Here is a 57,671-nt window from a genome sequence, read left to right as displayed (position 1 = left end):
CGAAGACGACCGCCTCACCGTGCATGTGCTCGAGGCGGTCGATCCGGCGTCGGCGATTCTCGAATTCGCCCAGGCGAGCCGTGTCGACCACATCCTGATCGGCGCGCGGCGCAGCTCGGTGCTGCGCTCGTTGCTCGGCAGCGTCTCGGCCAAGGTCGCTAGCGAAGCGGACTGCACGGTGACGATCGTGCGCGAGGCGCAAGTGGCGCCGCCGCGCAGCGCTCCGCGCGCCGCCGCGCAGGACGCGTGATCCCGCGCCGGGATCGGCGAAGCGCTCGGCCCTGCGCCGCCAAACTCAGTTGATCATCAGACGGTCATCGACGGCTGCTACGCCCGGTGTCGACCACGCGGCATTTTGCGCCGCGCGGCGCTCATCCCAGGTGTCGACTCGGCCTTCCAGGATCACGATGTTGCCGTTCTTCACCGTGACGCGGATGCTCTTCGATCCGATCTCGGCGTGGCGACGCAGCGCCGACTCGATCTTGTCGCGGATGCAGGCATGATCGGCGAGCGGATTGTTGATCACGATGTTGTTGGTGACGCCGGTCACGCCGGCGAGCTTACGGACGTCCTCCTCGGCGGCGGCACGTTCGAAATGCCAGTCGACCGTGCCGCTCAGCGTCAGCCAGCCGTTCTCGACCTGGACCTCGACCGCGCTGGCGGGAACCAGCACGTTCCAATCCAGCAGATCGCAGGCACGCTGTGCGATCTGATCGTCCGCGGTCCGGTTGAACGGATAGCGGACCTCGATGTGATCGACGATGGCGTGAACGCCTTTGACGCGACGCGTCGCCGTGACCGCCGCCACCCTCTCCGCGTAGCTGATGACGTGACCACTGAGGATCACCTTGTCGCTTTCGACAGCGACCTTGATGTGGCCGCTGTTGAAGCTCGGGTCGAATTCGAACTCGTCAAGGATGTTTTGACGAAGCTGGGACTCGGACATTGTGGCCTCAGGAGTACCGCTACGCTGACGCGCGGCATCTTGGTTGCTCGTGCTGCAAACACATTGATCAGAATCAAGAACGAGACACCGTCGCGATTGATCCGCATCAAATATCGTGCCGCTTCGTTCGCTGTGGCACGCTGCAATATCGATGCATGTCACACATGCGTGCGCGTCGCTTGCTGCAGAAATGCTCACATTGCGTTGCGTTCGCGCATGACTATGTCACGCAAAGCTGACATTGTTTGCGACCATCATCGCCGTGCGCGGGGGCGCGCCGCACCGTGTGACGTGGAAGCGAACCCGCCTGCCGGGCAAAGCCCTGCACCTGCGCCGATCCGGCGCGTACCAGCCTGATAATCTGGAGATGATGATGTCCGACGTATTGTCCAATGATCTGTTGCAGAAGATGGACGCCTATTGGCGCGCCGCGAACTATCTGTCGGTCGGACAGATCTATCTGCAGGACAATCCGCTGCTCGATCAGAAGCTGCAGCTCGAACACATCAAGCCGCGCCTGCTTGGACACTGGGGCACGACGCCCGGTCTGAATCTGCTCTACGTGCACCTCAACCGCCTGATCAACGCGCACGATCTCGACATGATCTACATCATCGGTCCTGGTCATGGCGGGCCGGGCATCGTCGCCAACGCTTATCTGGAGGGCACCTACACCGAGCGCTATCCGGCGATCGAGCGCAGCCGCAACGGCATGCAGCGGCTGTTCCGGCAGTTCTCCTGGCCGCACGGCGTGCCGAGCCACGTCTCGCCGGAAACGCCCGGCTCGATTCACGAGGGCGGCGAACTCGGCTACTCGCTGGCGCATGCCTATGGGGCGGCGTTCGACAATCCGAACCTGATCGTCGCCTGCGTCGTCGGCGACGGCGAAGCCGAGACCGGCGCGCTGGCGACGAGCTGGCACTCCAACAAGTTCCTCAATCCGGCGCGTGACGGCGCGGTGCTGCCGATTTTGCATCTGAACGGCTTCAAGATCGCCAACCCCACCGTGCTGGCGCGGATCACGCCGCAGGAACTGACCGATCTGATGCGCGGCTACGGTTATGAGCCTCACTTCGTCGAAGGCGACGATCCGGCGGTCGTGCACCAGACGATGGCCGCGACCTTGGAGCGCGTGCTCGGCGAGATCAAAGCCATTCAGGACAAGGCGCGTCACCACGGCGCCACCGAGCGGCCGCGCTGGCCGATGATCGTGATGCGCACGCCGAAGGGCTGGACCGGTCCCAAAGAGGTCGACGGCAAGCCGGTGGAGGGCACCTGGCGCGCGCACCAAGTGCCGATCGCCGACTTCAAGACCCCCGAACATCTGACGCTGCTCGAAGACTGGATGCGCAGCTATCGCCCCGAGGAGCTGTTCGACTCGACCGGTAAGCTGCGCGACGAACTGCAGGCGCTGGCGCCGACCGGCCGCCGCCGGATGAGCGGCAATCCGCACGCCAATGGCGGCGAATTGCTGGAGCCGCTGTCGCTGCCCGATTTCCACGACTACGCGGTGACGCTGGCCGCGCCCGGCGCGCTCAAGGCCGAAGCCACGCGGGTGCTCGGCACCTTCCTGCGCGACGTGATGAAGAACAGCCTCGATAGTCAGAACTTCCGCCTGTTCGGCCCGGACGAAACAGCGTCGAACCGGCTCGATGCGGTGCTGCAGGTGTCGCCGAAGGAGTGGATGGCGGCGATCGAGGACGTCGACGTCAATCTCGGCCCCGACGGCCGGGTGATGGAAGTACTCAGCGAGCATCTGTGCCAGGGCTGGCTCGAAGGCTATCTGCTGACCGGCCGCCACGGCTTCTTCTCGTGTTACGAGGCGTTCATCCACATCGTCGATTCGATGTTCAATCAGCACGCCAAATGGTTGAAGGCGTGCGCGACGATTCCGTGGCGGAAGCCGATCGCGTCGCTGAACTATCTATTGACGTCGCACGTCTGGCGCCAGGATCACAACGGCTTCTCGCACCAGGATCCCGGCTTCATCGATCACGTCGCCAACAAGAAATCGAATGTGGTGCGGATCTATCTGCCGCCGGACGCCAACTGCCTGCTGTCGGTGGCCGATCACTGCCTGCGCAGCCGCAACTACGTCAATCTGATCGTCGCCGGCAAGCAGCCGGAATGGCAGTGGCTCGGGATCGATGATGCCGTCCGTCACTGCACCGCGGGCGCCGGGATCTGGCATTGGGCCAGCGACGAGGGCGAACCCGACGTGGTGATGGCCTGCGCCGGCGACGTGCCGACGGTCGAGACCCTTGCGGCGGTGACGCTGCTGCGGCAGTACGTGCCGGATATCAAGATCCGCGTCGTCAACGTCGTCGACCTGATGGTGCTGCAGCCGAGCTCCGAGCATCCGCACGGCATGGACGATCGCCGCTTCGACGAGCTGTTCACCACCGACAAGCCGGTGATCTTCGCCTTCCATGGCTATCCGTGGCTGATCCACCGGCTGACCTACCGCCGCCATAACCACGCCAACATCCATGTCCGCGGTTACAAGGAGGAGGGCACCACCACGACGCCGTTCGACATGGTGGTGCTGAACGATCTCGATCGCTATCGGCTGGCGCTGGACGCCATCCTGCGGATTCCGCGGCTCGCCGAGCAGCGGGACGCCGCCACCGCGCGTTACTGGGCGACGATCCAGCGGCACAAGCTGTATGTCGGCGAGCACGGCGACGACATGCCGGAAGTGCGGGATTGGCGCTGGTCGGCCTGATCCGTCTGCGAGCGGCCGGCGCGATTCAGACAATTGCGCCGGTCCGCTCAAGCCAGTGTCAACCATCCGCGCACGCGGCAGCGTTCTCGCGGGTTGTCGGGAGATCGTATTAACCGGTGGTTGCACCCGTCCTGCTACCGCTCGGCGATCGAAGGATCGGGGAGAGCCGAGTGATGCGCAGCGACCAACGGCCCATCGGGGCGCAAGCCGAACCGCAAACCGACAGAGTGCTCGGCCTGCTCGACCTCCTGATCGTCGACGACGATGCCGCGCAGCGCATGCTGATCGCCGGCGCGGCCGAGAAGGCCGGCTACGCGGTGACCCATGCGGCGTCCTGCGCCGCAGGCATCGCGATGCTCCGGGTCAAGCATTTCGACTGCATCACGCTGGATCTGAAGCTCGAGGACGGCGACGGCGCCGATGTGATGCGGGCGATGGCGGGGGCCAAATACGAAGGCCCGATGATCGTCATCAGTGGCATGAGCTCCCTGCACCGCCGCGCTTCGCGCGATCTCGCCAAGTCGCTCGGCATGGAGCTGCTGCAGAGCTTTCCCAAACCGATCGATCTCGCCGCGCTCCGGATCTCGCTCGCCAATCTGCGTAGTGCGGTCGCCGGCCTGCCGATCGTGCATTCCTGGGGCGAGGTGTGCGGGCCCCGTTTCGAGCGCAACGGCTGATGACGCCGTCGCCGCCGATCAGTCGCCGCCGGGCACCGAAGACAATGTCTACCACGCGGAAAATGCGCGAAGCCGTGTTCGATTTGGCGCGTCCGTAGCGCCTGGATGTCTGTGGTCGTCCAACGCGAGGTGGGTGCGAAGAGCGGTTGTCCACGGTGGCATGCCCGCAAACTTCGTACTCCTACGTGGCCCAAAATTAACGAGAGCGTAGGCCGCGGGCAGATAAGTCTGGCAGTGGAGGTCATTTACGCTCTTTGAGCGAAAGGCCATCCGGTCGGCACGGCTGCAGGCGAAAGGCGTAACGCGTATGGACGATCTTCTTCGTGAGTTTCTGACGGAGACCTTCGAGAGCCTGGATACGGTCGACAACCAGTTGGTCCGGTTCGAGCAGGAGCCGAACAACGCGAAGATATTGGACAATATTTTTCGTCTTGTTCACACCATCAAGGGGACCTGCGGGTTTCTAGGATTGCCGCGTCTCGAGGCGCTTGCGCATGCGGCCGAGACGCTGATGGGCAAATTCCGGGACGGGATGCCGGTGACGGGCGAGGCGGTGACGCTGATCCTGACCACGATCGACCGGATCAAGGACATTCTCACGCAGCTGGAAGCGACCCAGGCCGAGCCGGAGGGCGAGGACGGCGACCTGATCGGGGAGCTGGAGCGGCTGTCGATGCGCACGGCGGAGGAGATCGCAGCCGAGCTCGGCGCGGCGCCGCAAGCCGTGGCCGAAGCCGAGGCGCCTGCCGAGGTGGTGGCGGCCAATTCCAATTCGACCGAAGGCAGCCTGGTGCCGCAGACGCTGGAACGCCCGCTGCGTCCGGGCGAAGTGTCGCTGGACGAGCTGGAGCGCGCCTTCCGCGAGACCGAGACCGAGATGGCCTCGCCGCCGCTGCAGCCGGCGGACGAAGCGCCCGTGGTGGCCGAAGCCGCGCCGGCCGAGGCGAAGCCGGCCGCCAAGCCGAAGGCCGCCAAGCCGGCGGCCAAGAAGTCCGGCGGCGAAGCTGAAGGGGCGGCCGAAGGCGGCTCCGGCGGCGGTGTCGCCAACCAGTCGATCCGGGTCAATGTCGACACCCTCGAACATCTGATGACGATGGTGTCCGAGCTGGTGCTGACCCGCAACCAGCTCTTGGAGATCAGCCGGCGCCACGAGGACAACGAGTTCAAGGTGCCGCTGCAGCGGCTGTCGACGGTGACGGCCGAGCTGCAGGACGGGGTGATGAAGACCCGGATGCAGCCGATCGGCAACGCCTGGCAGAAGCTGCCCCGGATCGTGCGCGATCTGGCGTCCGAACTCGGCAAGCATATCGAGCTGGAGATGCACGGTGCCGACACCGAGCTCGACCGCCAGGTGCTCGACCTGATCAAGGATCCGCTGACCCACATGGTCCGCAACTCCGCCGACCACGGCCTGGAGCGGCCGGAGGAGCGGGTCCGGAACGGCAAGCCCGAGCAGGGCACGATCCGATTGAGCGCCTATCACGAGGGCGGCCACATCGTGATCTGCATCGCCGACAACGGCCGCGGTCTCGACACCGAGAAGATCAAGGCCAAGGCCTTGGCCAACGGGCTGGCCACCGAGGCCGAGCTCGAGAAGATGACCGAGGCGCAGATCCACAAGTTCATCTTCGCGCCCGGGTTCTCGACCGCCGCCGCCGTCACCAGCGTGTCCGGCCGCGGCGTCGGCATGGACGTGGTGCGGACCAATATCGACCAGATCGGCGGCACCATCGAGATCAAGTCGGTGGCCGGCGAAGGCTCCAGCGTGACGATCAAGATCCCGCTGACGCTGGCGATCGTGTCGGCGCTGATCGTGGAAGCCGGCGGCGACCGGTTCGCGATCCCGCAGCTGGCGGTGGTCGAGCTGGTGCGGGCGCGGGCCAATTCCGAGCACCGCATCGAGCGGATCAAGGACACCCCGGTGCTCAGATTGCGCGACAAGCTGCTGCCGCTGATGCACCTGAAGAAGCTGCTGCACATCGACGACGGCACCGGTTCGACCGAGCCGGAGAACGGCTTCATCGTGGTGACGCAGGTCGGCAGCCAGACCTTCGGCATCGTGGTGGACGGCGTGTTCCACACCGAAGAAATCGTCGTCAAGCCGATGTCGACCAAGCTGCGTCACATCGGGATGTTCTCGGGCAACACCATCCTGGGCGACGGCGCGGTGATCATGATCGTCGATCCGAACGGGATCGCGCAGGCGCTCGGCACCGCGGTGTCGGCGCAGCACGACATCTCCGATCAGGCGGCGGCGAGCCGCAACGCCTCGGCCGAACAGCTCACCTCGCTCTTGGTGTTCCGCGCCGGCTCGAGCCAGCCCAAGGCGGTGCCGCTGTCGCTGGTGACGCGGCTGGAAGAGATCGCCTCCGACAAGATCGAGATGTCGAACGGCCGCTACATGGTGCAGTACCGCGACCAGCTGATGCCCTTGGTGCTGATGGAAGGCGTCGCTGTGGCGTCGAGCGGCGTGCAGCCGATCCTGGTGTTCGCCGACGAGGACCGTTCGATGGGCCTCGTCGTCGACGAGATCGTCGACATCGTCGAGGAGCATCTGCACATCCAGGTCGGCTCCAGCCGTGAGGGCATTCTCGGCTCTGCGGTGATCAAGGGCCAGGCCACCGAAGTGATCGACGTCGCGCACTTCCTCCCGATGGCGTTCTCCGACTGGCTGGCACGCAAGGAGATGCGGCAGACGCTGACCACGCGCTCGGTGCTGCTGGTCGACGACAGTGCGTTCTTCCGCAACATGCTGGGCCCGGTGCTGAAGGCTGCGGGCTACAAGGTGCGGGTCGCGACCTCGGCGGTCGAGGGCTTGGCCGTGCTGCGCTCGGGCGCGCAGTTCGACGTGATCCTGACCGATATCGAGATGCCGGAGATGAACGGCTTCGAGTTCGCCGAGGCGATCCGGGGCGACACCAAGATGTCGAACCTGCCGGTGATCGCGCTGTCGTCGCTGGTGTCGCCGGCGGCGATCGAGCGCGGCCGTCAGGCCGGTCTGACCGACTACATCGCCAAATTCGACCGTCCCGGCCTGATCGCGGCGCTGAAGGAGCAGACCACGATGCACGCGACGCCCGAAGTTCTGGTGGAGCAGGCGGCATGAGCGAGACCAGGAAAGACACCCCCGCGATGACCCGGACCGTCGACACGATCAGCGGCAACACCACCCAGTTCGCTACCGCGATGATTGGCGGCCAGTTATTTGGACTGCCGATCAGCCGGGTGCAGGACGTGTTCATGCCGGAGCGGCTGACCCGGGTGCCGCTGGCGCCGGACGACGTCGCCGGCGTTCTGAACCTGCGCGGCCGGATCGTCACCGCGATCGACATGCGGGCCCGTCTCGGGCTGCCCAAGAACGACGACGGCAAGCCGCCGATGGCGATGGGCGTCGATCTGCGCGGCGAATCCTACGGCCTTCTGATCGACTCCATCGGCGAGGTGCTGACCCTGCCGGACGAGGGTCGCGAGACCAACCCGGTCAACCTCGACCCCCGCATGGCCTCCTTCGCCAACGGCGTCCACCGCCTCGACGGACAGCTCATGGTCGTCCTCGACGTCGACAAAGTCCTCGAAATCGCAACCCAACGATTGGCTGCATAACGGCTGAGGTGATCTCGGCGCATTCGCACGAACGGCCCATCCGGGCGCGAACTGACAGAGGCAGAAAATGAAGACATGTCTGGTAGTCGACGATTCGAGCGTCATCCGTAAGGTCGCGCGCCGCATCCTCGAAGGCCTCGACTTCGAAATCGTCGAAGCCGAAGACGGCGAGAAGGCGCTCGAAGCCTGCAAGCACGGGCTGCCCGATGCGGTCCTGCTCGATTGGAACATGCCGGTGATGGACGGCTACGAATTCTTGCGCAATCTGCGCCGGATGCCGGGCGGCGACGCGCCCAAGGTGGTGTTCTGCACCACCGAGAACGACGTCGCGCACATCGCGCGCGCGCTGCACGCCGGCGCCAACGAGTACATCATGAAGCCGTTCGACAAAGACATCGTCACGGCGAAGTTTCAGGAAGTCGGCCTGATCTGACGGGGGTCGGAAGGTCGGTTTTGACGCCGCGTTCGGGGACGCGACGGGGAGTGGAAGTATGCGTTGCGTCGGTGTTCTATGAGCGTAGCTTTGGCAGGTAGTCCCGCTACGAATTCGGCGCAATACGAGCCGTTGCGCGTGATGATCGTCGACGACTCGGTCGTCATCCGCGGTTTGATCTCGCGCTGGGTCGAAGCCGAGCCGGACATGGTGGTGGCGGCCTCGCTGCGTACCGGGCTCGACGCCGTCAATCAGCTCGAGCGGGTCAAGCCCGACGTCGCGGTGCTCGATATCGAGATGCCGGAGCTCGACGGCATCTCGGCGCTGCCGCAACTGCTCGCCAAGAAGCGCGACCTCGTCGTGATCATGGCGTCGACGCTGACCCGCCGCAACGCGGAAATCAGCTTCAAGGCGCTGTCGCTGGGCGCCGCCGACTACATTCCGAAGCCGGAGACCACCCGCGAGCCGCACGCCGCCGACATCTTCAAGCACGATCTGTTGCAGAAGATCCGCTCGCTCGGCGGTCGCGTCCGCCGCCGTGCTGCGTCCACGCCCGCTGCGCCGGCGATCGAACGTGCGCGCGATCCAAATCCGGTCGCGCCGACACCCGCCGCCGCGACACCGAGCGTCGCGAGCCAGGCGGCGCTGGTGAAGCGCGCGTTCGGCCCGACTGCTCCGCGTGTGCTGCTGATCGGTTCGTCGACCGGTGGACCGCAGGCGCTGATGTCGGTGGTCGCCGAGATCGGGCCGGTGATCGACCGCTTCCCGGTGCTGATCACCCAGCACATGCCGCCGACCTTCACCACCATTCTGGCCGAGCACTTGGCGCGCGCCAGCCGGCGTCCGGCGCATGAAGGCGTCGACGGCGAGGCGATCAAGCCCGGCAGCATCTATCTCGCCCCGGGCGGCAAGCACATGCGTGTCGCCAAGCAGGGGGGCAACCCGGTGATTGCGCTCGACGACGGGCCCCCGGTGAATTTCTGCAAGCCCGCGGTCGATCCGCTGTTCATGTCGGCAATCGACGTCTGGCAGGGTGGCATTCTGGCGCTGGTACTGACCGGCATGGGGTCTGACGGCATGCGGGGCGGCAAGGACATCGTCGCCGCCGGCGGCAGCGTGATCGCCCAGGACGAAGCCACCAGCGTGGTCTGGGGCATGCCCGGCGCGGTCACCAATGCGGGCGTGTGCGCGGCGGTGCTGCCGCTCAATCAGATCGGGCCGAAACTGGTGCGCCTGTTCGCAGGAGACCGGTCATGAACCCGGCTGACTATGAATTCCTGCGCAAGCTGCTGAAGGAACGCTCCGGCCTCGATCTGTCGGCGGACAAACAGTATCTGGTGGAGAGCCGGCTGTTGCCGCTGGCACGCCGCTTCGGTCTCGGCGGGATCGCCGAGCTGGTGCAGAAGATGAAGGGGATGGGCGCCGACGCGCTGACCGCCGACGTCGTCGAGGCGATGACCACCAACGAAACCTTCTTCTTCCGCGACAAGATGCCGTTCGATCATCTGCGCGAAGAGATGCTGCCGGCGCTGCTGCAGGCGCGCGCGGCGCGGCGGTCTTTGCGGATCTGGTGCGCGGCATCGTCGACCGGGCAGGAGCCGTATTCGATCGCGATGACGCTGAAGGAACTCGGCCCGGCGGTCGCCGGCTGGCGGTTCGAGATCATCGCCACCGATCTGTCGCCGCAGGTGCTGGCGAAGTCGAAATCCGGGCTGTTCAGCCAGTTCGAGGTGCAGCGCGGTCTGCCGATCCAGCTTCTGGTGAAGTACTTCAAGCAGGCCGGCGAAGTGTGGGAGCTCAGTCCCGAGATCCGCTCCATGGTGCAGCACCGCCAGCTCAACCTGCTGCACGACTTCTCGTCGCTCGGCACATTCGACATCGTGTTCTGTCGCAACGTGTTGATCTATTTCGACCAGCCGACCAAGGTCGGGATTCTGGAGCGGATCGCCAAGCGGCTCGAGCCGGACGGCTATCTCACCCTCGGCGCCGCCGAAACCGTGGTCGGCCTGACCGACGTGTTCAAGCCGCACGCTTCGCGCCGCGGCGTGTACTTGCCGAACCTGAAATCGTCGCCGTCGATCGTGCCGGCGTTCCCGGCCACCTCGGCGCTCAGCAGCCTGCGCGCCGGCTGAGGCCGGCCCAGGGCACGCGCGATAATCCTCTCGTCTATCGTTCCGGGGCGCGCGTGAAATGCGCGAGCCCGGAGTCCCGCGATTGCTGGGCAAGGCCGCAGCCAGGCAGTGCCGGCCCCAGATTCCAGCTTCGCGCCTGCCGGCGCGCCCCGGACTGACGACGGATGGGCGCGTAAGGGCACGCCCGACCATCTCCAAAAAGAAAAACCCCGCCATTTGCGGCGGGGCTGGAGGCTCTCGGGATGAGCGCGCGACACGCGCTCGGTAGAACTCTGGCGGCGGTCAGGCCGGGATGCGGACGTCGTCTTCGGTCGGTTCGCGCAGCACATAGCCGCGGCCCCAGACGGTTTCGATGAAGTTGCGGCCGTCGGAGGCGTTGGCCAGCTTCTTGCGCAGCTTGCAGATGAAGACGTCGATGATCTTCAGTTCTGGTTCGTCCATCCCGCCGTAGAGATGGTTCAGGAACATTTCCTTGGTCAGCGTGGTGCCCTTCCGCAAGGAGAGCAGCTCCAGCATCTGATATTCCTTGCCGGTCAGATGCACGCGCTGGCCGCCGACTTCGACGGTCTTGGTGTCGAGATTGACGACGAGGTCGCCGGTCTGGATCACCGACTGGGCGTGGCCCTTGGAGCGGCGGACGATGGCGTGGATGCGCGCGACCAGCTCGTCCTTGTGGAACGGCTTGGTCATGTAGTCGTCGGCGCCGACGCCGAGACCCTTCACCTTGTCCTCGATGCCGGCGAGGCCGGACAGGATCAGGATCGGAGTCTTGATCTTGGAAACCCGGAGCTGCTTGAGAACGTCGTAGCCGGACATGTCCGGCAGGTTCAGATCAAGCAGGATGATGTCGTAGTCGTACAGCTTGCCGAGGTCGACGCCTTCTTCACCGAGATCCGTCGTGTAGACATTGAAACTCTCGGATTTGAGCATCAATTCGATCGACTGCGCAGTCGCGCTGTCATCTTCAATCAGCAATACGCGCATGCCAGTCCCCTCTAAGCGCCGCTACGGGCGTCAGGCGTCCGCACACTTGCGGCACTGGAAACGCCTTTGAAGAACTGATTCGGATCCTGACGAGGAATGGTTAACAAAAACTGATTCGGCTCCGCAAGGTCCTGTCGTGCAATTTTTGTCGAATCGCACTAAGGTGTTGCGGGAAAGCAGCTTTTTGCCGACCGGCCCCTTCAAGTTCCACATTAAGAGTTGGCGCTAACCGACTCTTTCGACTCACCCTTCATTCTGATGGGCGAGCGTGCTCAGCTACCAAAGACAGTGACGCAATGATTAACGATGCGGGTAAACACGAAGTTAAGGTGACAGCCCCCGCGTCGATGAACTTAAGAGTTTCGCAATGAAGGCCCTCGCGGAACAGATCGGCGACATCGACGCCGTCAATACGTATGGCCGCGTCGTCGGCGTGCGCGGGTTGATGGTCGAGATCGCCGGGCCGATTCACGCGATGAGCGTTGGCGCACGGCTGGTGGTCGAGACTGGAGCCCACCGCTCGATCCCCTGCGAGGTGATCGGCTTCACCGGTAACAACGCCATCGTGATGCCGTTCGCTGGCCTCGAAGGCGTGCGCCGCGGCTGTCGCGCCATCATCGCCAACTCCGCAGCCCAAGTGCGTCCGTCGCCGCATTGGCTCGGCCGCGTCGTTAACGCTTTGGGCGAGCCGATCGACGGCAAGGGGCCGCTGGTGCAGGGCCCGTCGCCGATGTCGTTCCGCAACCAGCCGCCGCCGGCGCATTCGCGCAAGCGCGTTGGTGCACCGCTCGACCTCGGCGTGCGGGCGTTGAATACGTTTCTCACCTGCTGTCGTGGGCAGCGCATGGGTATCTTCGCCGGTTCCGGCGTCGGTAAATCGGTGCTGCTGTCGATGCTGGCGCGCAATGTCGACGCCGCGGTATCGGTGATCGGGCTGATCGGCGAGCGCGGCCGCGAGGTGCAGGAGTTCCTGCAGGACGACCTCGGCGAAGAGGGCCTCGCGCGCTCCGTCGTTGTGGTCGCGACCTCGGACGAGCCGGCCCTGATGCGGCGCCAAGCGGCGTATCTGACGCTAGCGATCGCCGAATACTTCCGCGACAACGACAAGGACGTGCTGTGTCTGATGGACTCGGTGACGCGCTTTGCGATGGCGCAGCGTGAGATCGGGCTGTCGGCCGGCGAGCCGCCGACCGCCAAGGGCTACACGCCGACGGTGTTTACCGAGCTGCCGAAGCTGCTGGAGCGCGCCGGCCCGGGGCTGGGCGAGGGCACCATCACCGGCATTTTTACCGTGCTGGTCGACGGCGACGATCACAATGAGCCGGTTGCCGACGCGGTGCGCGGCATTCTCGACGGCCACATCGTCATGCAGCGCGCGATCGCCGAGCGCGGCCGCTATCCGGCGATCAACGTGCTCAAATCAGTGTCGCGGACGATGCCGAAATCGGCCGACCCAGTCTATCTGCCGCTGATCAAGCGGGCGCGGCAGATCATGGGAACCTATGCCGACATGGAAGAGCTGATCCGGCTCGGCGCCTATCGTCCGGGCTCGAGCGCCGAGGTCGACGAGGCGGTGCGGCTGCACGAGCCGCTGGAAGATTTCCTCCGCCAGGGCAAGGACGAGGCAACCAGCCTGCAGTCGGGATATGCACAATTGGAGCAGATCCTGAGTAATTCGGAAACGGAACGCTAACTTTGTCCAGCCATCATACTTGGCACATCAATCGATTTGCCGGTTGCCCCTGCGCGGCGGGCCGGTGATGTCCCGCGTTGAATTGGGACTTCTGGGGAGTACGAGTCGATGAAGTCACGTGACACGCTGATTCGCCTGAAGAAATTTCAGGTCGACGAGCGGCGCAGACGGGTTGCCCAGATCGAAGCGATGATCGCCGATTTCGAGCGGATGTCAGCCGATCTCGAGCGCGAAATCGTGACCGAGCAGGAACGCGCCGGTATCACCGATCCGACCCACTTCGCCTATCCGACCTACGCCAAGGCGGCGATTCAGCGCCGCGAGAACCTGACCCGCTCCGCCGACGAACTGCGCGTGCAGCTCGAGGAAGCGCGTGGCCAGTTGTCGGAGGCGTTCGACGAGATGAAGAAGGTCGAGCTGCTCGACGAACGTGATCAGGCCCGCGAGCGCGCCGAGGAAAGCGCCCGCGAACAGGCCGATCTGGACAGCATCGGATTGATGCGGGCCAGGCTCGGCGGCGCCGGCGCCGTCGCCTGAGTTCTCCCATCGCCGCGTCGAGATAGAAAGCCCGGGCCGCTCGGTCCGGGCTTTTGTTTGGCGTATCCACAATCGTTGCTGTGCCGTGGTGAATCTCCGCGCTGCGAGCTATGCTGGCGCGGTTCGGGCCGCTCGGTCCGGACGGGGGCGTGGCCGCAACGGCCATGGTGAGGTCTCGGAATGCTATCGCCTGCTGAGTTGGTTTCGCTGATCGCCGCGGTCGCAGAGCGCGATCAGGACGCGTTCCAGCGACTCTACGAAGCCACCCGGGCGAAACTGTTCGGCGTGGTCCTCCGTATCTTGCGGCGACAGGATCTCGCCGAAGAAGTCATCCAGGACGCCTACGTCAAGATCTGGAACAACGCCGCGCAGTTCGATGCCAAGGTCGCTTCGCCGATCACCTGGATGGCGTCGATCGCGCGCAATCGGGCGATCGACGTCGCGCGCAAGCGCAGCGAAATCTCGATCGAGGAGGAACCGGCCGCCGGCAACGTTGCGGCCGAGACGCCGGACCCGCTCGCTCGCCGGGAGATGACCGAGGAGCTGAAGCGGTTGCTGGAGTGTATCGGCCGGCTCGAGCCGGACCGCCAGAAGCTGGTTCTGCTGGCGTATTACAACGGCTGGAGCCGGGAACAGCTTGGCGCCAAATTCGGTGCGCCGGCCAATACGATCAAGACCTGGCTGCGCCGCAGCCTGCTCGATGTTCGGGGGTGTTTGGGACTGACCTGATGGCCCACAGTGAAGACCATAGCGCGCTCGCCGCCGAATACGCGCTCGGCACTCTCGACGCCGCCGAACGGGCGGAAGCCGAGGCGCTGATCGGCAGCGACGCGGAGTTTGCCGCGCTGGTGACGGCGTGGGAGTACAAGCTCGGCGCGCTTAATCAGATGGTCGGGCTGGTCGAGCCGCGTGCCGAGGTGTGGGATCGGATCAAGGCGGCGATCGCCGCCGAGTCACAGCGCGCGTCGTTGTCGCCGCTGGCTGCGCCGCCCGCGAGCGCCGCGGCTGCGGGAGCGCTCGGCGCGCCGGGAGAGCCGATTTTGCCACGCCCCGCCAACGACCACGGTCCCGCTCCGGTGAGCGAGTCGACCGAACTCAGCCCGGAATCCAAACGCGTCGTGTACTTCGCCAAGCGCGCTTACGTCTGGCGCGGCCTCGCAATGCTGTCGAGCGCGGCAGCGGTGGCGTTGCTGGCTGTGGTCGGCGCGCAGGTGTATCAGCCGGATGCGCTGCCCGACGCGCTGCGTCCGCCGGTCCGTACCAAGGTCGTGACGGTCGAAGCGCCGCCGCAGCCGATTCCGGCGCAATACGTCGCGGTGCTGCAGAAGGACGGCGACGCGCCGGCCTTCATCCTCACCGTCGATGCCGGCACCAAGACCTTCACGGTGCGCCGCGTCGCCGCCACGCCCGAGCCGGGCAAGAGCTACGAGCTCTGGCTGGTGTCCGACAAGCTGCAGAAGCCGCGCTCGCTCGGCGTGATCGGGGGACGGGATTTCACCGTCAATCCGGTGCTGTCCTCGTTCGATCCCGAGCTCGTCAACAAGGCCACCTATGCGGTGACGATCGAGCCGGAAGGCGGTTCGCCGACCGGGGTCGCGACCGGACCGATCGTGTTCACCGGCAAGCTGGTGGAAAGCGTTCCGCCCGAGCCGACGCGAGCAGCGCCGCCGAAGTAAGCAGCCGCTCGGCGCGCGCTGCGCCAATTGATCGAACGATGAGACGGCGCTTCGCGCGCCCTCACCATGAGGTTGTGCTGGGTCGGAGCACAACATCGCGCGTCTCTGATTGCACGAGAATCCCCACCTGCGCGACCGATCACCATGCACCAAAGAAAAACGCCCGTGGGGAGCGGGCGTTTTCCTCGGGTCGTCACTTGGGGTGAGTGCGACCTCCTCAGCTCACGCGTTGGCCAGGGGGGCTATCCGGCATGCGTGAAGGCTGGAACTGTCAGCGGACCGCTTCAGCGGATCACCATCGTCTCCGCCTTACTGATCGCCATCGGCTTGCCGGCTTTGATCACCTTCGCCGTCTGGGTATAGCCGTCGTCCGCACCGAGACGGGCGGTGATCCCGAGGCCCGCGACCGCGATCCCGGCGACCAATGCCACGGCCACAATCTTCAAGTGGGTGGTGCGATCGGCACTGTAGATCGAATGGTTCATGCGAAGCCTCCTGGTGTCTTTTTCCACCCTCGGAAATTCGTATTTGCTATCCCGAAGCAGGTTCAAAGAACTCACGCAGAAAACGTAGGAAAGCGCTCGGCCGTTCCGTAGAGGCGATCACAAGCGCGTGAATAACAGTGATAGTCCGCGAGAATGCGGTGCCAAACACTCACCTAACTTACTGAAAATTAATCAGATCCAGGGCGATGCGGACAACTTGAACGATTCCGTCCCCATCGCTTCAAGGATACCTTTTTGTCGCAAGAGCTCTTGTCTGTTGCTCAAAAGTCGCGCAGCCGACTTCGCAGTGCGGCAGCGTGGAACTGTTTGGTCAGACGCTGCCGACGGTCTTCAGCCGGGCGCGCGGATGGATCTCGGCCTGCGACATCACCGTGGTCTGGGCGCGGAACCGCTCTACCAGCGAGCGGACGAACGGCCGGATCGACGCCGAGGTCACCAGCACCGGCGCTTCGCCTTCGCGGGCGGCTTGCTCAAACTTGTCGCGCACCGCGGTCATGAATTCCGACAATTTCGACGGCGCCATCGCCAGGGTGCGATCTTCGCCCTGGCCGATGATCGATTCGGCGAACGCCTGCTCCCATTTGGCCGACAGCGCGATCAGCGGCAGATAGCCGTTGTAGGAGGTGTTCTGCGCGCAGATCTGGCGCGCCAGCCGGGCGCGGACGTGTTCGACGATGGTCGACGGATTGCGCGAGAACGCCAGCGCCTCGGCGACGCCTTCGAGAATGGTCGACAGGTCGCGGATTGAGACGCGTTCGGCGAGCAGCAATTGCAGCACGCGCTGGATGCCGGACACGGTGATCTGGCTCGGCACGATGTCCTTGACCAGCTCGCTCTGCTCGCTCGGTAGATCTTTGAGCAGCTTCTGGGTTTCGCCGTAGGACAACAGGTCGGACATGTTGGCCTTGAGCAGCTCGGTCAGATGCGTCGACAGCACGGTGGCGGCGTCGACCACGGTGTAGCCCTTCAGCGACGCCTCTTCCTTGAAGTTGGCGTCGACCCAGGTCGCGGGCAGGCCGAAGGTCGGCTCGGTGGTGTTGATGCCGGGCACCGTCACCTGTTCGCCGGCCGGGTCCATCACCATGAACTGGTTCGGCCAGATCCGGCCCGAGCCCGCGTCGACCTCCTTGATCTTGATGACGTAGGTGTTGGCCTCGAGCTGGACGTTGTCGAGGATGCGCACCGCCGGCATCACAAAGCCCATCTCGATCGCCAGCGAGCGGCGCAGCGCCTTGATCTGCTCGGTCAGCCGGTCCTGTCCGTCGGGACCATTCACCAGCGGCAGCAGCGCGTAGCCGAGCTCGATCTTGAGATCGTCGATCTTCAGCGCCGCGGCAATCGGCTCCTCCGCCGCCGAGGCGGCCGCCGCAGCGGCTGCGGCGGCTTCCGGCGCGGCTGCGGCCAGCGCCGCATCGGCGCCGACCTGCGCCTTGCGCTTGCCCGCCTTGAAGGCGAGATAGCCTGCGCCGCCGCCGAGTGCCAGGAACGGGATGGTCGGAATGCCCGGCAGCGCCGCCAGCACCAGCATCACCGCAGACGCCATGCCGAGCGCCTGCGGATAGCCGGAGAGCTGACCCATCATCGCCTTGTCGGCCGAGCCGGAGATGCCGGCCTTCGACACCAGCAGGCCCGCCGCGGTCGAAACGATCAGCGCCGGGATCTGCGTCACCAGGCCGTCGCCGACGGTGAGCAGCGTGTAGGTGCGGCCGGCTTCGCCGAACGACAGCCCTTGCTGCATCACGCCGATGACGATGCCGCCGATCACGTTGATGAACACCACCAGCAGGCCGGCGATGGCGTCGCCGCGGACGAATTTCGAAGCACCGTCCATCGCGCCGAAGAAGCCGCTCTCGTCCTCCAGCTCCTTGCGCCGCGCTTTCGCGGTGGCCTCGTCGATCAGGCCGGCCGACAAATCGGCGTCGATCGCCATCTGCTTGCCGGGCATCGAATCCAGTTGGAAGCGCGCCGCGACTTCGGCGATACGGCCCGAACCCTTGGTGATGACTACGAAGTTGACGATGATCAGGATCGTGAACACGATGATCCCGATCACGAAATTGCCGCCCATCACGAAGCCGCCGAACGCCTCGATGACGTGACCGGCGGCCGCGGTGCCTTCGTGGCCGTGCGACAGGATCAGCCGGGTCGACGCCATGTTCAGCGACAGCCGCAGCATCGTCGAGATCAGCAGCACGGTCGGAAACGACGAGAATTCCAGCGGCGCCTGAATGAACAGCGACGTCATCAGGATCAGGATCGACAGCGTGATCGAGATCGCCAGGAACAGGTCGAGGATGACCGCCGGCAGCGGCAGGATCAGCACCACCAGGATGGTCAGCACGCCGATCGCCAGCGCCAGATCACCGCGGCGCAGGATCGCGATCATCTCTTTGATGCTGGGGATGCCGGCCCCTGATCCCTGGCCGGCCGTGGTGTCCGTCATGTCCGTCGCCGCCTTTTGCGCATGTCGCTTGCCTCGCACGCCGGGGCGCAAAGCGGCCGAGGGGCCGCCGGGTCCGACGTGAGGCACCGCACTGGCGTCCACGGGCATGCCCCCGATGTTCGCGGCCGACGACACTTCAGTTCACTGGGCAAAATTTGCCCGGTGCATGGTTAGCAAAGTGTTAACGCCGGGCCGGGTGCGACCGCATGGCAGGGGGCCGGGGCGGCCGGCTTGACCCCAGGCCCGGCACCGGGAACCATGTGCAGATGGAAACGCCCTTGAAACAGAACGGCCAAACGCCGGCGTTCGTGCTCGACTCGCGCCAGGCCTGGGTCCGGCTCGGCTTGGCGCTGGTGATCGGGTCGATCGGCAGCGTCGGGATGTGGTCGGTGGTGGTGGTGCTGCCGACCGTGCAGACGGAGTTCGCCGCCAGCCGCGGCGCCGCGTCGCTGGCCTTCACCCTGGCGATGCTCGGCTTCGGCATCGGCGGCGTCGTCACCGGCAAGCTGACCGACCGGTTCGGCATCGTGGCGGCGATCGCGGCCGGCATCGCGCTGATCGCGGTCGGCTATTTGGGAGCCGGGCTGTCGGCCTCGCTGTGGCAGTTCATCGCGGTGCACTTTCTGATCGGCGCTGGCGCCTCGGCGACGTTCGGCCCGTTGATGGCGGAGGCGTCGCATTGGTTCGAGCGCTACCGCGGCCTCGCGGTGACAATCGCGGCCAGCGGAAACTACGTCGGCGGCACGATCTGGCCGCCGCTGGTCAATTGGGGCGGCGACACCCTCGGCTGGCGCGCCACCCATATTCTGATCGGCGCGTTCTGCGCTGTGTCGATGACGCTGGTCGTTCTGCTGCTGCGCGCGCAGATGGGCGGCCACGGCGCCACCAGCCACGCCGCGGCGCTGCCGCCGAAGATCGACCTGCGGCTTCCCACCAACACCCTGACGGCGCTGCTGTGCGTCGCCAGCATCGCGTGCTGCGTGGCGATGGCGATGCCGCAGGTCCACATCGTGGCGTATTGCGGCGATCTCGGCTACGGCGCGGCGCGCGGTGCCGAGATGCTGTCGCTGATGCTGGCGTTCGGCATCGTCAGCCGGATCGGTTCCGGCTTCCTCGCCGACCGGATCGGCGGCATCCGCACCCTGCTGCTCGGCTCGGTGGCGCAGGGCGCGGCGCTGCTGTTCTATCTGTTCTTCGACAGCCTGGGCTCGCTGTACGTGATCTCGGCGATGTTCGGCCTGTTCCAGGGCGGCATCGTGCCGGCCTATGCGATCATCGTGCGCGAGGCGATGCCGGCGCGCGAAGCCGCGACCCGTGTCGGCATCGTGATCATGGCCTCGGTGCTCGGCATGTCGTTCGGTGGCTGGATTTCCGGGGTGATCTTCGACGCCACCGGCTCCTACGCCGCCGCCTTCGTCAACGGCATGGCCTGGAACGCGCTCAACGTCGCGATCATGCTGATGCTGCTGCTGCGCGCCCGCCGCCGCGGGCCGCGGGTGGCGATGGCGTAGCGGCGAGGGCGCGGCGAGCAGGGGCCGGCGTCAGGCCGACAGCCGGTCGAGATCTTCGCCCTCGGCCGCACAGCAGCGATTGCGCCCGCTGCGTTTGGCCCGCAGCATCGCGTGGTCGGCGCGGGCGAGTAGCGCCGCGCCGTCCTCGGCGTGCTGCAGCGACGCGATCCCGATGCTGACGGTGACGCCGCCGTCGAGGTCGCGGAAGCCGTGTTCGGCGACCTTGCGCCGGATCGTCTCGGCGGCGTGTTCGGCGCCGGCGAGGCCGGTGCTCGGCAGCACCGCGACGAACTCCTCGCCGCCGAGCCGGCCGACGAAATCGCTGCCGCGCAGCGATCCCTTGATCACACCGGCGACCTCGATCAGCGCCGAATCCCCGGCGGCGTGGCCGAAGCTGTCGTTGATCCGCTTGAAGCGGTCGACGTCGACGAACAGCAGCGACAGCGCATCGCCGTGTCCGGCCGCGTGCACGACATCGGCATCGATGTGCTCCAGCAGCGAGCGGCGGTTGGCGAGCCCGGTGAGCGGATCGATCAGCGCGAGCTGCTGCAATTGCAGGGTGCGCTCGGAGACTTCGCGTTCGAGCCGGCCGCTGGCGTCGGCGATCAGGTCCTCGGACTGCTTGATGGAGGTGACGTCGGTGGCGGCGGCGATCAGTCCGATGCAGCGGCCGCGATTGGTGCGCGGACTGATCTTTTCGCGCACCCACGCCCACTCGCCGGAGCCGGTGCGAACCCTGAATTCGAGCGAGGCGGTGTGTCCGTTGGCGAGCACGTCGGCGATGCAGGCCGCGTAGCTGCGGCGGTCGTCGGGGTGGACGAAGCCGGACCAGTCGATCGCGGAGGCCGGTCCGAGCTCGGCGCCGACCAGATCGAACCACGGCTTGTTGGCGAAATCCCGCCGCCCGCTGGCGCCGCTGATCCAGATCAGCGACGGCGCCTCGTCGGACAGCATCCGGAAGCGCTTTTCGGTCTCCATCAAAGCCGCCACCAGCACCTGCTCGGCGGACATGTCGTCATCGGCCGGCGCGGTGGCGCGCTCGAGCAGCGCGCGGGCGACGCGGCGATCGAGCTTGAGGATGTGGGTCACCAGCCAGGTGATCAGCAGTTCCAGGAACGCGCCGGTGGCTTCCTCGTCGGACAGATCGGTGCGCGCCGCGACCTCGTCGACCTTCTCGATGAACGAGGCGTGCACGCAGGCGTGGCGTTCGATCTCGCGATGGGTGAGCGCGGAACAGCGCATCAACTGCTCTTCGTCGCAGAAGTGCGTTGCCGCATAGTCGCGCAGCTCTGCGACCAGCACCGCCAGCGTCGGAAGATTTTCGCCGTTCTGCACCGCGTGAGCGAGCCGGTTGGTGAGCTCGAACAGTTTGCGGTGCTGGTCGTCGATCCGCTGGTTGCCGGTTTCGAACAGCGGATTCCATTGAAACAGGGGCATTGACGCACACTGGCAGGTAAGATCGGAGTGCAATCTACGGCGCGAATGTTGGGGGAATCTTAACCCGTCCGGCCAACTCGGCGTCGAATGCGCTGCAATTCGTCGAAGCATCGCAGCCGGCGCCTGCGGCCTTCGGCGCCAGCACCGCGATGGCGCCGCCAGCACCAGCATCGAGGACGAGCATTGTCGCGGATCCTCGCCGCCGGGCCGTCGGCGCCCGCCGCGGCTCGCCGCGCGCGCAGCCGCCGGTCACCCTGCTTTGGTCGCGGCGGCGATTGCCGCAACTCCCACGCCATTGTAAGGGAGGGCCGTGCCCGTCCGCCGCCCCCGCGCGGCCGCCGGCGGGGCCTGTAGCTCAATGGTTAGAGCCGGCCGCTCATAACGGTCTGGTTGCAGGTTCGAGTCCTGCCGGGCCCACCACAGATCTAAATCATTAATGCGGTTCGATAACTCTCGCTTCTGCGGTAAAGCACCTTGCCAATAAACGGCAGTTGGGGACGGAGCCTGCGCTCCACCAGCAGCTTGGCTCAGTCTTTCACGTGACGCCGCCCGACGCTGTTCTTGCATGCGCCCCGCGCTCGGCCCACGCATCCTTGATTGCCTCCCGCAGCATCGAACACCGCCTTGGTGGGGCGAAGACATTACAGCAGCGCTTCAAACTCTCCCTCGATAACGGTTTTGCGGATCAAGGCGCGGCCTTGCTCGCATCCTTTGGTCTGGTGGGAGTAATCGGGATAGCTGCCATTGCGGTCTTTCGACCACTCAGCCGTCATGATCTGCCCGCAGCAGGCGAAAGCAACAACGCCGCAGAGCAGAAGCCAACGCATGTTTCTCGAACTGGAAGCGTATGCCCCGAATCGGACAGAATACGAAATGCGACGCATCCAAGGCTTCGAATCAAATTCAGAAATTGAAACACGACTACGTCGCCATTGGTAGGAGAGAGCGTGGCTGCAAACCCCATCATCAAACGAACAGCGATAACGCGGGCAGGATATGAGTATCAGGATCTTGTGGGGATCGAAATACTGATAGACCACTTCCGCGACCCCGGTCTCTACGAGTGGGTTCAGCTCGAAAGTGATGATGCAGAGTTTAAATCCCTCGACGACGTTGTTGCTCTCCGGAAGGACGCCTCCATTGAATTCGTGCAGGTGAAATTCACAGTCAATTCGGATGAGAACTTTCTCGACTGGGACTGGCTTCTGGAGGCGAAGGGCAAAGGCAGCTCAATGCTGTCGAAATGGGCGAAGTCTTATTTCCGTGCCAAGTCTCAAGGCCGCGTGCATCGCGCCCGTCTAGTTACCAACCGTGTGCCGTCTCCCCCATTCGCGGCGTGCCTCGATGGCGCTCTAGTCGATCTTGGTAGGATATCCGAGGATATGCGGGGCAGGATCGACTCCGCGTGCGGCGGGAGCCAGCAAACAGAAGAGTTTTTGAGCGAGTTCGAATTCGCGGGCGAGCAACTCGACTTGGATCGCTACGAAGAAGCCTTGCGGGATAAGCTTGTACCCACCGATACGGACTCCTCTGGCTGGTTGCTTCTGCGGACCTTTGTGCGGCGTTGGGCGATCCAGAAGAACGACCCTCAACCGGATGGCAAGATTCTCCGCGAGCATCTGGTGCAGCTCATCACGAAGCGCCGTCCTCAGCCGATCAGTCAGGAGTTTTACGTTCCGCCGGGATATCAGGTGCCTTCTCAGTCCTTTGATGAGACGGTTCGAGCCCGGATTGCGGCCCCTGAAACACCGATCACGATCCTTTGGGGAACGCCTGGCCGGGGGAAGAGCACCTATCTCAGCGATCTTACGCAAAAACTGCAGTGCGAGGACGAGGTGGTCCTGCGCCACCATTACTTTCTTTCGTCTGACGGCCCGCGGGCCAACCGCATGTCGTATTCCGACATCGCTGTATCGATCATTGATCAGCTCTTGAGCCGTTACCCTGACGTGGTGAACGGAATAGCAGCGGATGTGGACAAGCTTCACGCAGATCTTGGCGCCGTGGCCGCAAAACTGGCGAAGAAGGGTAAGCGGTTATACCTCGTCATCGACGGACTTGATCACGTCTGGCGCGATACCCTGCGAACCGATCAGTTGGAGTTTCTGTTCAACGCGCTGCTTCCCTTGCCTGCTAATGTCAGTCTGATTGTCGGGACGCAGCGTGTTCCGGATGCACAACTCCCAGGAAGACTGTTGGCGAGCGCCAAAGACGCGGACTGGATCGAAGTTCCGCGTATGGATGAATCCGCGGTTCATCGGTGGCTGGAAGCTCAAGACACCGCCCGGCCTCTGATCCTCAGTCAGAGAGACCATCGCGAACGAGGCGAGGAACTGGCAGACATAGCCGCAGCCTTGTTCCGCGTGAGTCAGGGGCATCCCTTGCATCTAATCTACGCTCTTGAAGGGCTCGTACGTACCGGCAAAGAAATCAGCACTGATGACATAGACGCTCTGCCGCCGTGCCCGGATGGCGATATTCGCTCCTACTATAGGGCGCTTTGGGTGAAGCTCCCGGTTACGGCCCGGAACATTCTTCATGCGTTGGCGGGCTCTGATTTCTTCTGGCCAGACCTTGGAATACGCCAGTGTCTCGGTGATTACAGCGAGATCGATTTTCTACTCGAACCCCGCAATGCGGGGATGATCCCCTTCCATCAAAGTATCTTCGCCTATGTGCGCGAGATGCCGGATCACGGGGCGAGCTATGCTGCGCTCCTGCCCAAGATCGTTCTCTGGCTCGAAACTCAAGCCCCGGAGTACTGGCGGTGGGGATGGTTGTGGCTGGCGCAAGCGGAGACGGGAAATTTCAAACCGCTATTCGAAGGGGCAAACAGGGACTGGGTTGTGTCATCCCTGGCGGCGGGCTGGCCGGAACGGCAGATCGCAAGGATATTGTCGACGGCTGAGAGTGCCGCTTTTGAGCAAGGCGATCTTCCGCAAACCGTCAGGCTGCGATCTCTGAAAACGCGAGTGCTCAATGCTCGGGATTTTCAGTCTGGCGACTATGGACAATTCCGGGCAACCGCGCTGACAACGAGCGATAACCGTCAGCAAACGTTGAACCTCATCGACGATCTGCAAGAGTTGTCGCCCGATGAGATCGTTTCGATAGCCAGATTGAGCCCGGCCACCCTCAGAACCGAAGTTGCGACAGCCAGCTTGAATGAGCTGGGACGACGCGTGAATGCTTGGATAGAGCTTCGTCACAAACCGGAACACGAATTTCGGGAGCTCTCCGATCGTTTGCTATCTGCTGCGGCCTTTGCCGGGGCTTCTGCCGTGCCTCGCACCCTTCGCTACCTGATGAGCTATCGAAATCCGGCTCCGCACTGCGATACATACATCAATCTTCTCGGAACGGCGCAGGACATTGAAGCCCTGCTGGCGGTCAGAAAGAGGATGCGGGGGGCAAAAAGCAGTCGGCAGAGGCGGCTCATCCAGGAGCATATTCTGAGGGCGGCCCTGTTCAAGGGGGCGAACCCGCGGCCGCTCATAAGCGACGTCGCTTCAGATCTTACCCCGTTCACTGCGTCGTGGCTCATACGGACGGGCGTGACGAGCAGCACCCGATTTCATGCATCGCCGCCGCCGGAAGACCTGTTGCGCGATCGGTATTCTGTCGGCAGCGACCCGGAGCTGTCCCAATACTTCTATGATTTCTTCTGGAGCGCGCTTTGCATCAGTCTTCAGGCAGTTGGGGACTTTTCGCTTTTCTATCCCTCGCGTGACAGCGACAAACTGGGATGGCTGGAAAGTGCGCTTCGATGCCTTGAAGATCTGGCGAGAGGGATTGCAGCCGGAAATTACCCGCTTTCATACTCGGCGGTCTTCGTGGCAGCCGATGCGCTTAAGTCTCTTGACCATGTTGGTCCGAACGACCGCAGCGCAGCGCAGTTCCGCGCATTCAGGCACTCCCTTCCGAATATCGCGCTGGACCTTCATTTACTTGGACTAGCCGACCAGCACCAGCCGGAAATTGCAACGGATGATTTCAATCGGGCAAGAAAGACTCTGCATTGGATCAACCAGCTCTGGATCGAACAGAATATCGAGAATCAGCTTCCGCTGCTCGAAGCGGCGGCGGCTAACACGTTCATTGAGGAAGCGAGTGCCGCTCTGGCCGGCAAGGTAAGCGAGTTCAACGAGAGATCGGACCAATGGACAAAGCTTGCGAGGCTCGCTTCACTCTATAACGTCCAGGATCCTGCCGCGCTGATGCTCAGGGCCGCGGATTGCCTTGTTGGATATGGCTGGAGAAAGGATCTTGGTGCAATGGATATGCTGGACGCGATCCAGCAGGTGCATGGAGCGGATGCGAGCCGCACAAAGGAATGGATTTTCGTCGTCAGCCCTATCATTAATGAGATCACCGAATTTACTGACGGTGATGAGACCAATCATGTCCGGTCCGAACTCATCGACGTCGTGTGCACCACCATGCCTGAATACCTTGCGGGCTTCTATGCCCACCATGTTTCGCAGGACGAGTGGCGCTATGCAGATGAGACGCTCGAAGCGGCGTTGAGCACAATTGATCTTTCCTCGAGGGCGGCGGCCGCGCTTTCCGGCACTCTGCTCGACGACAGGATGCTGAGAGGATTGGAAAAGCGGGGCGAAAGCGAGCCGATCGCACGCTCGCTGCTGCAAAAGCAGGTCGACTTCCTTGCCCGCTCGGAGCCCAAGGCCAGCGCCACCGAACCAAAAACCGAAGAGCTCAGACCGGAGGAGGAAAAGGCGCTACAGCAAGATCCGACAGCCATACCGCCGGGTGATTTTAAGGCGCTCGTTAGGCTCGTGTCTGGAGCATTTCCCTACCGGCATCGAGGTGAGTTCCTTGGTAAATGGCTAAGCCATTGGCAGGCTCAGGGCAAAGCATCGATTGCGCTCAATTCTATCAGAACCTTCTTCGACAATGAGGATCGATACTCCTACGCAGAGGAGATTCTGGATCATGCCTTCAAGGTCTGCTTGGCGGAAGAGGGCAAGGATGCGGCCTATCCGTGGCTGGTAAAGGCGCACATCTACCGCCACGGCTGGCAAAGTAACTGGACCTCCGAAAAGGAGGTCATGGAACGGCTCACCCTCGCGGCACAAACCTATCCCGAGAGATGGCAGGAATTCATCCGGGCGACTTCAGCTCAGACTCCCTACTATCAGCGCCGCGGGAAAGATTTCGTTCTGGGCTACCAGTATCTCGTGCGATACCTTCTCTTGGTTGGCCAAACGGGCATCGCGACCGCCGTCACAGACGAGTTTGTGAAGACGCTTGTGAGCGAAGTCAGGGATCAGCCGATCTCCGGTGCCTCTTGGCTGCGGATGCCGAGCGGCGCAGATCTCGCCCTAGAACTGCTCTTCGAGCGCCTGAACTGGCCGGTTCCAATGGTGCGGTGGAGAGCAGCCAAGGAAATTCGGAACCTTTTGAACGACCCGGCCACGATGAAGAACGCAGGCTCGCTGTTACTTGATCGCCTTGAGGCCTGCCGGACCGAGTCGGAAACCTGTTCTCTGCTGACAATCATCTTCCTGACCGATCCGGCTGGGCAGCCATCACGTGCGGATGTTGCCGACCGCCTTCATAAGCCGTCGGCCTTGTCGGATGCGTTGCTTCACCAAATCTATGCCACAGATCTCGACCCCAAAGCGTGGAGCAGTGCGCACTCAGGCGAGGCGCCGGGCGATTTCGAGCCGGATGGATATTTTGAAGAACACAAGACGGCTCATGTTCCGCCCATCCTATCCAACAACCTTGGGCGTCTTGAAGCACGGATCGGAAAGCCTTTCCTGCGCCAATGGGCATACGAATGGAAGCAACTGCGCGAGCGCCTTGACACAAGGTTCACCCGGTACCCCTATTATTTTGACGATGTAGGCGAAGTCCGCGGTGGCATCGTCGGCCAGTATCTCCAGCGCCAGAACGAAATCTACCGCTCAGCCTATCTCCGGGTATTTGCCCTGGCGGTTGACCTGTGGGGGATGCCTGCGAAACTCGCAGCGGAGTACTGCTCTGATAATGCCCCTGCGATCGCCGGCCTGTTCGAGCTTGAGCCGGGGAAAAGACCTGACTGGCTGGCGGACATCCCGGAGCGCTTTCTCGCCGCTGAGCCAGACTTCAAGGATGTTGTTCTGGAGCTGGTCAAAGCTGGCGAGATCGGCAGCCGGAAAATGGTATCGCTCAGCACGCCGTTTCGTAAGGACGCGGCGCTCTATGGACATCTGTCTGTGACGGCTTTCTTTGTCACAGACGATTTCAAACTCAGTGATGATCGCGATCTCTACGAGCCTTCGACGATCCTGCCGTTGTCCGACTATTTTGATCCGCGGGGAAGGCAACTGGCATTGCCGGAAGACAGCCCTGCGCAGGAAGGCGCCGAGGGAGAAGCTGTGCCGGTGTGCGAGACGTTGCTGCCCATACCGTTCGGCTATTGGCAGAGTGACTATTATTCTCGCGGCCTAAGCGTACCTGCGAGCTATTGGCTTCCCGAGGATGCCGTTTTGCAGTGTGGCCCTTCGGCGCTCGAACTCAGCAGCGTTGGTTCTCCCGTCGCCTCCACGCAAATCTGGCATGACGACTGGACACCGCGCTATCCGCGTGGCGGGCATACGCGCTGCGGCGTTGTTTCTTATCTCGATGCTTCCCTATTGTCCAAGGCGCAGACCGAGAGCGGCCTTCGCCTTGGTTGGTTCGTGGAACGGTCCGTCTGGACGCGCGAGAGCGACTACGGCGACTTCGAGCTTGAAAGGCAGCGGGCAATCGTGATCGAGCAGCCGTGAGGCTCTGCTCATCGGTAGAATTTGCTCGCTTCATCAGTCCGTCCTCGTCAGGGGCGGACTCTAATTCCAGCCGGGGAATTAATTCACGTTGGGTCCCTCTCAGGCGCCATCCGTAGAAAGCGTCATTGTTGAAGCGGACTTTCCGACCAGCCTCGAACGAGTCTTGCAGAACTTCTCGATGCGGCCACCGGTGCGATCTGTGCGCTGATCGTGCCCCGTCCTCGCGTCGATCCACCTGAAATCCACAGACGGTACACGGGTATCCCTTGCTCGGGACGAATCGTGATTAAGTCACGCGCGTAGTTTTGCGAGCCTGCGGCTTCGGGCCGGCGGGTAAGATACTGTTGCCTGCCACTGGATGGGTCGCAAAGTCGTTTGTGACCAAGTCGTTTCGAATGCGTGACGTCCTTTCGTTCCCGATCTGCGCTTGGATGCGTGTCGCCGCGGCGGCGATCGCCAGCTGCCCGGCCGCCGGCCCGGGCGAGAGAGACCGCTTGGTCCGATCATGAACATGCAAATAGATGTCGATCGCGACTGGAAGGATCGCGTCTCTGCGCGGGCCCTGGAGCAGATCCGGGAGCTCGATCTTTCGCTCGATCCGGAGAGCTTCGAGCTCTGGTACACGTTCTTCGCAGGCCGCCACAAAGCGCTGACCGAGGCGATCGACGCGCTGCTCGCCGCCAAGCCGCGGCCGACCTCGCGTGACATCGCCGATCTGTACGAGCGGGTGCTGTTTCCCGCGAAGGCGGCGACGCGGATCGAGGCGATCGGCGCCGAGGTGCAGACCCAGTCGAGCCGGTTGATCGACGTCATCGCGCAGGCGTCCGACGCCACCCAAGGCTATCAATCCCGGCTGTCGAGCGCAGCGCCGCGACTGGCGGGCGGGGGCAGCGAAGGCGGTGTCGCGGCGATCGTCGACGATCTGCTGCAATGGACGATCGAGATGCGCGCCACCAACGCGCTGCTGGTCGAACGGCTCGGCTCTGCGGCGGCGCAGGTTCGGCAATTGCAGGACCAGTTGGATCAGGTCCGGCTGGAAAGCATGACCGATCCGCTCACCGAGGTCGGCAACCGCAAGTATTTCGAGACCCTGCTGTCGCAGCACGTCGCCAGCGATGGGAGCGCTCCGCTGTCGCTGCTGGTCGTCGATCTCGATAATTTCAAGCAGTTCAACGATCGCCATGGGCATGTGGTCGGCGACGACGTGCTGCGGCTCGCCGCATCGGCGATCAAGCACAATTGCCGCCGCGACGATCTGGTGTGCCGCTATGGCGGCGACGAGTTCGCCGTCATCCTGCCGCGCACGCCGCTGCGGGAGGCGCTGCTGCTCGGCGAGACGATCCGGGCGGCGATCGCGGCCCGCGAGCTGCACCGCCGGTCGACCCACGAGAGCCTTGGGCGGCTGATGGTGTCGATCGGGGCGGCGGAGTTCAGGCCGGGCGAGCGGGCCGAAGACCTGGTCGAGCGCGCCGATCATTGGATGTACGTCGCCAAACAGGCGCGGCGGGATCGGGCGCACCCCTGCGCGGACGCCGCGGCTCACGATCCGGCCGAGCGACGGCCGGAGATCCTGTGGCACGAATCCTACGCCTGCGGCGAGCCCACCATCGACGCCCAGCATCGCGAGCTGTTCGACCTGGCCAATGTGTTGCTCGGCCGCGAGATCGACACGCTGGAGCCGTCGAAACTGAGGGAGTTCGTCGACCTGTTGCTCGGCCGCGTCGCCGAACACTTCCAGGATGAACAGGCGGTGCTGGAGGCGGCCCGCTACGATGAATGCGCGCTGCATCGCACCGAACACGACCATCTGCTGATCCAAGCCCGTCAGATCAGCGAGGCGGTTGTGTCCGGCAACCAACCACTCGCCGAGCTCCGGACATTTCTGGTCAACTCGGTGATCCTCGGTCATATGCTCAAGGACGATCGGCGGTTCTTCCCGCTGTTCGATCCGCATGCATCGTCCGGCCTTGCTGTCCCATCGGCCGTCCCGCATCGCGAACGCCGTCGGTCCCAGCTGGAACGCGATGATCACGATCGATTGGTGTGATCGGCCGCCGATTAGCAGTGAGTTGTTCGTCAAACTGCTGTAATATTGCCGATCTCGGTCGCAGGTGAGCCGGCTGGTCGCCGCTGATCCGACGACCGCTCCCCGCCGGGCAAAGGCGAAGATTGGCGCAGATGATCGGGTCGCAATTCGGCAATGTCGTGATCGTGGTCTGGCGCGAAGGCGTCGAGGCGCTGCTGATCGTCGGCATTCTCAATGCCTGGCTGCGCGCCAACGATGGTAGCGGGATCGGCCGGCGCTATCTGTGGGCGGGCGTTGCCACCGGCCTGTTGATCGCGATCGGCTTCGGCACCACCATCGCATGGTCCAGCAGTTCGATCCCGCACGCCAGCCGCGAGGTCTATGAGGTGATTGCGAGCCTGCTCGCAGCCGGCCTGATCGTCCATATGGTCACCTGGATGCGCGGGCAGGGGAGTTCGCTGCGCGACGAACTCGAGGCGGCGCTCCGCCAGGAAACCGGCGCGGCGAGCTGGTGGGGCATGTTCACGCTGGCGGCGCTGGCGATCGCACGCGAGGGCGCCGAGACCATTCTGTTCCTGCTCGGCACGCTGGCGGCGGCCGAAAGCGTCTCACCGGCCGAACCGGTGCTCGGCGGGATCGCCGGCGTGACGCTGGCTTTGGCGACTTACGCGCTGCTGCAGCTCGGCAGCCGGGTGGTCACTTGGCGGCTGTTCTTCCGCGTCACCGAAGTGATGATGTTGCTGCTGGCGGCGTCGCTGCTGATCAGCGGCGTCGACACGTTGAGCGAGCTCGGCGCGCTGCCGTCGGCCGCACCGCTGTGGGACAGTTCGGCGGTGCTCTCCGACCGCGGGCCGGTCGGGGCGCTGGTGGCGGGGCTGACCGGCTATCGGGCGCAGCCGACGGTGCTCCAGCTCGGCTGCTACCTCGCGTACTGGATCTGCGTCGTGCTGCTGCTGCGCAGGGCCGAGGAGCCTGAACAGGCCGCCGTGGCAGAGAAACGCGCCGAAATTCAGCGCTGAGCCGCACGCGAGGCGCGCGCCGCGGCATCCTGCGCCGCCTCGTCCTCCATCGACCCGCGCAGGCGGCCCTGCTCGGCGAGGTGAGGATATTGCCGCTTCATCTCGGCCTGCAGAAATTTCACCGGCACATCGAAATACGCGCCGTGGTCGCGGACATATTCCATGAACCGCGCATCGTTGTTGTCGAACGCCTGCATCACCGCGTCCGACGAGCCGTCGAAATCGAGCGGCGCGACGCCGAGCTTGTCGCACAGCGTACGGTTGAAGGTCGGCGATGCCTTGACCCAGCGCGTCCCGGTGAAGCACTCGGCGTAGCCGTGCCAGGCGAACAGGTCGGTGCCCATGGTCCGGGTCAGGTTCTCGGTGGCGAGGTGATTGCGCACGTCGGCGAAGCACACCCGCGCCGGTATCCCGGCGGCGCGTGCCAGCGCCGCGAACGCCGACGCCTTGCCGACGCAATAGCCGCGCTCGGCGCGCAGCACGCTGGAGGCACGGAAGATCTCGGGGCTGGAAAAATCGACGTACGGATCGTAGCGGACGCCGTCGCGTACCGTCAGGTACAGCGCGCGCAGCTTGTCGGCCAGCGTGGCTGCGCCGCGGGTCGCCTCAGCGGCGCGCGCGATGATCTCCGGATGATCGCTGTCGACGAATTCCGCCGGCGCCAGACACACCGCGATACCGGAGGCGGCGTTGTTGGCGCCGCCGCTGGCGGGCTCAGACCGCATGCAGCTTCGGCCTTGCCGACAGGACCTGCTTGGCGATCACCACCGGGCAATCGTCCGCATGCTTGATCTCGTCGCCGGTCTGCAGCCACGGTACCGATGCCCCGCACAGCTTGCACTGATTGTGCGCCCCGCCATCCTCTTCTGAGACGATCTCGATGGCCGTCTTGAGCAGGGCGGTGGCGATCTTGCGGACGTCTTCGGCGGTGGTGTCGGTCATGGGTCTGGTCCGTGGAAACGTGTGCGGCGGTAGCCGCAGCGGAAGTGTGCCGCCGTTCGGCGGCGCATGCAACCGAGCGCTGTATGCCGAGACGAGACGGCGTCAGTAGCAGGGGTGGCGGCGGCCGTCCTGCCCGCGATAGGCGGCCGCGCCCTGGCCGCACAGCGCCGACAGCGGACCGTCATAGGTGGCGAATGTCTCGCCCGGCCACACCGGCGGCCCGTAATTGTGAGTGTAAGGCTCGCTCGACGGATGATGGTGCACACGATGGTGGTGATGGTGCGTACGGTGCCCGGCGAGCGCCGGGGCTGCGGTCGCGGCGGACAGGATCATCACGGCGCAGGCCAGCTTCAAAGTGGTCATCACAGACTCCATTGGTTCCCGGAGGGAACGCGCCCGCCCGGTTGAAGTTTCATCGCGCGGCTGGCGTCACTCGCGTCAGGTGCGTTCGGCCGCTTCGGTCCGCTTTGGCGCGGCGCGCTCGGTCACCGCATCCGCCAGCCGTTCGATCTCGGCCGCGATGGTATCGGCATGGGCGTGATGCGCCATGTGGCCGGCGCCGTTCAGCCGCAGCAGCCGCGCCTGTGGCACCGCCTGGGCCAGCGCCTCGGCATGGACCTGGGGCGGCACCACCGGATCGGCAGTGCCGGCGACGATCACGGTCGGCACCTGGATGGCGGCGTAGCGTGGAATGTGGTCGATCAGCTGATCGCGCAGTCCGGCATATTCTTCGAGGCTGGCGGCGAACCGTTTGGCGGTCAGCGCCAAAGCCAGCCGACTGCGCTCGGCATAGTCGGAAGGCGGCGTCTCGGGGCGGAAAATCCGCGCCGCGATCCGACGCATCATCGCCAGCGACAGCGGCGGCAGCAGCGTGTAGGTGACCAGCGGCTTCATCAGCACTTCGGCGGCGCGCTGGAACAGCGGCAGGCCCTGCGGCCGGGGATGCGTGGTCGGGTTGATCAACACCAGCCCGGCGACGGTATCGGGGTTGTCGAGCGCATAGCGCAGCGCGATCAGGCCGCCGAACGAATGCCCGACCACGATCAGCGGACCGGCATTGCGATCGCGCAGCACCTCGCGGATCAGCGTCACCTGATAGGCCGGCGAGGCGATCGGGCCGGTACCGGTGACGCTGTAGCCCTGGCCGGGACGGTCGGGGATGATCACCCGCAGCCGCTGCGCCAGCCGCTCGCCGAGCGCCATCCGCATGTCTTCGCAGCACAGGTTGGCGCCGTGCAGCAGCAGCACGGTCGGCTGGCCGGGAGCAGCCGGGCGGGCAGGAGCGAGGTCGAGCGCGTGCATCCGCACGCCGTTGGCGTTGATGAACACGCCGCGCGGCGGATAGCGCGCCTCCAGCCGGCGCGCGAGCCGGCACGACACCCAGCCCGCCGCCGTGAACAACGCGACGACGCTGAGCGCCAGCAAGATCAAGGTCGTCATCGCATCCTTCGGTCACAGGCGGTAAACCGCGGCGACTCCGCGGCAATCTGTGAAATTGAGCACGCGGGCGTGATGCCGCAATTGATCTTTCGCAATGGTCCCCACCGGTTCCGAGGCTAGCTCTCGGCAGGGCGATCGACCGCGGATCATCATGTTGCAGACAACCGAGCAGATCGAGGCGCCGCGTCCCAATCTGGCCGCACGCTGGGCGAGCGGATTGTGGCGTCACAAATGGGCCGCGCTCGGTATCGCGGTGGTCCTGATCGCGGCCGGGTCCGGCCTGTTCAGGTTGCTGCTCGGCCCGGAAGTGGTCGCGGTCGCGGTACAGCGCGGCAATCTGGTGCAGACCGTTGTGGCCAGCGGCCACATCGAAACTCCGTATCGCGTCGAAATCGCCAGCCAGATCACCGGCACCGTCAAGGACGTGCTGGTGAAGGAAGGCCAGCAGGTCCATCAGGGCCAGCAGCTCGTCGCGATCGAGGCGTCGGAATTGCGGGCCTCTGTGGTGCAGGCCGAAGGCGCCGTGGCGCAGGCGCAGGCGAGGGTCCGCCAGCTCCGCGAACTCACCAAGCCGGCCGCCGACGAAGCGCTGAAACAGGCCCAGGCCAACCTGCTCAATGCCGAGGCGATCTACGAGCGCGCCTCCAAGCTGGCGGCTTCCGGCTACGGCACCAAGGCGACGCTCGACGACGCCACCAAGAATCTCGACGTCGCCCGCACCCAGGTTCGCACCGCCGAGCTGCAGGTGTTCACCTCCAGCCCCGGCGGCAGCGACTTCGTCATGGCCGAAACCCAGCTCAGCCAGACGCTCGCCAATCTCAACAACGCGCAGGCGCGACTCGGCTACGCCACCATCGTGGCACCGCGCGACGGCGTGCTGATCACCCGTGCGGTCGAGCGCGGCAGCGTGGTGCAGCCGGGCAAGGCGCTGCTGGTGCTGGCGCCGGCGGGCGACATCCAAATCGTGGTGCAGATCGACGAGAAGAATCTCGGCCAGCTCGCGCTCGGCCAGCACGCGCTGGCCTCCGCCGACGCCTATCCGGACAAGCGGTTCGATGCGACGCTGAGCTACATCAACCCATCGGTCGACATCAACCGCGCCTCGGTCGAGATCAAGCTCAAGGTCGACGATCCGCCGGACTATCTGCGTCAGGACATGACGGTGTCGGTCGACATCGCCACCGCGCGGCGCGACGACGTGGTGATCGTGCCGGCGCGCGCGGTGAACGACGCGACCGCGGCCCCCTACGTGCTAAAGGCGAGCGGCGGCCGCGCGGTGCGCCAGCCGGTGAAGCTCGGCCTGCGCGGTGTCGGCTTCTACGAAGTGATCGACGGTCTCGCTCCCGGCGACCGCGTGATTCCGCTCGCCACCGGCGTCAAGCCGGATCAGCGCATCCGCGCGGTGCTGCGGTGAAACGCTGGCTGCCGTTCGAGTGGATCGCCGCGGTGCGGTTTCTGCTCGACGGCGCGGTGCAGACGCTGGTGATCGTCGGCGGCATCGCGATCGGCGTCGGCGTCATCGTGTTCATGTCGGCGATGCTGGCGGGGCTGCAGGCCAATTTCATCAAGCGGGTGCTGACCTCGGTGCCGCAGATCCAGTTGCTGCCGCCGGATCAGGTGGCGCGACCGCTGCGCGATGAGCCCGGCACGGTCGAGGCTGCGGTGGTGCAGCGCCCGACCCAGCGGATGATCTCGATCGACCAATGGCCGAAGATCCGCGCCGAGATGCAGGCGCGGCCGGACGTGGTCTACGCCGCCGCCACCGCGTCGGGCTCGGCGCTGGCGCTGCGCGGCGACACCAGCCGCGCCGTGACGCTGTACGGCATAGAACCGGAGATCTATTTCAAGATCGTCAGGGTGCCGGACTTCATCGTCGCCGGCGAGGCGCAGGTCACCACCGAGGGCATCCTGATCGGCATCGAGCTGGCGCGCGATCTCGGCGCCTCGTTGGGCGACAAGATCATCGTGTCGACGCCTCTCGCCGGCAACCGCATCCTCACCATCAAGGGCATCTTCGATTTCGGCAACAAGGCCGCCAACCAGCGCAACACCTTCGTCACGTTGCGCAACGCCCAGAGCATGCTCGGGCTGATCGGTGGCGTTACCTCGATCGATCTGACGGTGGCGGACATCTACACGGCCGAGACCATCGCCCAGGAGGTGCAGGCGATGCTGCGGGTGAAGGCGGATAGCTGGATCAAGACCAACGCGCAGTTCTTCACCGCGGTGCAGGCGCAGCAGAACTCCAACACGCTGATCCGGCTGTTCGTCGGCCTGTCGGTGGCGTTCGGCATCGCCGCGGTGCTGATCGTGACGGTGATCCAGCGTTCCAAGGACATCGGCATCCTGCGCGCGATGGGCACGCGGCGCGGCCAGGTCCTGCGGGTATTCCTGATCCAGGGCGGCTTGCTCGCCTTCGTCGGCTCGGTGCTCGGCTCGGCGCTCGGCGCGCTGGCGCTGTTCACCTGGCATCGCTCGGCGCGCCAGGTCGACGGCAGCGAGCTGTTTCCGCTGATCCTCGAGCCCGATCTGTTCGTCTGGGCTGCAGTGCTCGCCACCGCGACCGGCGTCGCTGCGGCAATCGCCCCGGCGCTGCGCGCCGCACGGCTCGATCCGGTGGTGGCGATCCGTGGCTGACGTCCTCGCGCTCGATGGGATCCGCAAATCCTACAATGTCGGCACGCCGGTCGAGACCGAGGTGCTGCACGGCATCGACCTGACGATGCAGCGCGGCGACTTCCTGGCGCTGATGGGGCCGTCGGGCTCGGGCAAGTCGACACTGCTCAACATCATCGGCCTACTGGACCGGCCGACCGGCGGCCGCCTGCTGATCAACGGTGAGGACACCGGACAGCTCGGCGATTCGGCGCTGACGCATCTGCGCGGCCACGCCATCGGCTTCGTGTTCCAGTATCACTATCTGATTTCGGCGTTCACCGCCCGCGAGAACGTGATGATGCCGATGCTGGTCGATCGCGGGCGCCCCGATACGGCGATGGAGCGGCGCGCCGACGAACTGCTCGACCGCGTCGGGCTCAGTCGTTGGCGCAACAACAGCGCCGCCAACATGTCCGGCGGCCAGCAGCAACGCGTCGCGGTCGCGCGTGCGCTGGCGATGGACCCCGACCTCGTGCTCGCTGACGAGCCCACCGGCAACCTCGACACTAAATCCGCCGACGACGTGTTCGAACTGATGCGCGAAATCAACCGCGAACGCGGCACCACGTTTCTGCTGGTGACGCACAATGACGATCTGGCGGCAAGGTGCGACCGCATCGTGCGGGTGGTGGATGGCAGGATTGCGGGGTAGGGCAAAGAAGACGCTGCTTTAGACGAGGCATGGCACGTCGCCCGCGTCACACTCCGCCGTCATCGCCCGGCTCGTCCGGGCGACCCAGTATTGCAGAGTATTGGCTGGTCGCGCAGGGCGTCGCCAGAGCCGCTCTGGAATACTAGATCCCCCGCATGCGCGCGGGATGACAGCTGGTGGTGGGGCAGCGCCAATCGTTCAAATAAATGGATTCGCGGGGCTGGCCCCGCGAATCCGTCGTCACTTCTAGCGTCGGTGGTTAGTTCGTAACCCTCGCCTCGAGGACCTCGCCGAACATCTCCCAGCGATCGCCCTTGAAGCGCATCAGTTGCATCTGCTCGATCGGGAAGTGATCGGTCGGCGAGGTGTTCATGGTGATGCCCGGCAGCAGCGATGCCGGCGCGTAGCCCTTCAGGCTGGTCGCCACCTTCATGATGTTCTCGCGCGTCAGGTTATCGCCGGCCTGCTTCAGGATGTGTTCCAGCGTCTGCGCGGCGCCGTAGGAATACAGCAGCAGACCGTTGGAGCGATCGGAGCCCGGCATGTACTTCTCGAGGAAGGCATCCCACTCCTTCACGCCCGGATCGTCCTTCCAGGTCGGATCGGTCGGATCTTTGACGTAGCTCGCGGTGATCGCGTCCTGCGCATAGTCCATCCCGGCCGGCTTGATCACCGCGCCGACGGAGGACGATACGTTGTTCAGAACGTGAATCGGCTTCCAGCCGAGTTCACCCATCTTGCGGATCGCCAGCGCGGCAAATTTCGGCGTGGAGAGATTGAGAAACAGATCGGCGCCCGAGGCCTTGAGCTTGGCCATTTGGGAATCGATGGTCGGATCGGTGATGTCGTACGTCGCCTCGGAGATGATCATTGAGGTCTTGGCGCCGAGCCCGTCCTTGACGCCCTTGTAGATGTCCTTGCCGTAATCGTCGTTCGCCACCAGCACGGCGATCTTGGCGTTGGGATGGGTCGCCATGATCCACTTCGCGTAGATCCGGCCCTCCGCCTGATAGGGCGGGTTGAACGGCATCGTCCACGGATAGGTCTTCGGATCATCGCCGAACCGCGTGCCGCCGCTCGACAGCATCAGCTGCGGCACCTTCTTCTGGTTCAGGTACTTCATGACGGCGGTGTTCGAAGGCGTGCCGAGCGTGTGGTACAGGAACAGCACCTCGTCGCCTTCCACCAGCTTGCGGGTCTGCTCCACCGCCTTCGGCGGCGAGTAGGCGTCGTCATACGAAATGAAGTTGATCTTGCGACCGTTGATGCCGCCCTTCTCGTTCAGCATCTTGACGTAGGCGCTCTGCACCTGACCGACGATTCCGTAGGCCGACGCCGGGCCGCTATAGGGCACGAAATTGCCGATCTTGATCTCGGTGTCGCTGGCGCCGGGCCCATAGGCCTTCTGTGCGAGTGAAACACCGGGCGCGAGCAAAGAGGTCGCCGCGACAACGGCCGCAAGTTTGAACAGTCTCATCTGTTTCCATCCCATTTTCTTGGCGCGATCGTTTTCGATCGTCACGGTCGCAATACTAGACGTGCATGGGATTGCGGCGCAATGCCGATTGCGTGGACCAAACAGCGCATGGGGTGGATGACGGCTGTTATTCCGTCGCATCGACTTGGCTCGGCGGCTGATGCCGGCAAGACTGCTGATAATTTGCTTCGTGCGGAATTAGCGGTCGGCACGGTACGTTCTTCTTAGGTGCCGCCGGCCGACCCTCACGCGGCGCCTTCTTGTTCTCCCGGCACCGAGGTCTGTCCGCCGAGCGTCTGGCGGACCCAGAGCTTCTGCACCAGCACCATGCAGGTCACGGCGAGCGGGACCGCCAGGATGATTCCGGGCCAGCCGAACAGCAACCCGAAGCCGGCGATCGCAAACAGGATGAGCGCTGGCGGTACCTGAACCGCGCGTCGCTGCACCAGGGGCGTGATCAGATTGCCTTCGAGCTGTTGAATGATCAGAATCGCCAACCCGGTCCAGATCACCGCCGAGCCGCCCTGCGCGAAGGACAGCAGCAGCGCCGGCAAGGCGCCGACGACGGGCCCGATCATCGGGACGAAATTGGTCAACCCCGCAATCAATCCCAAACCGATCGGCGAAGGCAGCCCGATCAGCCAGAAGGCGACGCCTGAAGCGATCCCGACCAGCACCATCGACACCAGCTGGCCGAGAAACCACAGGCGCAGTGCCGTCGCGGTGACGCTCATCGCATTCAGAACCCGCGCGTGCTGAGCGCTCGGAAACAGCAGCACCAATCCGGTCCGGTACACCTTCGGATCGGCGGCCAGATACACCGCGGCAACGAGCACCAGCAGAATGTCCAGCATGCCGCCGACGAACGAGTAACCGATGCTGGCCGCGCGGGTCAGCAGGCCGCCACTCGGATTGGACGAGAGTTCATCGCGCACCCGCGATGCGGCGTTGTCGAATCCAAACCGGCTGCCGAACGCGTCCAGTGCGCCCGGCGCACGCTGGAACACCTCGCCCAGCTGGCCGACCAATTGTGCGCCGAACAGCCACGCGAACGAGCCGAGCGCGACGATCAGGGCGGCGACGACCAGCGCGATCGAAGTGCCGTGACCGATCGGTGCGCGGGATCGGATCAGACGAGCGGAGCCGGACATCAGCACCGACAGCAACACGGCGGCGAACACCAGGGGCAGCAGATCGGCGATCGACCACGCGACATAGCCGAACAGCACCACGCCCGCTGCCATCAGCAGGCGGCGGAAGTAACGCCACTCCGTGTTCATCGCCGATTCCACCGCTGCGCCGAGCTATCGAGGATTGAAATTGTCGCAGGCGATCCACCACTGCGTCGGCAGCGTTGCATCGGCGAGGTTGTCGAGGATTCCGGGATTCGTGCCGGACCGGAAATCCAGGATGCATAGCTCGGTATCGCCGGATCGAACGCGGGTAATTTTCAGGTGCCGGCATTCATCCGGGATGAACTGTCCCTTGCTTCCGACAACCTGCTCGATCTTCTGCTGTGACGGGCAAGCGGGAAACGCGTTCTGAGCCTCGGCGAGGCTGGGAGTTACCGCGATCACACCGGCTATTGCAGCAGCGGAGCGTAACAGCATGGGGCGATCCTTTCGTTGTGGTCGAGGGGAGCATATTAGCTCGGGCGACGTAGCCGACATGTCCGGCCCGCGGTGCGTTTCATCCGTGCACCCCGATGAAACCCGGACCTGCTCGCGTTGGTTCCTCGGCTTGCGTAGCTGATGTGATCGCGGCGAAGCGACGTCGACTGTTCCCGGCCGCGATCACACGACCGGCCTCCGCAGGTGACATCTTGCCGCATTAGCTCGGCAGCGTCGGAAATTGCGTCGTCGAATCGGTGAAAGTAGCTGCGGTGCAGGGCGATCTGCAGCATCGGGTCCGCCTCCGCCGATACCGGCTGCGTCGCGCGAGCGGTGCAGCGAGGAGCGGCAATGACCTAAATCAATGCTGCGATAGTGACACATGCCTCTGCTGGTCCTGCTCTCTGCGAGTGCGCACCGGCGAATTGTTCGTTACCGAGCGATCCGGATCGAACGCGCGGCAGACGACGGCGAAATGTCGACCGGAGACGTCATCATTGCCCACCGCACCTTCATCGATCAGCCGCACCACCGATCCTTTCGTTGTCCCGGAGCAAGGATGGCATGCCGCGGAGGTCGAAGTCGTACTCGCGGCGTTGAACAGCCGGACAGAGGGGTTGGCCGAGCAGGAGGCGGCCGAGCGCCTGGTGACGTTCGGCCCGAATGCCTTACCGGGCGCGCTGCCACGCAGTGCGCTGCTACGCTTCCTGCTGCAGTTCCACAATCTGCTGATTTACGTGCTGCTCGGCGCCGGCGTGTTATCGGCCGCGATCGGGCATGTCACCGACGCGGCGGTGATCTTCGGCGTGGTGCTGATCAACGCGGTGATCGGCTTCATCCAAGAGGGGCGCGCCGAGAAGGCGTTGGACGCGATCCAGAAGATGATCGAACCGCACGCTGCGGTGGTTCGCGACGGGCGCCGGATGACGATCGCGGCCGATCAGGTGGTGCCCGGTGATATCGTGTTGCTCGAAGCCGGCGACCGGGTGCCGGCCGATCTGCGCATCATCCGCTCGCGCAATCTGCGTATCGACGAGGCGATCCTCACCGGGGAGTCGGTGCCGGCGGACAAAGGGAGCGCTGCGGTGGCGGCCGACGTCGCGCTCGGCGACCGCAGCGGGCTGGCGTTTTCCGGCACGCTGGTCACCGAAGGACTGGGCACCGGCGTGGTGGTGGCGACCGGCGCTAGCAGCGAGCTCGGCCGGATCAGCGCGATGATCGGCGCGGTGGAGAAACTCGCGACGCCGCTGGTACGGCAGATGGACCAGTTCGCGCGGCAAGTGACATTCGTGGTGCTTGCAGTTTCGGTCGCGGTGTTTGCCTATGCGGTGCTGGTGCAGGCGTATCGGCTCGACGACGCCTTCATGATCGTCGTCGGGCTGGCGGTGTCGGCGATCCCCGAGGGGCTGCCTGCCGTGATGACCATCACCCTCGCGGTCGGGCTGCAGCGGATGGCGCGGCGCAACGCCATCATCCGCCGGTTGCCTGCGGTCGAGACGCTCGGCTCGGTCTCGGTGATCTGCTCCGACAAGACCGGCACGCTGACGCGTAACGAGATGACCGTGGGTGGCATCGTCAGCGCGCACGGCCGGATCGCGGTCGAGGGCGCCGGCTATGCGCCGAAAGGAGCCTTTAGGCTCGAAGGTGTCGGGGCGATCGATCCTGCCGCCGACCCCGTGCTCGAACGACTGACGCTCGCGGCGCTGCTCTGTAACAACGCCGATCTGCGGAAGTCCGGCGAGGATTGGGTGGTCGATGGCGATCCGATGGAAGGCGCGCTGATCACGCTCGCCCTAAAGGCCGGTCACGACAGCGTCGCGGCGCGGCAGGAATTCATGCGCATCGACGAACTGCCGTTCGACGCCCGCACCCGCTACATGGCGACGCTGCACAGTGGCGACGGCGGTGCGGTCGCATACGTCAAAGGCGCTCCCGAAGTTGTGCTGACGATGTGCGACTCCGTCGCGACGGTGAGCGGCGCGCAGCCGCTGAATCGCGACCTGTTCGAGGCCTCTGTCGAGGCGATGGCGGCAAACGGCCAGCGTGTGCTGGCAATCGCGCGGCGCGATTGCGACGGCGCGTTGCGCGAACTGTTGCCCGAGCACGTCGAGTCCGGGTTGACGCTGCTGGGTTTGGTCGGACTGATCGATCCGCCGCGTCCCGAGGCGATCGACGCCGTCGCCGAGTGCCGAGCCGCCGGCATCCGGGTGAAAATGATCACCGGAGACCACGCTGCCACTGCGCGAGCGATCGCGCAGCAGCTCGGCCTTGCCAACGATCCGGTGACGGTCACCGGGCATGCGCTCGACGATGCGGCGGCGGACGAATTTCGTCGCACGGCGCGTGAGGCGGTCGTGTTCGCGCGCACCAGCCCCGAGCACAAGCTGCGCCTGATCGAGGCGTTGCAAGAGGACGGATCGGTGATCGCCATGACCGGCGACGGCGTCAACGACGCGCCGGCGCTGAAACGCGCCGACGTCGGCGTGGCGATGGGCCGCAAGGGCACCGAGGCCGCCAAGCAGGCCAGCGAGATGGTGCTGGCCGACGACAATTTCGCCTCGATCGCCGCCGCGGTGCGCGAGGGGCGCACCGTCAACGACAACCTGATCAAGGTGATCGGCTGGACGCTGCCGACCAATGGCGGCGAGGCGCTGACCATCATCCTGGCGATCGCGTTCGGGCTGACGCTGCCGGTCACCGCGGTTCAGATTCTGTGGATCAACATGATCACCGCGGTGGCGCTCGGGCTGACGCTGGCGTTCGAGCCGACCGAGCCGAACGCGATGCGCCGTCCGGCCCGGCCCGCCAATCAGCCGCTGCTGTCGCCGCTGCTGCTGTGGCGGATCGGCTTCGTCTCGATGCTGATGGTTGCCGGAACCTTCGGGATCTACGCCTGGGCGACCGCGCGCGGCCTGCCGGTCGAGACGGCGCGGACCATGGCGGTCAACGTGCTGGTGGTGATGGAGATCTTCTATCTGTTCAGCGTCCGCTACATCCGCGGTCCGTCGATCACCTGGCAGGGCGTGGTCGGCACGCCGGCCGTGCTGATCGGCGTGTCGATCGTCGTGCTGGCTCAGCTCGCTTTCACCTACCTGCCGCCGCTCCAGGCGGTGTTCGATAGCAGGCCGCTCGGCTTTGCCGACGGCCTCGTCATCATCGTCATCGGTGTGGCGCTTCTGGTGATCGTGGAAATCGAGAAGCGCCTATCGAGCCGTCATTGGCGCAGTTCTGCCGCCACCTGAATCAGGGGCGCCCTGGCGCGCACAACAGGCAAGAGCTGCTGGCGCGCCGGCGCCTCACCGCGTCTGCGGTGTCGTGCGGTCCTCGGCCTTGAAGTACTTGCGGGCATGGGCGACGATCTGGCCGTCGCTCGGGTGATCGGCGGTCTCGACCGCGGCGATCTTCGCCTTCAGGGCGGGGTTGTGATCGGCGATGTACTTCTCCAGCGCGTGCTTGGTCTGCGCCGGCCCGACGATCAGCACGATGCCGGCGTCGGCGATCGCTTCCATCGCGGCGTGGAGGAAATGTTCGTCGACCGGCTCGTGGCCGGAGCCGACAGCGCGGTGATGGTGGACGTGCCGGTTCGGATTGTCGGCGTGCACCACGAGTTTATCGGCCTCGGCCGGGTTGAAATGAAACACCCGCGCTTCGCGATGGTCGATCCAGATCACGGCGTGGAAATGGGAATTGGTCATGGGGCGGTCTCCCGGCTTCTGATGCGGTCCGCAGGCAACAACGATCGCGCGACCGCGCGGCGAGGCCGAGATTACGGCCCGCCGTGGCGTTTCGGCTTGATCGGCCGCAACTTTGGCTGGGAGCGGGGTGGTGCTCAGCCGGCGTGGCGCACCGGGCGGCCCTCGATTGGATAGGCCGGGTCGTTGTAGCCGGGTGTGGAAGGATGGCCGCTGGCCACCAGAGCGTCGATCAGTGCCTCGTCCTCGGCGGTGAAGCGATAGTCCAGCGCCCGGACGTAATCGTCCCACTGCTGTTCGGTGCGCGGACCGGCGATCACCGAGGTCACCAGCGCGTTGTTCAGCACCCAGCCGACCGCGAACTGGCCGGCGGTGGCGCCCTTGGCCTCGGCGTGGGCGCGGATCTGCTGCGCCAGCTTCAGCGATTCGGGACGCCATTCGGTCTGCAGCATCCGCTTGTCGGCGCGGCCGGCGCGGCTGTCCTTGTCGGGCTCCGCATCGGGCGCATATTTTCCGGTGAGTACGCCGCGCGCCAGCGCCGAATACGGCACGATGCCGAGGCCATAGAAGCCGCAGGCCGGAATGTGCTCGACCTCCGGCATCCGGTTCATCGCGTTGTAATACGGCTGGCTGACCACCGGACGATCGATCCCGAGGCGGTCGCAGATGTTGCAGATCTCGGCGACGCGCCAGGCGCGATAGTTCGAGACGCCGAAATAGCGGATCTTGCCGGCGCGGATCAGGTCGCCGATCGCCCGCACCGTCTCGTCGAGCGGCGTCGTGTGGTCTTCCTTATGCAGATAATAGATGTCGATCCAGTCGGTGCCGAGCCGCTTTAAGCTGTCGTCGGCGGCCTGGATCACGCGGCGGCGCGACAGTCCCGCGCGGTTCGGCCCATCGCCCATCGGGTTGGCGAGCTTGGTGGCGAGGATCCAGTGCTCGCGATGCGCTGCGATCGCGCGGCCGACCACCTGTTCGGATCCGCCCATCGAGTAGACATCGGCGGTGTCGATGAAATTGATCCCGGCGTCACGCGCCTTGTCGATGATCTGCGCCGAGGTCGCCTTGTCGGCGGCTCCGCCGAACATCATGGTGCCGAGGCATAGCGGCGAGACCTTCAGGCCGCTACGGCCGAGCGAACGATAGTCCATGGGGCTTTCCTTCGGGATCGTTTTAGCCGCGTTATTGCAGGCGGCGGCCGCCGCATTTCAGATCTTAGCCGCCCGCGGCCGTCATTGCGAGGAGCGAAGCGACGAAGCAATCCACCTCCGAGCACTGGGCTGGATTGCTTCGCTTCGCTCGCAATGACGAAGAGAGGCATCGAGACTATCGATGCCTTCGAAGTCAGTGCCCGCTACTTCTTCACCAGCGAACATGCCGGATCGGGCGCGCCGAATGCGTCCTCGCCCGAAATATGCGCGAGGATCTTGTAATAGTCCCACGGATATTTCGACTCCTCCGGCGTCTTCACCTGCACCAACATCAGGTCGTGGACCATCAGCCCGTCCTCGCGCAGCTTGCCGCCACGGGCGAAGAAGTCGTTGACCGGCTTTTCCCGCATCTTCGCCGCGACCTTCAAGGGGTCGTCGGTGCCGGCGTCCTTGACGGCTTGCAGATAATGCAGCGTCGCCGAATACACGCCGGCCTGCCACATCGTCGGCATCCGGTTCATCTTGGCGAAATAGCGCTTCGACCACTGCCGAGTCTGGTCGTCCATGTCCCAATAGAACGACGTCGTCAGCAAGAGACCTTGCGCGGTCGGCAGGCCGAGTGAATGCACGTCGGTGATCAGCGCCAGCAGCGCCGCCATCTGCTGGCCGCCCTTGAAGATGCCGAATTCGCCGCCGGTCTTGATCTCGTTGACGTTGTTGGGCGGGCCGGCGGCGATGCCGATGATCTTCGCCTTCGAGGCCTGCGCCTGCAGCACGAACGACGACACGTCCGAGGTCGCGAACGGCGGCCGCACCGAGCCGAGCACCTTGCCGCCACTCTTGGTGACCATCGCGGCGGCGTCCTTCTCCAGCGATTGGCCGAAGGCGTAGTCGTCGGTGATGAAGAACCAGCTGTCGCCGCCCCGCTTGACCACCTCCTGCGCGGTGCCCACCGCGAGCGCATGGGTGTCGAACACCCATTGCATCGTATATGGGCTGCAGAACTTGCCGTGGAAGTCCGCCGCGCCGGTCGATTGGGTGATGAACAGCCGCTTCTTTTCGTTGGCGATGTTCTGCACCGCGAGGCCGACCGCGGAGACCGGCACGTCGAGGATCAGGTCGACCTGCTCGACATCGTACCAGCGCCGCGCCAGCGTGGCGCCGATGTCCGGCTTGAGCTGATGGTCGCCGACGATCACCTGGATCGGCTTGCCGAGCACGGTGCCGCCGAAATCCTCCACCGCCATCTGCGCGGCTGTGACGGAACCCTGGCCGGTCGGCGTCGAGGCGGGGCCGTTCATGTCGGTGAGGACGCCGAGCTTGACGACGTCGTCGGAGACTTGCGCGCGGGCGATGGAGGACGACAGCAGCGCAGCCGTCATCATCGCCGCCGCAATCGATCTGGCGATCATTCCGTTTCTCCCTTGTTCCGGCTCTGCGGCCGTGTTGTGTTGACGAAACTTACACCATTCTGCCGCCGCCGCAATTTAACGGCGGCGTCACGGCCGGGGACCGATGTTCGCGATTTTGGGGTTGGGATTTCCGCTCGGGATGCCGCGCGCGCTTTCGCCTGAAGCGCGGCGTCAGGCGATCTTGCGCAGCGCGTCCGGCGCGGGGAGATGCGTCTCCGGCGGCGGCTCGGGCGCGGGCTCGTACACTGCGTAGCAGTCCTTGCCGAGCTTCTTGGCGTTGTACAATGCGACGTCCGCCGCCGCGATCAGCCGCTCGGGGTGCAGGCCAATCTGCGGGGTCCATTGCGCCACGCCGATCGATGCGGCGATCCTGATCCGCGCGTCGCTGCGCGCCGAAACGGCGCGGCTCTCTTCCAGGATGTGACGGGCGATCATCGCGCCTTCGCGCAGCGTCGTGCCGGGCATAACCACGCAGAACTCGTCGCCGCCGGCCCGCGCCAGCAGATCCCCGGGCCGCAAACGCGACTGTGCCACGTTCGAGAACCGGCGCAGGCATTCGTCGCCGGCCGCATGGCCGTGCCCGTCGTTGATCGCCTTGAAGCCGTCGAGGTCGATCGCCAGCACCGCGAACGGCTCGCCGGTGCGCACCGAGATCGCACACTGTTCCGACATCCGCTGCAGCAGATGCCGCCGATTGGAGACGCCGGTGAGATCGTCGAGCAGCGCCAGGTTCTCGACTTCCGAGCGCAGCCGGTCGATCGCCATCAGCAGGAAGGCGAAATTCCAGGTCATCGACAGGAACACCAGCGCCAGCACCAGGGAGGCCTGGAAGGCGTTGAAGTGAATGATCGACAATTCGCCGCCGATGCCGATCAGCGCTGCGATCGAGCGCACGACGTAGACCGCAATGATCAGCCAGGCGATCACGGCGGCCATCCGCGCGCCGGGGTTGCGGCGCCCGGACTCGGACATCACCAGCGGCAGCGTCATCGCGATCGGGATCAACTGCGCGATCGAGTACACCACGATCCGCATCGCCATCGAGTCGATCACGAAGGCAAAGAAGGTAAGTCCGACCGCAACAGCTCCGGTGACGATGATCGAGGTCGTCCACGGCACGCGCCGCCCGTAGAACTCGTACATGCCCATCGAGGACAAACAGCAGGCGAAGACCACCAGCGTGCCGCCACCGATCAGCGACAGTTCGAGATTGATCACCACCCGCAGCATGCCGACGACCGAACCGGTCGCGAGCACGAAGCAGGCCGCTGTCATGTAGCGGGCCGGGGTGAAGTTCGGATAGCTGCGGCTCACATGGACCCACACCAGACCCAGCGCGATGAAGTTGATCAGGAAGACGATCCATAGCGTCGGCATGCTCAACATGCGCGCCTCCGCTCGATGGAGGCCACCCAACCCCCGATTGTTATCTGCCGTCCGCCCATGACTACTCCCAAAGTTCAGCGGAGGGTGCGCCGTGAGCGTTTAACGGAATCTGATCATGCTTCGCAAAAATACGAGTTGGTTTTGAAACAGTGAACGGCGCCGCAGCATTGCGTGACAGCGGCCATTTACTTCGCGTTAACGTTGAGTTGTGCGCGGAATGAGCGAACAATTGTGGATAACAACGCGAAATATCTTCGTCAGCCGATAGAAGCGGCAGCGAATCTGTTCGGATCAAAATAGAGGCGGTTGCAAGATCGGCGAGCCCGGTCCCGTCTCGTGTGGAGTTAGTATCCATCAGCTCGAGAGGACGAGATGGCGAAGAAAGCCAAGAAGGCGAAGACCGTCGCCAAGGCCAAGAAGGCCAAGACGGTGAAGAAGGCCGCCAAGAAGGTCACGAAGAAGGCGACGAAGAAGGCCGCCAAGAAAGCGACGAAGAAGGCGACCAAGAAGACCGTGAAGAAGGCGCCGAAGGCGGCTAAGACGGCCAAGAAGGCGAAGAAAGCCAAGAAGGCCAAGAAGTAACTGCTCCGGAGGCGCCCGGTGCGGGCGCCTCCGCCGGCAGGGCAGCGGACGGCTCGATTGCCACCTGGCGGCGGGGCGGCTGTGTGGTGGGTGGACTTGCCCGCAGGCAGTTTTGCGGGCATAGCGGCTTTAAATGCGGCTGCCGCTCTTATATAGGTCCGCCGATGTTCCGGCCGGCACCGGCCGCCCAACCCCCGAAACCGATGAAGATCACCCAAGCGTTCCGCTTCGAAGCCGCCCATTATTTGCCCAATGTCCCGGCAACCCACCGCTGCAAGCGGATGCATGGGCATTCCTATCGGGTCGAGCTGGAGCTCACCGGCCCGGTCAATCCGGACACCGGCTTCGTGCTGGATTTCTTCGAGATCGAGGCGGTGTTCGGGCCGCTGTTGAAGCGACTCGACCATTATTGTCTCAACGACATCGAGGGGCTGGAGAACCCGACCGCAGAGAACATCGCGGTGTGGATCTGGCGCCGGACCAAACCGGACCTGCCGCAGCTTTCCGGCGTGCGGGTGTACGAGACCTCGGATTGCTGGGCCGACTACGCCGGCGAAGACGACTGACCTAAAGCTCCGGCTGCCCGATCAGTCTGGTCCGCGGGCACCTTGCGCCGCGGACCGCCGCGCCGATCAGGCGCGCGCCGGTGCCTTGCTGCGCTCGGCTTCGGTCTCCTGCTCCCAGCGCAGAATGGTCGCATAGAGATTCTGGAATTTGCTGGCGATCTCACCGTCGAACATCGGATCTTTCCGGTCGTCGATCCGCGAGTCGATCTTGGCCCAGTCTTCGGGGGTGAGGGTTTCGAGCGCGGCGGGGAACAGCAGTTGCTCTTCCTTCAGCATGTGGCGGCGCTGATGCTCGATGAAGTCGCGCGCTGCGGCGTGGAAGGTCTGGCGCGGCAGTTCCTGATCGGCGAGCACGTCGTCCACGACCTTGGCGAAGTGCGCCAGCCGGTCGACTTCCAGCTCGTGCTCCTTCTCGATGTCGCCGACAGTCCCGGCCACCGCCGGATTGCGCTCCTTGAGGATGCGGTAGACGACGTCTTCCTTCGGATGATGGCAGGCCTCCGGGTACTCCTTGAAGTACTGGATGATCGCCTGGAAAATTTCGTAGTCGGGACGTTCGCGGCGATCGAACACGCTGAGCTCTTGTTCGAGCACGTCGAGCAGGCGCGCGATGTTGCGGTGCTCTTCGTTCAGCAATTCAATGATTCGTGACATGGCCGACCTCGATGTCGCTATCCGCAAATACGCAGCGATTTGCAGCAAACCTTCGCGACCGCAAAATACGTCCAATCGACCGCCAATCCTTGCGTTAGATCAACTGGACGCAGGCGGCTCTTAGTCGCAACCGCGCCGCCGTCACAGCGCGGTACGGCGCAAGCGGAGCGCGTTGCCGATCACGCTCACCGACGACAGCGACATCGCGGCTGCGGCGATAATCGGCGACAGCAACAGACCGAAGCTCGGATACAGAATGCCGGCGGCGATCGGGATGCCGGCCGAATTGTAGACGAAGGCGAAGAACAGATTCTGCCGGATATTGCGCATCGTCGCTTGCGACAATTTGCGGGCGCGGACGATGCCGCCGAGATCGCCCTTGAGCAAAGTGACGCCGGCGCTTTCCATCGCCACGTCGGTTCCGGTTCCCATCGCGATGCCGACGTCGGCCGCCGCCAGCGCGGGGGCGTCGTTGACGCCATCGCCGGCCATCGCGACGATGCGGCCCTCCTTGCGCAGCTTCTCGACCACTGCGCTCTTCTGATCCGGCAGCACCTCGGCCTCGACATCGGCGATGCCGAGCTTGCGCGCTACGGCGCCCGCGGTGACGCGGTTGTCGCCGGTCAGCATGATCACCTTGATGCCTTCTTCAGCGAGAGCTTTCAGCGCGTCCGGCGTCGAGGGCTTCACTGCATCGGCGATCGCGAACAGAGCGGCGAGACGGCCGTCGATCGCGACGTGGACCACGGTGTCGCCGTCGCCGCGGAGCTCATCGGTTTTCGCCGCGAGCGAAGCCGTGTCGATGCCGAGCGAGGCCAAATACGCCGGGTTGCCAATCACCACCGTGCGGCCCGCGACCCGGCCAGTCGCGCCTTTGCCGGTCGGCGCATCGAAGTCGGCGACGTCGGCGAGATCGAGACCGCGCTCCTTGGCGGCGCGGACGATGGCGTCGGCGAGCGGATGCTCACTGGCGCGCTCGACGCTGGCGGCGAGCCGCAGCAGTTCGGTCTCGTCCGTGTCGTTCGCAGGCACGATCGCCACCACGCTCGGGCGGCCCTCGGTGAGGGTGCCGGTCTTGTCGATCACCAGCGTATCGATCTTCTCCATCTGCTCCAGCGCTTCGGCGTTGCGGATCAGCACGCCGGCCTGGGCGCCGCGGCCGACGCCGACCATGATCGACATCGGGGTGGCGAGACCGAGCGCGCACGGGCAGGCGATGATCAGCACGCTGACGGCTGCGACCAGCGCGAAGGTCAGCCGCGGCTCCGGGCCGAACGTCGCCCAGGCGGCGAACGCGGCGACAGCGGCGAGCAGCACCGTCGGCACGAACCAACCGGCAACCAGATCGGCGACGCGCTGGATCGGGGCGCGCGAACGCTGCGCTTGCGCCACCATCTGCACGATGCGCGACAGCATAGTGTCGCGGCCGACCTGATCGGCGCACATCACGAAGCCGCCGGACTGGTTCAGCGTGCCGGCCACGACCTTGCCGCCGGCCTCGCGGCTCACCGGCATCGACTCGCCGGTCACCAGCGATTCATCCAGCGTGCCGCGGCCTTCGACGATGGTGCCGTCGACCGGCACCTTTTCGCCGGGGCGGACGCGTAGTTTGTCGCCGACGCTGAGACTGTCGATCTCGACCTCGTGCTCGCTGCCGTCGGTTTCGATCTTGCGGGCGGTCTTCGGCGCCAGGCCGAGCAGCGCCTTGATGGCGCCGGAGGTGGCCTCACGGGCGCGCAGTTCGAGCACCTGGCCGAGCAGCACCAGCACGGTGATCACTGCTGCGGCTTCGAAGTAAACCGGCACGGTGCCGCCATGGCCGCGGAACGCGGGCGGAAACAGTTGCGGCGCGACGGTCGCGACCAGACTGTAGATGTACGCCACCCCGGTGCCCATCGCCACCAGCGTGAACATGTTGAGGTTGCGCGTCACCACCGATTGCCAGCCGCGCACGAAGAACGGCCAGCCGGCCCACAGCACGACCGGCGTTGCGGAGACGAGCTGAATCCAGTTCGACAGCGCCGGATCGATCAGGCCGTGACCGCCGACGAGGTGGCCGCCCATCTCCAGCACCACCGCCGGCAGCGCCAATCCCAGGCCGATCCAGAACCGCCGGGTCATGTCGATCAGTTCGGGATTGGGCGCGTCGTCGAGCGACACCAGTTCCGGCTCCAGCGCCATGCCGCAGATCGGGCAGGTGCCGGGGCCAACCTGGCGGATCTGCGGATCCATCGGGCAGGTGTAGATCGTGCCTTCCGGCACGTCCGCTGCCGGCTTGGCCTTGCTCTTGTCGAGATACGACACCGGATCGGCCGCGAACTTGGTCTGGCAGCCTTCGCGGCAGAAGTGATAGGTCGTGCCCTTGTAGGCGAAGCGGTGCTTGCTGGTGGCGGGATCGACCTTCATGCCGCACACCGGGTCGATCACCTTGCCGTCGTCCTCGGTCGCGCCGTGATCATGGGCCGCGTGATCATGCGCGCCGCCGCAGCACGACGAACTGGTCACCTTGGCGAGATAGCGCTGCGGATCGGCCGCGAACTTGGTGCGGCAGCCGCCGCAGCAGAAATGATAGGTGGTGCCGTCGTGCTCGAAGCTGTGCTTGCTGGTCGCGACGTCGACGGTCATGCCGCAGACTGGGTCGATCGCCTGGGCGGGCGCGTGATCATGCGTGTGATCGCCATGGCCGCTGCAGCACGACGATTTGGCCGGCAGCTCGGTGAGTTGGTGCAGCTTCGGAGCCGGCTTCGGCGGCAGCGAGAAGGGCTTTGCGGCCCTCGCCAGCACGCCAGCCGGATCGGCCGCAAAAGTGTCGCGGCAGCCGCCGCAGCAGAAGTAATAGGTGGCGCCGTCGTGATCGAACCGGTGCGGTGTCGTCGCCGGATCGACGGTCATGCCGCAGACCGGGTCGACCGCCGAAGCCGGCGTCGCGGCGCTATTGCCGCCGCAACAGGACGAAGCGGCCGGCGCGTTGGCGCCGTCCGATCCGCAACAACCCGTGTTCTTGACAGGGGCGTCGTGCCCCGCATGCTCACCGTCGCGCATCGCGTCACCCTGGCGCTTGTAACCCATACCGTGTAGGGGTATATATCCGGCATGCACAAAGACATCAAGGCGTCGTGTCAAAAACGGCTGGGACGGATCGAGGGGCAGGTGCGCGGTATCTCCAAGATGGTGGAGGAGGGGCGCTACTGCATCGACATCGTCACCCAAATCTCAGCGGTCCGCGCCGCGCTGCGGCGGGTGGAGGAAGAAGTGCTGAAGGACCACGTCGCGCATTGCGTCGAGCATGCGATCGCGAGTGGTGACAAGGCTGATCAGCGCCAGAAAATCGCAGAACTGATGGATGTGATCCAGCGCTCCGGCCGCTAGGCGAACCCGCCGCTCAGCGGCGCGGGGCGTTCGCGGTCGAGGCGCCGAACAGCGAGGTCTTCACCGCGCTGAAGCCAGCCGATAGCTGCGTCAGCCCGCAGGACACCGGATCATTGCTGCCGCAGGCATAGCGCGGTGGGTCCGGCGTTCGTCGGCGCGCGGCCTGGCGTTTGTCGGTTCGTGCTTTCGCCCGGTCGGCCGCGGCGCGCGGTTTCGGCTTGTCGGTCGCGGATTGGTCAGCCTGCGGCTTTTCGGTCGTCACGTCTGGCTTGCCCGCCACCGGTCGTGGTCTAGGCAGCGGTGGAGACTTGATCGCCTGCCGTTGTTCTTGCTGTTGCTGCTGCAGCGCTGCGATCTGCTGCTGCTTGGCCGCAAAGGCCGCCGCGATCATCTTGCGGCGGCGCTCGTCGAGATACGCCGTATAAGCCTCGTCGATCTTGCGTAGTTCCTCGGTCGTCGGGTTAGGTCCGGCGATGTCGAAACTGCGATTCTGCATGAAGTCGTAATAGCTGTAGCCGCCGCCCGGTTTGCGCCGCCCGGCGAACTTGGCGTCGCAATGCGATTGCAGCGTGGACTTGGCGTCGGGCGTGGTCGCGTTGGCTTCACCTTTGGCGACGCAGTCCTCGTAGTCGACCGGCTCCTTGTTCGACCACCATTGCGCCTGGGCGCGCGAAGACGGCGCCGCGATCCCGATCAGGATCGCGAGCTGAAGCATTCCCAGCTGTCGTACTCCGGTCATGCATGTCCCGCGGCTTGGGGAGCGTCCCATCGCGGGCGATTCCGCAGGTAGCGAGCCGTTTTGTCAAGGCGTCTCGGTGGTAATGCGAGCCGAATACACCTGCAAATTAACTTACATGAAACTCGACATTGACCTGACCGCTCCCGCTCGACGGGAAATAATCGCACAACTGCTCCGCTTCGCCTGTGTAATCGTCCCATCCGAGCGCTGCGAACAGCATCACGGTATCGGCCATGCCGCCTTCGCCGTTGCACTTCACCGCATAGTCCGGAAGCATCGCGGTGAACTCGCGGTAGCGCCGCGCCTGCCAGAGCTCGAGCACCCGCAGATCGACCTGACGGTTGAACTCGCTGGCAATCGTGGTCCAGGCGTCGGGGCCGAGATCCTTGTTCGGCCACAGCCGATGCGACAGCGAGCCCGATGCCAGAATCGCCACCCGTTCGTCCGAGGCTTCGATCGCACGCCGTGTCGCTTCGCCGAGGATGCGGCTCTCCTCGATCGAGGTGAACAGCGGCGAGGCGATCGACACTACCTTCGCCCAACCGTCGGGATTGAGATAATGCATCGGCACGATGGTGCCGTATTCGAGCCCGAGCGACGGGACTTGATGCGCCAGCACGTTCAGTCCATGGCCCTGCGCTTCTGCAGCGATCGCCTGCGCCAACGCCGGATCGCCGGGAAGATCGTAGCGCAGATCCTGAATCATATGCGGCGCTTCGTGGCTGGTGAACGAGCCGCGATGCTGCGTATTGGCGTTGATGTGGTAGCCGAAATTCGACAGCCAGTGCGTATCGAACACCACGAAGGTGGTGACCTCGCGTATCCTGGCGCGGCGGCCGAGTTCGCGCAGTGCCGTGACAGCGCCGGCGCGCGCTGAATGGAGAGGGCTGTCGGAGATCTCCGACAGCATCAGCGAGGGGACGTGACTGACCTTGGCCGCAAGCACCAGCTTGCTCATCGTGCAACTCCCGAGACGTGCTGGTGCTATTCGGCGTCGGCGAATTCCTTCTGGTGCAGCCATGCAGTGTGACGCGGCGGCTTCTTGGTCTCCGCCCATTCGTCGACCATGGCGTGGGCGACGCTCTTCATCTGCGCGAGCTGATCCGGCGTCGCGGTCCAGGCGGCGACTTCGAGCCGGTGACCGTTCGGATCGCGGAAGTAGATCGATTTGAAAATGGTGTGATCGGTCGGGCCGACCACGTCGAGCCCGTCGGCCTCGGCGCGCTGCTTGGCCGCCATCAGCGCATCGACGCCATCGACCTGAAACGCGATGTGCTGGACCCAGTCCGGCGTGTTGGGATCGCGCCCCATTGGCGGCGAGTTCGGCAGCTCGAAGAACGCCAGGATGTTGCCGGCGCCGGCGTCGAGGAAGATGTGCATGTAGGGATCGGGCGCCTTGGTCGACGGCACCCTGTCTTCGGCGATCGCGCCGATCAGCTCCATTCCCATCACCCGGCCGTAGAATGCGGCGGTTTCCTTGGCGTCCCGGCAGCGATAGGCGACGTGATGGATCTGTTGGATCTGCATGGTGTCCTCCCGATTGTTTTGATGCGTTTGATCCGCATTGGATCAAACGCCTCAGTCGGGAGGTTGACGTGGATCAACGATCCGGCCATCGGCGCAACGTGCCGATCGGCGAGGCCGGCGCCGGCAGCAGCCGGCACCAGCGGAACACCGGGTCTCAGGCGGCGCGGTTGTCGACCAGCACCGACTCGGCGTGCTCGATGTGCTCGAGCTCGGAGAGCTTGGTCGTGGTCTTGCCGCGGCACGACCAGGAGATCTGCGCTTCGTCACCATTGATCGACAGGATGATGCCGGTGGCGCCGCCCTGGGTGGTGACTTCGTCGCCGACCGAGAACGTCTGGTTGGCGAGTGCCGCTTCCAACGCGGCGCGCAGACAATAGATTTCGCTGCCGGAGGCGGCGCGGAACGCAGCGGCGGCCTTGGCAACCATGTCGTCGGTGACTTTGAGTTTGTGGGCCATTGCACGTACCTCGATGAGTTCGATCGTGGAGGGCTGCGACGTCGCCGACCCTCACGGGAGAACCACGCGGCGATTAGGCGGCTAGATGTGGTAGTTTCCGTTAAAGATGCAGCTCCGTAACGATACTGAAGCCTGCTCCATTACCGTTGGCGGTAATAATCCACCCGGTAGCGGATTTGCAATTGAGCTGCGTCAAAACGCAAAACGCGCGCCGAAGCGCGCATTTTGTTAGTTGGTATGACTGTAAGGTCGGTCAGACCGCGATCGAGTGCCGGACCGACGAATTGCGCAGGTAGGTGTCGAACACCGACGCCACCACGCGCGACAGCCGCACGCCGTCCGGCGTCAGGGTCAGCTTGCTGCCGTTGCAGACCACCGCGCCGTCGCGCTGCAGTTCGGCGAGCGACTCCTGCTCCGGCGTGTACCAGTCCTCGTCGTAGCCGAACGCCTTGCCGGCGGCGGCGAGGTCGACCTTGCCGTCGCACATGATCCGTTCGATCACGTGCGCGCGCAGATTGTCCTGCTGGGTCAGAGCATGACCACGCGCCACCGGAATCTTGCCGGCCTCAACAGCGCGCGCCCAGGCGCCGGTCTCGCTGATGTTCTGGACGTAGCCGCTCGGGGTGCGACCGATCGAGGTGGCGCCGAGGCCGATCAGGGTCTGCGCCGCGTCGGCGGTGTAGCCCTGGAAGTTGCGGTGCAGTTCGCCGGTCTTGGACGCAACGGCGAGCGAGTCGCCCGGCAGCGCGAAATGATCGATGCCGATCCGGACATAGCCGCCCTTCACCAGCGCTTCAGCGGCGGTGTCCGCCTGGGTGGCGCGCAGCTCCGGCTTCGGCAACGACTCGTCCGGGATCATCCGCTGGTTCTTGGCGACCCACGGCACATGGGCGTAGCCGAACAGCGCCACCCGGTCGGGCTTCATCTCGACGCATTGTTCGACGGTGCGGCGCAGATCTTCGGCGGTCTGATAGGGCAGGCCGTAGATCAGGTCGAAATTGATCCGTTCGACGCCGGCCGATTTGAATAGCTGCATCGCGCGCGCGACCATTTCGGGCGGCTGAATGCGGTTGATCGCTTCCTGTACCTTCGGGTCGAATTCCTGCACGCCGAAGCTGGCGCGGGTGAAGCCGAGCTCGCCGATCTTGGCGGCCATGTCTTCGGTCAGGGTGCGCGGATCGCTTTCGATCGCGATCTCGGCGTCGGGCAGGAATTCGAACCGCTCGCGCAGCAGCGTCATCACCGCGCCGAGGTCCTGCGGATCGATTACGGTCGGGGTGCCGCCGCCAAAATGCAGATGCCGCACCGGCATGGTGCCGGGCAGGGCGTCGCCGACCAGATTGATCTCGTCGATCAGGTGCTCGACATAGTCGGCGACCGGATCGTACTTCGCCGCAAGCTTCATGTTGCAGCCGCAGTACCAGCACATCTGCTTGCAGAACGGCACGTGCAGATACAGCGAGATCGGCTCGTCGGTGTCGAGCTGGGCGAGCCAGCCGCGATAGATCGACTCCGGGAAGTCCTTGGCGAAATGCGGCGCGGTCGGATAGCTGGTGTAGCGCGGCACCGAGCTCTTGGCGTATTTATCGAGGGCTGACGACATCGTCGTGATCTCTCTCATCGCCCGCGGATCAACGCGCGGAAAGGGTTTCTGATTGGCCTGCGATCGGCTCTGACCGCCGGCTGGCGTAAATATTGGCGGCGTCCGGAATCGAGGTCCAATCCGCGACGAAGCGACAGCAATTGTCGCCATGTGCGCCGCACGCCGTCTCGGTGACCCGTGTATAGGGCGACACCAGCGACTGGAATAGCCGTTGGAATACGGAGGCGTGCCAGACGCAGACGTTGTGATCGGCGTGTTCCCCCGCGCACAGCGGATTGGCGGCGATCTCGAATGTCACGGTCTTGCCGGCGGTCGCGGAGAACCTGCCGGAACCGGCGAAGGTCCAGGCATGCGCGGTGATCGCCTTGGTCAGCATTCTGGCGGCGATCGAGGCCGGCATGATCTTCAGCACGGCCTGGGCCAGCTTCGGAATCCGGTTGGCGAGGATGTAGTCGCCGGTGCGCAGTCCCGCATCGGCGAGGATCTCGGCGGCCTGCTGCGGCGGCAGCACTCGGCGCACCGCCTGATGGATCGCGGCCACAGGGCGCTCGTCGACCATCGCCGACGGCGGCTGGGCGAGCCAGTCGCTTGCCGCCGCCTCGGAGAAGATCTCCTTCGCGGCCGGCTGGAGGC

General features: G+C 64.8%; 48 protein-coding genes and 1 tRNA gene (1 of these 49 running past the window's edge). 24 read left to right on the top strand and 25 right to left on the bottom strand.

The features are described 5' to 3' along the window. Nucleotides 1–250, top strand: partial view of a serine/threonine protein kinase gene (locus tag DNX69_RS20055; RefSeq protein ID WP_110787766.1) — the end only. It extends 1,190 nt beyond the left edge of the window; 250 of the gene's 1,440 nt are visible here — the last part of the coding sequence; its start codon lies beyond the left edge, outside the window; its stop codon occupies nt 248–250. A 45-nt stretch (nt 251–295) separates the two neighbouring features. On the opposite strand, the gene DNX69_RS20050 is transcribed toward DNX69_RS20055, so the two are convergent. Next, nucleotides 296–946, bottom strand: coding sequence for a BON domain-containing protein (locus DNX69_RS20050; protein WP_110787765.1), 651 nt, complete (start codon nt 944–946; stop codon nt 296–298). Between the two features lie 373 nt (nt 947–1,319). On the opposite strand from DNX69_RS20050, the gene DNX69_RS20045 reads away from it, so the two are divergent. The 7 genes from DNX69_RS20045 (at nt 1,320) to DNX69_RS20015 (ending at nt 10,516) form a co-directional block, all read left to right on the top strand. Further along, nucleotides 1,320–3,671, top strand: coding sequence for a phosphoketolase family protein (locus DNX69_RS20045; RefSeq protein ID WP_110787776.1), 2,352 nt, complete (start codon nt 1,320–1,322; stop codon nt 3,669–3,671). Between the two features lie 173 nt (nt 3,672–3,844). Continuing rightward, nucleotides 3,845–4,348, top strand: a complete 504-nt coding sequence (locus DNX69_RS20040) for a response regulator (RefSeq protein ID WP_110787764.1) — start codon at nt 3,845–3,847, stop codon at nt 4,346–4,348. Between the two features lie 307 nt (nt 4,349–4,655). Then, a complete protein-coding gene (locus DNX69_RS20035; RefSeq protein ID WP_110784831.1) occupies nt 4,656–7,454 on the top strand; it encodes a hybrid sensor histidine kinase/response regulator in 2,799 nt (932 codons plus the stop codon). A 26-nt stretch (nt 7,455–7,480) separates the two neighbouring features. After that, nucleotides 7,481–7,951: a chemotaxis protein CheW gene (locus tag DNX69_RS20030; RefSeq protein ID WP_207803111.1), complete on the top strand. Its 471-nt coding sequence runs from the start codon at nt 7,481–7,483 to the stop codon at nt 7,949–7,951. Between the two features lie 67 nt (nt 7,952–8,018). Continuing rightward, entirely contained in the window at nt 8,019–8,384 is a 366-nt protein-coding gene (locus tag DNX69_RS20025; protein ID WP_011157188.1) for a response regulator, read from the top strand. 78 nt (nt 8,385–8,462) lie between these two features. Further along, the gene (locus DNX69_RS20020) at nt 8,463–9,641 is read left to right on the top strand and encodes a protein-glutamate methylesterase/protein-glutamine glutaminase (protein WP_110787763.1); all 1,179 of its coding nucleotides are present in this window, start codon (nt 8,463–8,465) and stop codon (nt 9,639–9,641) included. After that, entirely contained in the window at nt 9,638–10,516 is an 879-nt protein-coding gene (locus DNX69_RS20015) for a CheR family methyltransferase (RefSeq protein WP_110787762.1), read from the top strand. The genes DNX69_RS20020 and DNX69_RS20015 overlap by 4 nt, the downstream gene beginning before the upstream one ends. Nucleotides 10,517–10,798: 282 nt before the next feature. Here the strand turns inward: DNX69_RS20015 and ctrA are convergent, their stop codons facing one another. Beyond that, complete coding sequence (ctrA, locus tag DNX69_RS20010) at nt 10,799–11,500, bottom strand: response regulator transcription factor CtrA (protein WP_011442789.1); 702 nt, start codon at nt 11,498–11,500, stop codon at nt 10,799–10,801. A gap of 367 nt (nt 11,501–11,867) precedes the next feature. Here ctrA and fliI point away from each other — a divergent pair, with 367 nt between their 5' ends. From fliI to DNX69_RS19990, 4 genes are all read left to right on the top strand, one after another. Then, nucleotides 11,868–13,193 carry a flagellar protein export ATPase FliI gene (fliI, locus tag DNX69_RS20005; RefSeq protein WP_110787761.1) on the top strand — a complete coding sequence of 442 codons (1,326 nt, stop codon included), beginning with the start codon at nt 11,868–11,870 and terminating at the stop codon, nt 13,191–13,193. Between the two features lie 108 nt (nt 13,194–13,301). Beyond that, on the top strand, nt 13,302–13,730 hold the full coding sequence (fliJ, locus tag DNX69_RS20000) for a flagellar export protein FliJ (RefSeq protein WP_110787760.1): 429 nt from the start codon (nt 13,302–13,304) through the stop codon (nt 13,728–13,730). Between the two features lie 180 nt (nt 13,731–13,910). After that, a complete protein-coding gene (locus DNX69_RS19995) occupies nt 13,911–14,459 on the top strand; it encodes a sigma-70 family RNA polymerase sigma factor (RefSeq protein WP_110787759.1) in 549 nt (182 codons plus the stop codon). Beyond that, the gene (locus DNX69_RS19990) at nt 14,459–15,406 is read left to right on the top strand and encodes an anti-sigma factor (RefSeq protein WP_110787758.1); all 948 of its coding nucleotides are present in this window, start codon (nt 14,459–14,461) and stop codon (nt 15,404–15,406) included. The genes DNX69_RS19995 and DNX69_RS19990 overlap by 1 nt, the downstream gene beginning before the upstream one ends. A 284-nt stretch (nt 15,407–15,690) precedes the next feature. Here DNX69_RS19990 and DNX69_RS19985 read toward each other — a convergent pair whose 3' ends face one another. Both DNX69_RS19985 and flhA read right to left on the bottom strand, forming a co-directional pair. Next, a complete protein-coding gene (locus DNX69_RS19985) occupies nt 15,691–15,891 on the bottom strand; it encodes a hypothetical protein (RefSeq protein ID WP_110787757.1) in 201 nt (66 codons plus the stop codon). Nucleotides 15,892–16,222: 331 nt separating this feature from the next. Next, a complete protein-coding gene (gene flhA, locus DNX69_RS19980; RefSeq protein ID WP_110787775.1) occupies nt 16,223–18,457 on the bottom strand; it encodes a flagellar biosynthesis protein FlhA in 2,235 nt (744 codons plus the stop codon). A 164-nt stretch (nt 18,458–18,621) separates the two neighbouring features. On the opposite strand from flhA, the gene DNX69_RS19975 reads away from it, so the two are divergent. Then, nucleotides 18,622–19,866 (top strand): MFS transporter, encoded by a 1,245-nt coding sequence (locus DNX69_RS19975; RefSeq protein WP_110787756.1) that lies wholly within the window; start codon nt 18,622–18,624, stop codon nt 19,864–19,866. Nucleotides 19,867–19,896: 30 nt separating this feature from the next. Here the strand turns inward: DNX69_RS19975 and DNX69_RS19970 are convergent, their stop codons facing one another. Next, complete coding sequence (locus DNX69_RS19970; protein ID WP_110787755.1) at nt 19,897–21,303, bottom strand: bacteriohemerythrin; 1,407 nt, start codon at nt 21,301–21,303, stop codon at nt 19,897–19,899. 344 nt (nt 21,304–21,647) lie between these two features. Between DNX69_RS19970 and DNX69_RS19960 the strand changes: the two genes are divergently transcribed. Beyond that, nucleotides 21,648–21,723: transfer RNA gene (locus tag DNX69_RS19960), tRNA-Ile, on the top strand. Nucleotides 21,724–21,944: 221 nt separating this feature from the next. Here DNX69_RS19960 and DNX69_RS19955 read toward each other — a convergent pair. After that, a complete protein-coding gene (locus tag DNX69_RS19955) occupies nt 21,945–22,130 on the bottom strand; it encodes a hypothetical protein (RefSeq protein ID WP_110787753.1) in 186 nt (61 codons plus the stop codon). Between the two features lie 120 nt (nt 22,131–22,250). On the opposite strand from DNX69_RS19955, the gene DNX69_RS19950 reads away from it, so the two are divergent. The 3 genes from DNX69_RS19950 (at nt 22,251) to DNX69_RS19940 (ending at nt 31,121) form a co-directional block, all read left to right on the top strand. Beyond that, complete coding sequence (locus tag DNX69_RS19950) at nt 22,251–28,076, top strand: NACHT domain-containing protein (protein WP_110787752.1); 5,826 nt, start codon at nt 22,251–22,253, stop codon at nt 28,074–28,076. 505 nt (nt 28,077–28,581) lie between these two features. Beyond that, nucleotides 28,582–30,123 (top strand): diguanylate cyclase, encoded by a 1,542-nt coding sequence (locus DNX69_RS19945; RefSeq protein WP_110787751.1) that lies wholly within the window; start codon nt 28,582–28,584, stop codon nt 30,121–30,123. 131 nt (nt 30,124–30,254) lie between these two features. Beyond that, a complete protein-coding gene (locus DNX69_RS19940) occupies nt 30,255–31,121 on the top strand; it encodes an FTR1 family iron permease (RefSeq protein WP_110787774.1) in 867 nt (288 codons plus the stop codon). On the opposite strand, the gene DNX69_RS19935 is transcribed toward DNX69_RS19940, so the two are convergent. From DNX69_RS19935 to DNX69_RS19920, 4 genes are all read right to left on the bottom strand, one after another. Next, on the bottom strand, nt 31,112–31,846 hold the full coding sequence (locus DNX69_RS19935; RefSeq protein WP_110787750.1) for a transglutaminase-like domain-containing protein: 735 nt from the start codon (nt 31,844–31,846) through the stop codon (nt 31,112–31,114). The two genes, DNX69_RS19940 and DNX69_RS19935, sit on opposite strands and share 10 nt — an antisense overlap. Beyond that, entirely contained in the window at nt 31,836–32,063 is a 228-nt protein-coding gene (locus DNX69_RS19930; RefSeq protein WP_110787749.1) for a DUF3222 family protein, read from the bottom strand. Before DNX69_RS19930 ends, DNX69_RS19935 begins: the two co-directional genes overlap by 11 nt. Nucleotides 32,064–32,165: 102 nt before the next feature. Beyond that, a complete protein-coding gene (locus tag DNX69_RS19925; protein ID WP_110787773.1) occupies nt 32,166–32,426 on the bottom strand; it encodes a hypothetical protein in 261 nt (86 codons plus the stop codon). 75 nt (nt 32,427–32,501) lie between these two features. Beyond that, the gene (locus DNX69_RS19920) at nt 32,502–33,503 is read right to left on the bottom strand and encodes an alpha/beta fold hydrolase (RefSeq protein ID WP_110787748.1); all 1,002 of its coding nucleotides are present in this window, start codon (nt 33,501–33,503) and stop codon (nt 32,502–32,504) included. A 151-nt stretch (nt 33,504–33,654) separates the two neighbouring features. Between DNX69_RS19920 and DNX69_RS19915 the strand changes: the two genes are divergently transcribed. Genes DNX69_RS19915 through DNX69_RS19905 form a run of 3 tightly spaced genes read left to right on the top strand, consistent with a single transcriptional unit; the run spans nt 33,655 to nt 36,813 of the window. Continuing rightward, nucleotides 33,655–34,917: an efflux RND transporter periplasmic adaptor subunit gene (locus tag DNX69_RS19915; RefSeq protein ID WP_110787747.1), complete on the top strand. Its 1,263-nt coding sequence runs from the start codon at nt 33,655–33,657 to the stop codon at nt 34,915–34,917. Further along, nucleotides 34,914–36,140: an ABC transporter permease gene (locus DNX69_RS19910; protein ID WP_110787746.1), complete on the top strand. Its 1,227-nt coding sequence runs from the start codon at nt 34,914–34,916 to the stop codon at nt 36,138–36,140. The genes DNX69_RS19915 and DNX69_RS19910 overlap by 4 nt, the downstream gene beginning before the upstream one ends. Further along, a complete protein-coding gene (locus tag DNX69_RS19905) occupies nt 36,133–36,813 on the top strand; it encodes an ABC transporter ATP-binding protein (RefSeq protein WP_110787745.1) in 681 nt (226 codons plus the stop codon). The genes DNX69_RS19910 and DNX69_RS19905 overlap by 8 nt, the downstream gene beginning before the upstream one ends. A gap of 259 nt (nt 36,814–37,072) precedes the next feature. On the opposite strand, the gene DNX69_RS19900 is transcribed toward DNX69_RS19905, so the two are convergent. From DNX69_RS19900 to DNX69_RS19890, 3 genes are all read right to left on the bottom strand, one after another. After that, nucleotides 37,073–38,290 carry an ABC transporter substrate-binding protein gene (locus tag DNX69_RS19900; RefSeq protein WP_110787772.1) on the bottom strand — a complete coding sequence of 406 codons (1,218 nt, stop codon included), beginning with the start codon at nt 38,288–38,290 and terminating at the stop codon, nt 37,073–37,075. A gap of 245 nt (nt 38,291–38,535) precedes the next feature. After that, nucleotides 38,536–39,570 carry an AI-2E family transporter gene (locus tag DNX69_RS19895; protein ID WP_110787744.1) on the bottom strand — a complete coding sequence of 345 codons (1,035 nt, stop codon included), beginning with the start codon at nt 39,568–39,570 and terminating at the stop codon, nt 38,536–38,538. Nucleotides 39,571–39,594: 24 nt separating this feature from the next. Further along, entirely contained in the window at nt 39,595–39,900 is a 306-nt protein-coding gene (locus tag DNX69_RS19890) for a hypothetical protein (protein WP_110787743.1), read from the bottom strand. Nucleotides 39,901–40,397: 497 nt separating this feature from the next. On the opposite strand from DNX69_RS19890, the gene DNX69_RS19885 reads away from it, so the two are divergent. Then, nucleotides 40,398–43,142, top strand: a complete 2,745-nt coding sequence (locus DNX69_RS19885; protein WP_234827030.1) for a cation-transporting P-type ATPase — start codon at nt 40,398–40,400, stop codon at nt 43,140–43,142. Nucleotides 43,143–43,196: 54 nt separating this feature from the next. Here the strand turns inward: DNX69_RS19885 and DNX69_RS19880 are convergent, their stop codons facing one another. The 4 genes from DNX69_RS19880 to DNX69_RS19865 all read right to left on the bottom strand — a co-directional run bounded on the left by DNX69_RS19880 (nt 43,197) and on the right by DNX69_RS19865 (nt 47,541). Then, complete coding sequence (locus DNX69_RS19880; RefSeq protein WP_110787742.1) at nt 43,197–43,595, bottom strand: translational machinery protein; 399 nt, start codon at nt 43,593–43,595, stop codon at nt 43,197–43,199. A 134-nt stretch (nt 43,596–43,729) separates the two neighbouring features. Next, entirely contained in the window at nt 43,730–44,743 is a 1,014-nt protein-coding gene (locus DNX69_RS19875) for an aldo/keto reductase (protein ID WP_110787741.1), read from the bottom strand. 203 nt (nt 44,744–44,946) lie between these two features. Then, nucleotides 44,947–46,155, bottom strand: a complete 1,209-nt coding sequence (locus tag DNX69_RS19870) for an ABC transporter substrate-binding protein (protein ID WP_110787740.1) — start codon at nt 46,153–46,155, stop codon at nt 44,947–44,949. A 171-nt stretch (nt 46,156–46,326) separates the two neighbouring features. Next, the gene (locus DNX69_RS19865; protein WP_110787739.1) at nt 46,327–47,541 is read right to left on the bottom strand and encodes a GGDEF domain-containing protein; all 1,215 of its coding nucleotides are present in this window, start codon (nt 47,539–47,541) and stop codon (nt 46,327–46,329) included. 372 nt (nt 47,542–47,913) lie between these two features. Between DNX69_RS19865 and DNX69_RS19860 the strand changes: the two genes are divergently transcribed. Together DNX69_RS19860 and queD are read left to right on the top strand one after the other, a co-directional pair. Further along, nucleotides 47,914–48,123, top strand: a complete 210-nt coding sequence (locus DNX69_RS19860; protein WP_110787738.1) for a histone — start codon at nt 47,914–47,916, stop codon at nt 48,121–48,123. A 203-nt stretch (nt 48,124–48,326) separates the two neighbouring features. Further along, nucleotides 48,327–48,689 carry a 6-carboxytetrahydropterin synthase QueD gene (queD, locus tag DNX69_RS19855; protein ID WP_110787737.1) on the top strand — a complete coding sequence of 121 codons (363 nt, stop codon included), beginning with the start codon at nt 48,327–48,329 and terminating at the stop codon, nt 48,687–48,689. Nucleotides 48,690–48,755: 66 nt separating this feature from the next. On the opposite strand, the gene DNX69_RS19850 is transcribed toward queD, so the two are convergent. Continuing rightward, nucleotides 48,756–49,343: a hemerythrin domain-containing protein gene (locus DNX69_RS19850; RefSeq protein WP_110787736.1), complete on the bottom strand. Its 588-nt coding sequence runs from the start codon at nt 49,341–49,343 to the stop codon at nt 48,756–48,758. 141 nt (nt 49,344–49,484) lie between these two features. Next, a complete protein-coding gene (locus DNX69_RS19845; RefSeq protein WP_110787770.1) occupies nt 49,485–52,385 on the bottom strand; it encodes a heavy metal translocating P-type ATPase in 2,901 nt (966 codons plus the stop codon). A 51-nt stretch (nt 52,386–52,436) separates the two neighbouring features. Here DNX69_RS19845 and DNX69_RS19840 point away from each other — a divergent pair, with 51 nt between their 5' ends. Beyond that, nucleotides 52,437–52,712: a metal-sensitive transcriptional regulator gene (locus DNX69_RS19840; protein WP_011157220.1), complete on the top strand. Its 276-nt coding sequence runs from the start codon at nt 52,437–52,439 to the stop codon at nt 52,710–52,712. Between the two features lie 13 nt (nt 52,713–52,725). On the opposite strand, the gene DNX69_RS19835 is transcribed toward DNX69_RS19840, so the two are convergent. From DNX69_RS19835 to bchJ, 6 genes are all read right to left on the bottom strand, one after another. Then, on the bottom strand, nt 52,726–53,427 hold the full coding sequence (locus DNX69_RS19835) for a hypothetical protein (RefSeq protein ID WP_349626987.1): 702 nt from the start codon (nt 53,425–53,427) through the stop codon (nt 52,726–52,728). 130 nt (nt 53,428–53,557) lie between these two features. Further along, nucleotides 53,558–54,409, bottom strand: a complete 852-nt coding sequence (hpaD, locus tag DNX69_RS19830) for a 3,4-dihydroxyphenylacetate 2,3-dioxygenase (RefSeq protein ID WP_110787734.1) — start codon at nt 54,407–54,409, stop codon at nt 53,558–53,560. A 26-nt stretch (nt 54,410–54,435) separates the two neighbouring features. After that, complete coding sequence (locus DNX69_RS19825; protein WP_110787733.1) at nt 54,436–54,978, bottom strand: VOC family protein; 543 nt, start codon at nt 54,976–54,978, stop codon at nt 54,436–54,438. A 154-nt stretch (nt 54,979–55,132) separates the two neighbouring features. After that, nucleotides 55,133–55,435, bottom strand: a complete 303-nt coding sequence (locus DNX69_RS19820; protein WP_110787732.1) for a preprotein translocase subunit YajC — start codon at nt 55,433–55,435, stop codon at nt 55,133–55,135. A gap of 253 nt (nt 55,436–55,688) precedes the next feature. After that, nucleotides 55,689–57,038 (bottom strand): oxygen-independent coproporphyrinogen III oxidase, encoded by a 1,350-nt coding sequence (hemN, locus tag DNX69_RS19815; RefSeq protein WP_110787769.1) that lies wholly within the window; start codon nt 57,036–57,038, stop codon nt 55,689–55,691. Between the two features lie 28 nt (nt 57,039–57,066). Then, nucleotides 57,067–57,671, bottom strand: a 605-nt coding sequence (gene bchJ, locus DNX69_RS19810; RefSeq protein ID WP_110787731.1) for a bacteriochlorophyll 4-vinyl reductase, incomplete at its 5' end; no start/stop codon positions are given.

The organism is Rhodopseudomonas palustris (genome assembly GCF_003226555.1).
Lineage (GTDB): Bacteria > Pseudomonadota > Alphaproteobacteria > Rhizobiales > Xanthobacteraceae > Rhodopseudomonas > Rhodopseudomonas palustris_I.
Note: the sequence above shows the minus strand (reverse complement) of the source record. Positions and strands in the feature narration are given on the sequence as shown.

Coding starts and splice junctions, on each gene's coding strand:
- DNX69_RS20050 (WP_110787765.1), bottom strand. CDS start 946: ATGTCCGAGTCCCAGCTTCGTCAAAACATCCTTGACGAGTTCGAATTC.
- DNX69_RS20045 (WP_110787776.1), top strand. CDS start 1,320: ATGTCCGACGTATTGTCCAATGATCTGTTGCAGAAGATGGACGCCTAT.
- DNX69_RS20040 (WP_110787764.1), top strand. CDS start 3,845: ATGCGCAGCGACCAACGGCCCATCGGGGCGCAAGCCGAACCGCAAACC.
- DNX69_RS20035 (WP_110784831.1), top strand. CDS start 4,656: ATGGACGATCTTCTTCGTGAGTTTCTGACGGAGACCTTCGAGAGCCTG.
- DNX69_RS20030 (WP_207803111.1), top strand. CDS start 7,481: ATGACCCGGACCGTCGACACGATCAGCGGCAACACCACCCAGTTCGCT.
- DNX69_RS20025 (WP_011157188.1), top strand. CDS start 8,019: ATGAAGACATGTCTGGTAGTCGACGATTCGAGCGTCATCCGTAAGGTC.
- DNX69_RS20020 (WP_110787763.1), top strand. CDS start 8,463: ATGAGCGTAGCTTTGGCAGGTAGTCCCGCTACGAATTCGGCGCAATAC.
- DNX69_RS20015 (WP_110787762.1), top strand. CDS start 9,638: ATGAACCCGGCTGACTATGAATTCCTGCGCAAGCTGCTGAAGGAACGC.
- ctrA (WP_011442789.1), bottom strand. CDS start 11,500: ATGCGCGTATTGCTGATTGAAGATGACAGCGCGACTGCGCAGTCGATC.
- fliI (WP_110787761.1), top strand. CDS start 11,868: ATGAAGGCCCTCGCGGAACAGATCGGCGACATCGACGCCGTCAATACG.
- fliJ (WP_110787760.1), top strand. CDS start 13,302: ATGAAGTCACGTGACACGCTGATTCGCCTGAAGAAATTTCAGGTCGAC.
- DNX69_RS19995 (WP_110787759.1), top strand. CDS start 13,911: ATGCTATCGCCTGCTGAGTTGGTTTCGCTGATCGCCGCGGTCGCAGAG.
- DNX69_RS19990 (WP_110787758.1), top strand. CDS start 14,459: ATGGCCCACAGTGAAGACCATAGCGCGCTCGCCGCCGAATACGCGCTC.
- DNX69_RS19985 (WP_110787757.1), bottom strand. CDS start 15,891: ATGAACCATTCGATCTACAGTGCCGATCGCACCACCCACTTGAAGATT.
- DNX69_RS19975 (WP_110787756.1), top strand. CDS start 18,622: ATGGAAACGCCCTTGAAACAGAACGGCCAAACGCCGGCGTTCGTGCTC.
- DNX69_RS19970 (WP_110787755.1), bottom strand. CDS start 21,303: ATGCCCCTGTTTCAATGGAATCCGCTGTTCGAAACCGGCAACCAGCGG.
- DNX69_RS19955 (WP_110787753.1), bottom strand. CDS start 22,130: ATGCGTTGGCTTCTGCTCTGCGGCGTTGTTGCTTTCGCCTGCTGCGGG.
- DNX69_RS19945 (WP_110787751.1), top strand. CDS start 28,582: ATGAACATGCAAATAGATGTCGATCGCGACTGGAAGGATCGCGTCTCT.
- DNX69_RS19940 (WP_110787774.1), top strand. CDS start 30,255: ATGATCGGGTCGCAATTCGGCAATGTCGTGATCGTGGTCTGGCGCGAA.
- DNX69_RS19935 (WP_110787750.1), bottom strand. CDS start 31,846: ATGCGGTCTGAGCCCGCCAGCGGCGGCGCCAACAACGCCGCCTCCGGT.
- DNX69_RS19930 (WP_110787749.1), bottom strand. CDS start 32,063: ATGACCGACACCACCGCCGAAGACGTCCGCAAGATCGCCACCGCCCTG.
- DNX69_RS19925 (WP_110787773.1), bottom strand. CDS start 32,426: ATGACCACTTTGAAGCTGGCCTGCGCCGTGATGATCCTGTCCGCCGCG.
- DNX69_RS19920 (WP_110787748.1), bottom strand. CDS start 33,503: ATGACGACCTTGATCTTGCTGGCGCTCAGCGTCGTCGCGTTGTTCACG.
- DNX69_RS19915 (WP_110787747.1), top strand. CDS start 33,655: ATGTTGCAGACAACCGAGCAGATCGAGGCGCCGCGTCCCAATCTGGCC.
- DNX69_RS19900 (WP_110787772.1), bottom strand. CDS start 38,290: ATGAGACTGTTCAAACTTGCGGCCGTTGTCGCGGCGACCTCTTTGCTC.
- DNX69_RS19895 (WP_110787744.1), bottom strand. CDS start 39,570: ATGAACACGGAGTGGCGTTACTTCCGCCGCCTGCTGATGGCAGCGGGC.
- DNX69_RS19890 (WP_110787743.1), bottom strand. CDS start 39,900: ATGCTGTTACGCTCCGCTGCTGCAATAGCCGGTGTGATCGCGGTAACT.
- DNX69_RS19880 (WP_110787742.1), bottom strand. CDS start 43,595: ATGACCAATTCCCATTTCCACGCCGTGATCTGGATCGACCATCGCGAA.
- DNX69_RS19875 (WP_110787741.1), bottom strand. CDS start 44,743: ATGGACTATCGTTCGCTCGGCCGTAGCGGCCTGAAGGTCTCGCCGCTA.
- DNX69_RS19870 (WP_110787740.1), bottom strand. CDS start 46,155: ATGATCGCCAGATCGATTGCGGCGGCGATGATGACGGCTGCGCTGCTG.
- DNX69_RS19865 (WP_110787739.1), bottom strand. CDS start 47,541: ATGTTGAGCATGCCGACGCTATGGATCGTCTTCCTGATCAACTTCATC.
- DNX69_RS19860 (WP_110787738.1), top strand. CDS start 47,914: ATGGCGAAGAAAGCCAAGAAGGCGAAGACCGTCGCCAAGGCCAAGAAG.
- queD (WP_110787737.1), top strand. CDS start 48,327: ATGAAGATCACCCAAGCGTTCCGCTTCGAAGCCGCCCATTATTTGCCC.
- DNX69_RS19850 (WP_110787736.1), bottom strand. CDS start 49,343: ATGTCACGAATCATTGAATTGCTGAACGAAGAGCACCGCAACATCGCG.
- DNX69_RS19845 (WP_110787770.1), bottom strand. CDS start 52,385: ATGCGCGACGGTGAGCATGCGGGGCACGACGCCCCTGTCAAGAACACG.
- DNX69_RS19840 (WP_011157220.1), top strand. CDS start 52,437: ATGCACAAAGACATCAAGGCGTCGTGTCAAAAACGGCTGGGACGGATC.
- DNX69_RS19835 (WP_349626987.1), bottom strand. CDS start 53,427: ATGCTTCAGCTCGCGATCCTGATCGGGATCGCGGCGCCGTCTTCGCGC.
- hpaD (WP_110787734.1), bottom strand. CDS start 54,409: ATGAGCAAGCTGGTGCTTGCGGCCAAGGTCAGTCACGTCCCCTCGCTG.
- DNX69_RS19825 (WP_110787733.1), bottom strand. CDS start 54,978: ATGCAGATCCAACAGATCCATCACGTCGCCTATCGCTGCCGGGACGCC.
- DNX69_RS19820 (WP_110787732.1), bottom strand. CDS start 55,435: ATGGCCCACAAACTCAAAGTCACCGACGACATGGTTGCCAAGGCCGCC.
- hemN (WP_110787769.1), bottom strand. CDS start 57,038: ATGTCGTCAGCCCTCGATAAATACGCCAAGAGCTCGGTGCCGCGCTAC.